The sequence below is a fragment of the Phyllobacterium brassicacearum genome, assembly GCF_003010955.1.
GTDB lineage: Bacteria > Pseudomonadota > Alphaproteobacteria > Rhizobiales > Rhizobiaceae > Phyllobacterium > Phyllobacterium brassicacearum.
Map to the genome: position 1 here is coordinate 57,469 of NZ_PGGO01000019.1, position 46,997 is coordinate 104,465.

A 46,997-nucleotide genomic window follows, 5' to 3' on the forward strand; every position below is an offset into this window, starting at 1 on the left:
GGCGATGACCGAGGACGAAATCGTCGTCTACGCCACCGGCGTCAAAGTCAACGAAGCAGAACTTTACAGTGCGGGGAACGCATGAGCGATACGAAAACAATTGCCGACACGCGCGGTTTTGGCCGCAAGTTCGCGGATCTCGACAAGACGGCGGTTGCGCCGTTCCTGGCGCTCGCAGCGCTGTTCCTTCTCGGTGCACTGGTCAACCCCAACTTCCTGTCGGTCGACAATCTGCTCAACGTCCTCACTCGTTCTTCATTCATCGCCATCATTGCGGTCGGAGCGACATTCGTCATTTCCGCCGGCGGGCTTGATCTGTCTGTCGGGTCGATGGCAGCGCTTGTCGCCGGCATCATGATCCTGTTCCTCAACTCGGGTGCAATCGACGGCGACACGGCAATGCTGGCAGCGGGCGTCGTCGTCGCCCTTGGCGTCGGCGCTCTTGCCGGGCTGCTGAACGGCACGATCATCACCATCGGCAAGATAGAACCGTTCATCGTCACGCTTGGCACCATGGCGATCTTCCGTTCGGTCACGGTATGGCTAGCCGATGGCGGCTCGATCGCCATGAAATCGATCGCCATGCGCAACATGTTCCGTCCGGTCTACACCGGCGTCTTCCTTGGCCTGCCTTTTCCGGTGTGGCTCATCATCGCGGTTGGCCTTCTTGGCGCGTTCATCCTCTACAAGACGTCGTTTGGACGGCACGTGATTGCCGTCGGTTCCAACGAGGATGTCGCGCGCTATTCGGGTATTCACGTCAACCGCGTGCGCGCCATGACCTATATCCTCCAGGGCATTTGCGTAGCGATTGCCGTGGTGGTCTATGTCCCGCGCCTTGGCGCGGCAACGACCACCACCGGCATGCTGTGGGAACTGCAGGCGATCACCGCCGTGGTCATCGGCGGGACGGCTCTGCGTGGCGGTGTCGGCCGCATCTGGGGGACGATCTGCGGTGCCTTCATGCTCGAGATCGTCGGCAACATCATGGTGCTCTCCAACATCGTCAGCGAATACCTGATCGGGGCCGTGCAGGGCACGATCATCATCATCGCCATGCTGGTGCAGCGCACTCTGCAGAAGAAGAAGGCGTGATGTCGGACAGCGATACTCAGGTGCGGCGATGCCGCCCTTTCAAAACCGGACGGGGGAACGGGGCCACCCACCGAGCCGCAATCAGGGCCCGAACGAAAATATTGGGAGAAGACAAATGCGTAAACTCTTGATCGGTCTGGCCGGGGCGGTCCTCGCTTCGACGCTGACCTTCGCCTACGCCCAGGACAAGGAGGTCAATATTGCCGTGTCCATTCCGGCGGCCGACCACGGCTGGACCGGCGGCGTCGTCTATCATGCCGAGCGGGCAGCCAAGCTGCTCGAAGCTGCTCATCCTGGCCTGAAGATCACCATCAAGACGTCGCCGGACGGCGCCTCGCAGGCCAATGCGCTGGAAGACTTGACCACGCAGGGTATCGATGCCCTCGTGACCCTGCCGCACAACTCCGACGAGTTGACCGATCCGATCCGCGCCGTCAAGGAAAAGGGCATCTTCGTCACCGTGGTTGACCGCGCCCTGTCCGATCCGAGCATTCAGGATCTTTATGTCGCCGGCAACAATCCGGAACTTGGGCGCGTCGCAGGCGAGTATCTGAAAAACACAATGAAGACCGGTGACGTCGTCGTTATCCGCGGTCTGCCGATCGTCATCGACGAAGAGCGCCAGAAGGGCTTCGACGATGCGATCGCAGGCAGTGGCATCAAGGTTCTCGATAAGCAGTTCGGCAACTGGTCCCGCGACGATGCCTTCAAGATCATGCAGGATTACCTGACGAAGTTCCCGAAGATTGATGCCGTATGGTGCCAGGACGACGACATGGCTGTCGGCGTGCTCGAAGCCATCGACCAGGCCAAGCGCACCGACATCAAGCTGGTCATTGGCGGTGCCGGTATGAAGGACATGATCAAGCGCGTTGCCGATGGCGACCAGCTGACCCCGATCAATGTGCTCTATCCGCCGTCAATGGTGGCAACGGCCATGGAACTCACCGTCGCCAATTTCTACGATCAGGTGCCGGTGCGCGGCAAGTACATCCTCGATGCAACCCTCGTCACCAAGGACAATGCCAAGGAATTCTACTTCCCGGATTCCCCGTTCTGAGGTTAGAGACCAACAGAGAATTGGAAGAGGCCCGCAAGGGCCTTTTCTTTTGTCGTCAAATCGCCGGTCGATTGAGCTAGAGCAGTCGTGGATCGAGTGAAAACGGTTCCAGTGCGGCGATCTTGATATTCACGGCCGCTGGATGCGCATGATTGATCAGCACATTGACATCCGGTGATTCCGCAATGGGAACGATTGCCGACGGCACCGTCAACAACGATACGGACCTCGCCTTGTGCCAGTTATCTCCCATACGCTGCGTCAGCCCTTCCTGGCGCCGCCAGTCAGATGGCAATTCCCCGACAGCAATCGTTTCAATCGCCAGGTCGTCTGGAACATCGTAGGTCACCATGACGAGCTCCGGCAACAGCGTCGGATCTTCGACGTGCACCAGTTTTTCCAGCACGCACAGTGCCGGTGATGTGGCGCAATAGGTGATGGCATGGCCAACAGTGTTCCAGCGGCCATTGAAGAGCAGGCCGTACCCTCCGTCGAACGTTTCAGCATATTGCCGGCCGGACAGACGCCAAAGCCGCATCAGGCGGCGGCGCCCCATGCGATCTTGCCGAGAATCGTTTCAATGACGCGCGCGCCGGCTTCCGTCTGCGCCACGACCAGCGGTGTTTCACCGCCAAGTTCGGTCAGTGTCCGTCTCAGCCAGCGATTGGCTTTTTCGTTATCGCCAAATGTTTCTTCGGCCAATGTCTGGATACGCATCAGTCTTACCGCTCTGTCGGACTCATCCACTGTCAGCGGCTGCTTCTTGTCAGCACGATGCCGCCGGGTCCGCTGCGGAATGACAAACTGCTCGATTTCCTGGTTGCTCAGTCCGGCAAGCGTGAGGCCCTTGAGAGCGCTCAGCGGCAATCGGTTGCGGACAGCCGTTGCAAGATCGGCCTGGGAACGAACTTCCGATCCGAGTACCGGCACGCCACCAAGCTTCCGTGCGACTTCTTCAACGATAACTTTTGACATGTTCCAGCTCTCCGGCAACTTGCACTAATATAGGCGGCATATTGCCGCTTTACAAGCTCAAGTCTCCTTCGATTGGCGATATCAAAGCTGCGACATTTCCTGCCGCCAATAGAATTGATTTGTTGACATATACATATCTTTATGTGACTTTGCGATCCTCATCCAATGATGGATCACGAGGCATGCTTTGTTATGAATATTGCAGTTGATAGTCTGGGCGAAAATCTGTTCGGGCCCATGGGGTCTCCAAGGGATGGCTCAGAGGTCTTTGCCGCTCTGACCAAAGCAGCCAGGGAACGGATCCTCATCCTTGATGGCGCCATGGGCACGCAGATCCAGGGCCTCAATCTCAATGAAGAGAGTTTCCGTGGCGACCGTTTCGCTGATTGCTCCTGTCATCTGCAGGGAAACAATGACCTCCTGATCCTGACGCAGCCGCAAGCAATCGAAGACATCCACTATGCCTATGCCATGGCGGGTGCTGATATCCTCGAGACAAACACCTTTTCTTCCACAACCATCGCCCAGGCTGACTACAGCATGGAGGAGGTGGTCTATGAGTTGAACCGCGACGGCGCACGCCTCGCCCGCCGTGCAGCGATCAAGGCGGAACAGAAGGATGGCAAGCGCCGCTTTGTCGCCGGAGCCCTCGGCCCGACCAATCGCACCGCATCGATTTCACCGGACGTCAACAATCCCGGCTACCGCGCCGTAACCTTCGATGATCTGCGCATCGCCTATGCCGAGCAGGTGCGCGGCCTCATCGATGGCGGCGCCGACATCATCCTCATCGAGACGATCTTCGACACGTTGAATGCCAAGGCAGCGATCTTCGCGACACAGGAAGTGTTCGAGGAGAAGGGTATCACGCTGCCGATCATGATTTCCGGCACGATCACCGATCGCTCCGGCCGCACCCTTTCCGGCCAGACCCCGACGGCATTCTGGTACTCGGTCCGCCACGCGAAACCGTTCACGATCGGCCTCAATTGCGCGCTCGGCGCCAATGCCATGCGCGACCATCTGGCGGAGATCGCCAGCGTCGCCGACGCCTTCGTCTGCGCCTATCCCAATGCCGGCCTGCCCAACGAATTCGGCCAATATGACGAGAGCCCGGAGGCCATGGCGGCGCAGCTCGAAGAGTTCGCCAGGGAAGGCCTGCTCAACATCGTCGGCGGCTGCTGCGGCTCGACCCCCGAACACATCAAGGCGATTGCCGAAGCCGTCGGCAAATACGGCCCACGCGAAATCCCCGAGACCGAGATCCATATGCGCCTGTCGGGTCTCGAGCCCTTCACGCTCACCAAGGACATAGCTTTCGTCAATGTCGGCGAACGCACCAATATCACCGGCTCGGCCAAGTTCCGTAAACTCATCACCTCCGGCGATTTCGCAACGGCGCTCGACGTGGCGCGCGATCAGGTTGCCAATGGCGCACAGATCATCGACATCAACATGGATGAAGGCCTGATCGACAGCGAGAAGGCCATGGTCGAGTTTCTCAACCTCATCGCCGCTGAACCCGATATCGCCCGCGTACCGGTGATGATCGATTCGTCCAAATGGGATGTCATCGAAGCCGGGCTGAAATGCGTGCAGGGCAAGCCGCTCGTCAATTCCATCTCGATGAAGGAGGGCGAACAGGCCTTCATCGACCACGCGAAACGGGTCCGCGCCTATGGTGCAGCCGTCGTTGTCATGGCCTTCGATACGCAAGGGCAGGCCGACACGCTTGAACGCAAGGTCGCGATCTCAACGCGTGCCTATGAGCTCTTGACCAGGGAAGCCGGTTTTCCGCCGGAGGATATTGTCTTCGACCCCAACGTCTTTGCGGTCGCCACCGGCATCGAAGAGCATAATGGCTACGGCGTCGCCTTCATCGAAGCGACCAGGCAGATCACAGAAACCTTGCCGCATGTGCATATCTCCGGCGGCATATCCAACCTGTCGTTCTCGTTCCGCGGCAATGAGCCGGTGCGCGAGGCGATGCACGCCGTGTTCCTCTACCATGCCATCCAGGTCGGCATGGACATGGGCATCGTCAATGCCGGCCAGCTCGCGGTCTATGAATCGATCGACCCCGAACTGCGTGAAGCCTGCGAGGATGTGGTTCTCAACCGCCGCGATGACGCCACCGAACGCCTGCTCGATCTTGCCGAACGTTACAAGGGCGCAGCCGGCAAGGAGGCGCGCGAACGCGATCTCGCCTGGCGCGAATGGAGCGTCGAGAAGCGCATCGAGCATGCGCTGGTCAATGGCATCACCGAGTTCATCGAAGCTGACACGGAAGAAGCCCGACTTGAGGCCGAAAGGCCGCTGCATGTGATCGAAGGCCCTCTGATGGCCGGCATGAACGTGGTCGGAGATCTCTTCGGTGCTGGCAAGATGTTCCTGCCGCAGGTGGTGAAATCTGCCCGCGTGATGAAGCAGGCCGTGGCCGTCCTGCTGCCCTACATGGAGGCGGAGAAACTTGCCAATGGCGGTTCCGGCCAGCGCGAAAGCGCCGGCAAGGTGCTGATGGCAACGGTCAAGGGCGACGTCCATGATATCGGCAAGAACATTGTCGGTGTCGTGCTCGCCTGCAACAATTACGAGATCATCGATCTCGGCGTCATGGTGCCCTCGGCAAAGATCCTGCAGACTGCCCGCGATGAGAAAGTCGACATTATCGGCCTCTCGGGCCTCATCACCCCATCGCTCGACGAGATGGTGCATGTCGCAGCGGAGATGGAGCGGGAAGGCTTCGATATTCCACTGTTGATCGGCGGCGCGACCACCAGCCGCGTGCATACGGCAGTCAAGATTAACCCGCGTTATCACAAGGGCCAGACGGTCTACGTCACCGATGCCAGCCGTGCCGTCGGTGTCGTTTCCAATCTCCTGTCGCTGGAGGCCAAGCCCGGATATGTCGATGGTGTTCGCGCAGAATACACCAAGGTTGCCGAGGCACATGCTCGCAACGAGGCGGACAAGCAGCGCTTGAGTCTCGCCAAGGCGCGCGCCAATGCGCAAATGGTCGACTGGGTTTCCTATACGCCGCCCAAGCCGAGCTTCCTCGGGACGCGCGTGTTCGAGAACTACGATCTGGCCGAGATCGCCCGCTATATCGACTGGACGCCCTTCTTCCAGACCTGGGAACTGAAGGGCCGATACCCCGCCATCCTCGAAGACGAGAAGCAGGGGCCCGCGGCACGCCAGCTGTTCGATGATGCGCAGGCGATGCTGAAGAAGATTATTGCCGAGAAATGGTTCAATCCGAAGGCGGTTATCGGCCTGTGGCCAGCCGGGGCGGTCGGTGACGATATTCGCCTGTTCACCGATGAGGCCCGTGGGCAAGAGCTCGCCACCTTCTTCACCCTGCGCCAACAATTGTCGAAGCGCGATGGCCGGCCGAATGTGGCATTGTCGGATTTCGTTGCGCCCGTCGACAGCGGGAAAGAGGATTATGTTGGTGGCTTCGTCGTCACCGCCGGAATCGAGGAGGTTGCCATCGCCGAACGCTTCGAGCGCGCGAATGACGATTACTCCTCCATCCTGGTCAAGGCGCTCGCCGACCGGTTTGCCGAAGCCTTCGCCGAACTCATGCACCAACGTGTGCGCAAGGAGTTCTGGGGCTATGCGCCGGAGGAAAACCTCGCGTCCGATGATTTGATCGGCGAGGCCTATCGCGGCATCCGCCCGGCGCCGGGTTATCCGGCCCAGCCCGATCACACGGAAAAGGAAACGCTGTTCCGTCTGCTCGATGCGGAAGCGAAGATCGATGTGCGATTGACCGAGAGCTTTGCCATGTGGCCGGGCTCTTCGGTGTCGGGCATCTATATCGCCCATCCTGACAGCTATTATTTCGGCGTCGCCAAGGTCGAGCGCGATCAGGTGGAAGACTATGCGGCGCGCAAGTCCATGCCCGTTGCTGACGTCGAACGCTGGCTTGGCCCGATCCTCAACTATGTGCCGGCGCCAAGAGTTCAGGCCGCCGAGTGAAGATAATGGCGCGGCGGCGCACCAAGCATGCGCTTGAACATGGTGGTGAACGCCGGCACGCTGTTGTAACCGAGGTCGAGCGCGACACTCGTCACCGGTTCGCCCTCCGTCAGTCGCGGCAGGGCTGACAGCAGGCAGGCCTGCTGCCGCCATGTCGAGAGGCTTAAGCCCGTTTCGCGGCGGAACATGCGGGTGAACGTCCGCCGGCTCATCCCGAGCCTGTCGGCCCAATCATCAATATTGGCATGGGGCGAGGGATCGTCCAGGAAGCGGCGGCACAGCGCTGCCAGGCGCCGGTCTTCCGGAAAGGGCAGACCCAGTGGCCGCTCCTGCAAGCTCGGAATTTCATGCAGCAGCAGGCCCATGACGAGTGTCGTGCGCGGATCGGCCTGCGTATCCGGGGGCGCTGCTACCGCTTCGCGGATGAGATTGTCCATGAGCGGCGTCAACCCTACCACATGCAGATGGCTCTTCAGACCCTCGACTGCGTTTGGGCGGACATAGATCGAGTGCATCGCAACTTCGCCGAGCATATCGACCGCGTGCTCGATGCCTGCCGGCAGCCACAGCGCATGGTGCGGCGGTACCATCCAGCGCCCGAACTTCGTCGTGACCATGGCGACACCGGTTATGGCATGCAGCAATTGCGACTGGATGTGATGGTGATCGGGAATGTGAAATCCGGATGGGTACGAGCTCGCGAGCGCAACAACGTCGCCCTCCGCCTGCTCGAGCCAGTCGAGCCGCATCCGAAGCTGCTTTTCCAGTTCCAGGCCCGCGGCATGATGCGCCGCGAATATCCGATAGCGCATGTTTGGCCCACTCACGAAAGAAGTGGACCAAACCACGAAAGCAGGTTGTGCGCAACAAGTATATCAGTGGTTGGAAAGGGTGACGTGTGTCAGCACCAACACTCTCTTGCTCAATGGAAACGCCACATGACCGATACCGCCATGCCAGCCCAGCGGGGCTCCGCTGAAAGCACAGTTTTTGCGATCATTTTCGCTGTCAGTTTCTGCCATTTTCTCAATGACATGATGCAGTCGCTGCTTGCTGCGATCTATCCCATGCTCAAACAGAATTATGGCCTCGACTTCAAGCAGATCGGATTCCTGACACTGACCTTTCAGGTCACTGCGTCCCTGTTGCAGCCGGTCGTCGGCACCTACACCGACAAGCGGCCGATGCCCTATTCGCTGCCCGTCGGCATGGCATTCTCGCTGGTCGGTCTTGGTCTTCTGTCCATCGCAACCCATTACGTGATGCTGCTCGCCGGCGCCGCCTTCATCGGCATCGGCTCGTCGATCTTCCACCCGGAATCCTCGCGCGTCGCTCGTCTCGCATCCGGCGGCCGTCACGGTCTGGCGCAGTCCTTCTTCCAGGTTGGCGGCAATTTCGGTACCGCAAGCGGCCCGTTGCTCGCAGCCTTTATCGTGCTGCCTCGTGGCCAGCAAAGCATAGCCTGGTTCTCGGTCGCGGCACTCTTGGGCATGATCATTCTCTATCAGGTCGGCAGTTGGTATCAGCGCTACCGTGCTGCCAATGCCAACCGACCCCCCGCCAGCAAGGTCTTGAGGCTGCCGCGCAAGAAGGTGGTGGCATCGCTCATCATTCTGACGCTGCTCGTCTTCACCAAGAACATCTATCTCGCCAGCATCTCGAGCTATTACACGTTCTATGTCATCCACAAATTCGGCATAACGGTGCAGCAGTCGCAGATGATGCTGTTCCTGTTCCTGGGCGCGGCTGCTGTCGGCACTGTTCTCGGCGGACCGATCGGCGACAAGATCGGCACCAAGGCCGTCATCTGGTTCTCGATCCTCGGTGTCCTGCCGTTCACACTGATGATGCCCTATGCAAACCTGTTCTGGACCGGCGTCCTCACGGTGTTCATCGGCTTCATTCTTTCATCGGCCTTTCCGGCAATTGTGGTCTTTGCGCAGGAGCTGGTACCGGGCCGGGTTGGCATGATTGCCGGGATCTTCTTCGGCTTCGCCTTCGGCATGGCCGGCATCGCTGCCGCGGTGCTTGGTTTCGTCGCCGACATCAAGGGCATCGACTACGTCTACGCAGTCTGTTCGTACCTGCCGTTCCTTGGCCTGTTGACGATCTTTCTGCCGAGCATGCGGGAAGTGCGCGGCGAATCCGTCGCAATCTAGAACGACCAAATCGCATCCAGGGGCCCGGAAACATCCGGGCCCTTGGCTTTTCAGGGCTTCAATCCGGCTGCTGATGCCAATTGTCAGGATGGTGGTTTGAAATTTCTCAAACGTGCCCATATAAGGTACGCCATTCCTGCGATCCTGCGCGGTGCGTGTTGCCACACACGTCTCGACCGAAAATCCTTCCGGGTACCTTCATGTCCTCAGCCATCTCCGTCTCCAGCCTTTACAAGACCTATTCAACCGGTTTCGAAGCGCTGAAGAACATCAACCTCGACATTCGCCATGGCGAGATATTCGCCCTCCTCGGGCCAAACGGGGCGGGAAAGACAACGTTGATCTCGGCGATATGCGGCATCGTCAGTCCGACGTCGGGGACGATCCTTGCTGATGGCCACGATATCATCAAGGAATACCGTGCAGCGCGCTCGAAGATCGGTCTCGTCCCGCAGGAACTGACGACCGATGCGTTCGAGACCGTCTGGAATACGGTCAGCTTCAGCCGGGGTCTCTTCGGCAAGCCGGCCAACCCCGCCCATATCGAAAAGATTCTGAAAGAACTGTCGCTGTGGGACAAGAAGGATTCTAAGCTCATGACACTCTCCGGCGGCATGAAACGCCGGGTCATGATTGCCAAGGCGCTATCGCACGAACCGGAAATCCTCTTCCTGGACGAGCCCACGGCCGGCGTCGATGTGGAACTTCGGCGCGACATGTGGGGTGTTGTCCGCGCGTTACGCGAATCCGGCGTGACGATCATCCTGACGACGCATTATATCGAGGAAGCCCAGCAGATGGCCGACCGTATCGGTGTCATCAGCCATGGCGAGATCATTCTCGTCGAGGAAAAGGACGAGTTGATGCGTTCGCTCGGCAAGAAACAGCTCCGGCTGCAGTTGCAGGGGAAGCGCGAAAGCGTGCCGGAGGCTCTCGAAAAATACGGCCTCGAACTGTCCCCGGATGGCTGCGAGCTGATCTATACGTACGATACGCAGAAAGACCGCACGGGCATCACCGCACTGCTGCAGGATCTGAGCAAGGCCGAGGTGCGCTTCAACGATATCCAGACCAAGGAAAGTTCGCTTGAAGAAATCTTCGTCAATCTGGTGAGGGAGCGCAAATGAACATCTACGCAATCAAGGCAATCTACCTGTTCGAGATGCACCGCACCTGGCGGACGATCATGCAGAGCGTCATCTCGCCAGTGGTGTCCACCAGTCTCTATTTTGTTGTTTTCGGTTCGGCGATCGGCGGGCGCATTCCGGAGATCAGCGGCGTCAGCTACGGCGCATTCATCGTGCCCGGCCTGATCATGTTGTCTCTGTTGACACAAAGTATCTCCAACGCATCCTTCGGTATCTATTTCCCGAAGTTCGTCGGCACGATCTACGAGCTTCTTTCGGCGCCGGTTTCCTATGTCGAGATCGTCATCGCCTATGTCGGCGCTGCCGCGACGAAGTCGATCATCCTCGGCGTCATCATACTCGCCACGGCTTCACTGTTCGTGCCGCTGCGGATCGAACATCCCTTCGTCATGCTGCTCTTCCTGGTGCTCACGGCTGTTACCTTCAGCATGTTCGGCTTCATTATCGGCATCTGGGCCGATGGCTTTGAAAAGCTGCAGCTCGTACCGCTGATGATCATCACGCCGCTCACCTTCCTCGGCGGCAGTTTCTATTCCGTCGACATGCTGCCGCCCTTCTGGCAGACCGTTACGCTGTTCAACCCGGTGGTGTACTTGATCAGCGGTTTCCGCTGGAGCTTCTTTGGCCTGTCGGATGTGCATATCGGCACCAGCCTCGCGATGACGGCAGTGTTCCTGATTGCCTGCATGCTCATCCTGCGCTGGATCTTCAGGACGGGATACCGGCTGAAGAGTTAACCACCGCATATCATCACCGCTCGATGACATGCAGACTCTTGTTGCCCTCATGCACTGCGTCTGTCACGAGCCGGCGATTGAACGTGGCAAGCTGGCCGTTGTTTGCGCGGGCGAGGGCAAGGAGATAGGTGTCCGTAACCTGACTTGATATTCAGCAGCCGCGACTGGTCAATCAGGTTTGACTCATCAAGCTAATACTGTCCGGCCAGAACGCATGGCCGGGCCTGGACGTCAATCCTGCCAACAACGACGCGATTGCTGCTGGAGTACCGGGCGAATTCCGGTAGCTCGGATCGCCAACAATGCGGACGACACCATTCTCCGTGAGGGGACAGGTGGCCCATGCGGATTGACCAACTTCAGCAAACCAATTGTGCGCGGAATCGTGATGAATATGTGCTGGATCAAACAGCGCAATCAGGACATTGACGTCGAGCAAAAACGTCATCAGGGCAATTCATCACGCAACTGATTGACAAACTCCATCGTCACTGGAGTTCCGTCCTTTACAGTAAGAAGCGGCACTCCGTTTCGCTCGCTTGTGGTGGTCGCTGGCGCCTGCAGGGATTTACGGGCAAGCATTGATACAACCTCGCCGATCGTCTTGTTCTGATGTTCGGCCAGTCCTTTCGCCGCAGCAAGCACGTCGTCATCAATAGCCAAAGTCGTTCGCATTTCCATCTCCGCAACATCACGCATCAAACATCTCGCATCAAAATAGATCGTTACTATGTCGATATCAGGTGCCAGCCTATCTAAAGTACGCCTCCAACGCAGCCAGGCCGGCCTTCAACTCCTTCTCGCCGCGCGGTCCAAGATTTGAAAGTAGCTCCGCCTCGAAGGCATGCGCCACCTTGGCCAAATCGGCATAGACCTTCCGCCCCGCGGGCGTCAGCTCCAGATTCTCGATGCGCCGGTCGGCCTCGTCGCGTTTGCGGCGCAACCAATAGCGCTGTTCCAGTGCGAAGACCGCTCGCGAGACCTTGGTCTTGTGCATGGAGGAATGCGCCCCAATCGCCGTAGCCGTCAACACGCCGAACTGGCCCAGCGTGGCGAGCGTGCGCCATTCCGGGCGGGTCAATCCATATTGCTCGCGGTAGAGGCTGGCGAAGCGCTGGCTGATTGCCTCCGCCGCCTTGTTCAGCCGGTAGGGCAGGAAGTTTTCCAATATCAGCGGCGGTTTCTCGGTCGTCTCGTTTGCCATCGCACACAAATCCTCGTTCATGGTTGATAGTTACAAAATAGATCGTCACAATTGCAACTAAATTGATTGGACAACCTTTTGAGAGCCGGCATCGGGCCGGAATTATCGAAAGGCCAAAAGGAGGATGTGTGATGGCGACCCTCAACTATATGCCCGGGTTCGGCAATGATTTCGAAACGGAAGCGCTGCCTGGCGCGCTGCCGCAGGGGCAAAACTCACCGCAACGCTGTGCCTATGGCCTTTATGCGGAACAGCTTTCCGGCTCGCCATTTACCGCCCCGCGCGGCATCAACGAACGGTCGTGGCTTTATCGAATCCGGCCCTCGGTCAAGCACAGCGGGCACTTTTCTCCGGTCAATCGCCCCGACTGGAAGACGGCACCCAATCTCGACGATCACGAGTTGCCAATCGGTCAGCTGCGCTGGAATCCGACACCCATGCCGACGGAACCGGTCAATTTCATTGATGGCATCCGTACAATGACGACGGCCGGTGACGTGCATGGCCAGGCAGGCATGGCGGCCCATGTCTATGCGTTCAACCAGGACATGCAGGACGATTACTTCTTCAATGCCGATGGCGAAATGCTGCTCGTCCCGGAGAAGGGTCGCTTGAGCATCTTCACCGAAATGGGCGTCATCGAGATCGAGCCGTCGGAAATCTGTGTCGTGCCGCGCGGCATGGTGATCAAGGTTGCGGCCACCGGTGGTGAAGCACGCGGCTATATCTGCGAAAATTACGGGGCAAAGTTCTCGCTGCCGGATCGCGGCCCGATCGGGGCCAATTGCCTTGCCAATCCGCGCGATTTCAAGACGCCGGTTGCTGCCTTCGAGGAGAAAGAAACGCCGTGCCGGCTACATGTGAAATGGTGCGGCAAGTTCTATCAAACAACACTTGATCATTCGCCGCTCGACGTGGTGGCCTGGCACGGCAATTACGCACCTTACAAATATGATCTACGTACCTTTTCTCCGGTCGGCGCGATCCTGTTCGACCACCCGGACCCGTCTATCTTCACCGTGCTTACGGCGCCCTCCGGCGAAGAGGGAACGGCCAACGTCGATTTCGTGATCTTCCCGCCACGCTGGCTGGTGGCCGAGCACAGTTTCCGCCCGCCCTGGTACCATCGCAACATCATGTCGGAATTCATGGGGTTGGTATATGGTCAGTACGACGCCAAGGAGGAGGGGTTTGTGCCGGGCGGCATGAGCCTGCATAACATGATGCTGCCGCATGGCCCGGACGCGATGGGCTTCAACAAAGCCTCGACGATAGACCTCAAGCCGCACCGATTGGAGAACACCATGGCGTTCATGTTCGAGACACGCTTCCCGCAACACCTGACACGCTTTGCTTCGGAACTGGAGTCGCTCCAGGACAATTACGCCAACTGTTGGAAGGACCTGAAGAAGCGGTTCAATGGTACGCCAGAGGGAGACTGGTCAGAATGAAGCTCGCTTCCCTCGACAACGGCACTCACGACGGCAAACTCGTTCTTGTCACCAAGGACCTGACCCGCTTGACCGACGCCTCGTTCCTGACGCCAACCCTGCAATCAGCGCTCGACAATTGGGCGCGCATCGCCCCGCATCTCGAAGCGCTGAGCTCAAGTCTTGAACTCGGCGCGGTCCCCACAGAGCGCTTTCACGAGCATGATGCCCTGTCGCCGCTGCCTCGCGCCTACCAGTGGGCCGATGGCTCGGCGTATGTCAATCATGTCGAATTGGTGCGCAAGGCGCGCGGCGCCGAGATGCCGGCGAGCTTCTGGACCGATCCGCTGATGTACCAGGGCGGCTCCGACAGTTTCCTCAACCCGCGCGAACCGATCCGCATTGCTGATGAGACCTATGGCATAGACATGGAAGGCGAAGTCGCCGTCATCGTCGACGATGTGCCTATGGGTGCCAGCGTCGATGAGGCCCGCGACACCATTCGCCTTATCATGCTCGTCAACGATGTGAGTCTGCGCGGGCTTATCCCCGAGGAACTCGCAAAAGGATTTGGCTTCTTCCAGTCAAAACCATCGTCGGCGTTTTCTCCCGTGGCAGTGTCCCCCGACGAATTGGGCGATGCCTGGGACGGCGGCAGGGTGCACCTGCCATTGAATGTCGACCTCAATGGCAGGCCATTCGGCCGTGCCAATGCGGGTGTCGACATGACCTTCGATTTTCCGACATTGATTGCCCATGCGGCGAAGACGCGGCCACTTGCTGCCGGGACGATCATCGGCTCCGGCACCGTATCCAACAAGCTCGATGGCGGCCCGGGCAAGCCTGTCGTGGAAGGCGGCGCTGGATATTCCTGCATCGCCGAAATCCGCATGATCGAAACCATCAATCTCGGCGCGCCGCAGACCCCGTTCATGCGGTTCGGCGACGTTGTGCGGATCGAGATGCAGGACAAGGCAGGCCATTCGATCTTCGGCGCCATCGAGCAGCAGGTGGTGCAATATGGCAGGTAAAGCAATCCTCTATGATTATTGGCGTTCATCCGCCAGCTACCGCGTGCGCATTGCGCTCAACCTTCTTGGCCTCGCATATGAGACCGTATCTGTCGATCTCCTCAAGCACGAGCATAAGGGCATAGACCATCTCATCCGCAACCCGCAGGGTTTGGTGCCGGCATTGGCGATCGACGGCCATATGCTGACCCAATCCCTTGCCATCATCGAGTATCTCGACGAGACCCATCCTGGCGCCGGTTTTCTGCCGGCGGATCCCGTCGGCCGCCAGCGCGTGCGCGCACTCTCCTATGCCATTGCCATGGAGATTCACCCCGTCTGTAACCTGGGCGTGATCTCACACGTCATGCAATTAACAGGTGGTGGCGATGAATCGCGTGAGCTCTGGATGCGCAAGTTCATTGCCGAGGGGCTAACCGCAGTCGAGACCTTGCTGGACCACCCCGATACCGGTAAATTTTGCCATGGCGACGCGCCCTGCATCGCCGATTTCTGCCTCGTGCCGCAGGTCTACAACGCCAGGCGCTGGGGCGCGGATATCGACCATCTTTCGCGCGTCAACACCATCGTCGAACGCTGCGAAGCGATGGAAGCCTTTGCCGCAGCACAGCCGGATAGGGTGAAGCGCGAAGCCTAGAGCATCAGACGACCTTCACATCGTATTGCGCGAACGCCGGATCCGATGTCAGAATGGCGAGGTTTTCAACCTGCGCCTGGGCGATAAGCAGCCGGTCAAACGGATCGCAATGATGGTCGCCCAGTCGCTCCGTACGTGCCGCGTGTTGCTCGTTGACCGGCAGGAAGGGGATATTGTGCATTTTTACCGTATCGACGATATCGCCGTCGAGCCTAAGCTTGCCCAACCCTCGCTTGATCACGATCTCCCAGATGGTGGCGGAACTCACGATCAGGCCTTCGCCCCGTTGCAAAATCGTCCTTTGCGACGTTGAAAGCCGCGGATCGTCGGCGAGCGCCCACAACAGCACATGGGTATCGATCAGATAGAGCGGGCGGCTCACTTGAGGTAGTCGTCCCAATCGGCGTCGAGTTCGTCAAAATCGTCAGCTATCTCAATGCGTCCCTTCATCGCGCCGATCAGGCTACCCGGCTTCGCGTTCTGACCGGGAAGCGGGGAGATGGTAGCAACAGCCTTGCCGTGGCGCGTTAATACGATCTCCTCACCCGACTGCGCGCGAGTAACGAGTTCCGAGAATTTCGCCTTGGCTTCTGCGATCGAGATATTCATTATCGGCTCCTTATGACCAGAATTTAGGTCATAATAGAGCTGATTGCAATGGTGTGCTACTCCGCTGCTTCGATCTTGATCACGCCGCGGCGGATCTGATCCTCCTCGATTGACTCGAACAGGGCGCGGAAATTGCCCTCGCCAAAGCCTTCGTCGCCCTTGCGCTGGATGAATTCGAAGAAGATTGGTCCGATCACCGTCTTGGAGAATATCTGCAGGAGGATCTTGGTCATGCCGCCATCGACCACGCCTTCGCCATCAATGAGGATACCGTGCTTCTTCATGCGCTCGATCGGTTCGTCATGGCCATGCACGCGATCGTGCGACTTCTCGTAATAGGTCTCGGGCGGTCCGGGCATGAATTTCAGCCCGTTATCGGCGAGCTTGTCGGTCGCATCATAGATCGCTTCCGTGCCGACGGCGATGTGCTGGATGCCTTCGCCCTTATATTTGCGCAAATATTCCTCGATCTGGCTCTTGTCGTCCGTCGATTCGTTCAGCGGTATGCGGATCTTGCCGCAGGGCGAGGTGATGGCGCGTGAGACTAGACCAGTCAGCTTGCCGGCAATGTCGAAGAAATGGATCTGCTTGAAGCCGAAGAGCTCGCGGTAGAACGCCCACCACTTGTCCATGTTGCCGCGATAAACATTGTGGGTGAGGTGATCCAGATAATAGAAGCCGACGCCTTCGGGCTCCGGATCGCGTTCGCCCAGCCAATCGAACTCAGCTTCATAGGCCGAACCCGTGTCGCCATACGTTTCGATGAAGTACAGCATCGACCCACCGATGCCGACGATCGCCGGAACATCGAGCGTCTTGTCGTCGCCCTCGTAGGGTGTTGCACCCTTGGTGACCGCATGGTTGTAGGCATGCTTGGCATCGACGACCCGCCACGCCATGGAAGGGGCGCAGGGACCATGCTTTTCGACGAATCTCGTTGCATGGGAACCCGGCTCGGCATTGAGGATGTAGTTGATATCGCCCTGGCGCCAGACAGTGATGTTCTTGGACTTGTGGCGGGCTACCGGTACATAGCCCATGCGGGCAAACAGCTCTTCGAGCTTCTCCGGCTCCGGATGGGAGAATTCAACAAACTCGAATCCGTCCGTTCCGGCGGGATTGTCCTTGCTGATGACAGCCTTCGGTGCGTCGTGCGGAAACGGGCCCATATCTTCCTCCATTCGGTTCCGGCCATTATCGCGCAAAACACCCGCAATGTGCTTGCATTCTAGCGCTCCTTAAGTCTAATATTTACACGTTCCGTGCGTATGGTAAGCAAAGGATGCATGAATGGAGCAACTTGACCCATCTGACCGCAAGATACTCATCTGTCTCCAGGAAGATGGGCGATTGACCAACAACGAGCTTTCCGAGCGAATCAACCTCTCGCCGTCACAGTGCTCGCGCCGGCGTTCGCGACTGGAAGAGGAAGGGTATATTCGTGGCTACCGGGCCGAGATCGACCGGGAAAAACTCGGCCTTGGCATCGTCAACATTATCTCGGTGACGCTCGCGACGCACAACCGGGACAACGCGCAGCGCTTTTCCGACCTCATCTCCAATCTGCCCCAGGTCATGGAAGCCCATGCGCTGACCGGCGAGATGGACTATTTCATCAAGGTGGTAACACCGGACCTGCGTGCGCTCTCGGCCTTCGTCAACGATGTGCTGCTGCCGCACGAATCTGTGCAGAACGTCAAGACCGCCATTGTGCTAGACACGTTGAAGGAAGACGGACGATTGCCGATTTGATATGCGGACAGCCTATTTTTTCAGGATTGCGTTCACCGCTTGCATGATTTGGTGGAAAGTTGCTTGCGAAACATTTCCAAGTTTGTCGGCATGTGACGCCTCAATTGTTGCGATCTTGGCAGGCCGAATGACCGAAGGTGCGGGCAATCCAGCATCCTGATGGCGTGGAATCGAAACATCACTAATCCATGGCCTGTTTTCCGCGCTGGTGATCATCAACACCCAGAGAAGTTCCTGATTGTCACCAATTCCGCGATCGGAAATCACCAAGGCCGGCCGGTGCTGGCGGGTGTTTCGATCCGTATACGGAAACGGAACACGTACAACGTCGCCGGCCTCAAAGGTTGGCATAGGCTTTTTTGTCCGCTTCGCTGTCCCACTCCGAGAATGTTGCAAACGGATCATCGCCCTGCACGCCCGTTTCTATGCGCATGAGAATGACGCGGCCATCCTCGATCTGGTAGGCGATTTCGTCACCAGGCTTCAGATTCAGTGCCATGCGCACCGCTTGCGGTATCGTCGTCTGCGCTTTGCTGGTCATTTTGCTGGTGATCATGGACCATCTCCTTGCAAAAGATGTAAGGAATTTCCTTACTGAATGCAAGGAACGGGATGGCCTAAAGGTACAGCGCCTTCCTCACCATGGGGTACACCCGCGCATGGCCGAGCATGTAGGCGGTGATGGCATGGGCCTCGAAGATCCCGTGAAAGGCTCGGCCGAGAATGTTCAACCCGCCGGTATAGGCGCCGAAGGCGGGCATGATCATGCGTGACCGGTCGCTGACGAAGCAGCGACGCTGTACGGACTGCCCGCGTCGCACCACCTTGGCCGCCGGGTGCAAATGTCCTGCTATCTCACCGGAGCAAGGGGATTTCGACGGCTCGTGCCGGAAGACCAGATTGCCGAGCGCCAGCTCCGTGAACGTCTCGCCCGGCAGGTCCGCCGGATGGTCGGGATCGTGGTTGCCGGTGATCCAGATCCATTCGCGCCCCTCCATCAGCGTGGCGAGTTCCGCCGCATAGATTGCAGGTAGGCGGGCTGCCGCATCGCCGTCATGAAAACTGTCGCCGAGGCTGATGACGCAGGTAGGATTGTACCGAGCGATGACCTTCGCCAACGCGGCCAGCGTCGTTGCCGTGTCATAGGGCGGCAGCAGCATGCCGCGCCGGGCGAATGACGAGCCCTTTTCGAAATGCAGGTCCGATACGACGAGGATCCGGTCGCTTTCGAGATAGAGCGCACCCGACGGATCGCAGACGGCACGATGCCCGGCAATGACCATTTCGGCCGTACCATGCAGAGCTGTCTTCGTCGCCTGAAATGCCACGTTCATTTGTATTCCATCATCTCCCGGGTCAGTTCGTCCGCGATCTCTTCCAACAGTGTCTCATGCGCCTCGCCGGGAACACGTTCCTTGCCGATTTCCATCATCACGGGAACGGCAAGCGGTGAAATCTGGTCGAGATCCTTGTGGACGATATGCCCCTTGATTCGGCTTAGCATACGGCCGAGTCGCTCAATGTCGAGCAGGCCCGTGGCAGCATCGGCGCGTGTCGCCTGTATGAGGATATGGTCCGGCTCATGCTCACGCAGCACGTCATAGACGAGGTCCGTCGAGACCGTAACCTGGCGCCCGGTCTTTTCCTGTCCCGGGTGGCGTTTTTCCACGAGTCCCGAGATCAGCGCACAGTTGCGGAACGTGCGTTTCAGCATCCAGCTTTCGGCCAGCCAGGCTTCGAGATCATCTCCCAGCATATCCTCATCGAAGAGTTCCGATAGCGGCAATTCTCCCTTCTTGAACATGCGGCCCATGTCGCGCAGGCCCCAGACGGTGAGCGCATAATCCGTGGCGACGAAACCGAGCGGGCGTGCCTTCGCCCGTTCCAGCCGCCGTGTCAGCAGCATGCCCAGCGTCTGATGCGCCAGCCTGCCCTCGAATGGATAGGTCACCATGTAGGATCGCTCGCCGCGCGGGAACGTCTCGACCAGCAGGCTGCCCGGCTGCGGTAGAACCGATTTCTCCTTCTGGATGCGCAACCAGTCGCTGACCTGGTCGGGCAGGGCGCCCCAACGCTTGGGGTCCGCCAGCATGGAGCGCACCTGGTCGGCGAGATAGGTGGTCAGCGGAAACTTGCCGCCGGCGTAGGCCGGGATCTTGGCGTCGAAACCTTCGGCATTCGAGACCATGCATTCATTTTCGCGAATGCCCTCGAAGCGCAGCACTCGGCCGGAGAAGAAGAACGTATCGCCTGGACTGAGTGACTCGACGAAGTATTCCTCCACCTTGCCAAGGACAGGTCCGCCCCGCACATTGCCACCCTTGCCGCGCTGGCGGGTGAGGCGCACGTTGAGGCTCGGCGCCTCGATAATGGTGCCGACATTCAACCGGTATTGCTGGGCGAAGCGCGGATGCGTCACCCGCCAGGTGCCATCCACAGTCTGACGGATCTTGGCAAAACGTTCGTAGCTCTTCAGAGCGTAGCCGCCGGTCGCGACGAAATCGACGATGCGATCGAAGGTTTCCCGAGGCAGCGTGGCATAGGGCAGGGCGGTCGTGATTTCGGCGTAGAGATCGTCCGCACGGAACGGCTCTGCGCAGGCCATGCCAAGGACATGCTGGGCCAGCACATCGAGTGATCCGTCACCGAGCGGCGGTGTATCCTGCGCGCCGATGTAATTGGCGTCGAGCGCCGCCTGGCACTCCATCACCTCGAAACGATTGGCCGGAACGAGGATAGCCCGCGAGGGTTCGTCCATGCGGTGATTGGAGCGGCCGATACGCTGCGCAAGCCGGCTGGCTCCCTTCGGCGCGCCGACATGGATGACGAGATCCACGTCGCCCCAGTCGATGCCGAGGTCGAGCGTCGAGGTGGCGACGACCGCGCGCAGCGCGTTGGCGGCCATGGCCTGTTCGACCTTGCGGCGCTTGCTGACATCGAGCGATCCGTGATGCAAGGCGATCGGCAGGTTGTCGTCGTTGGCCATCCACAGATCATGAAACAACCGCTCCGCCTGGCTGCGCGTATTGACAAATATCAGTGTCGTGCCGTGCCGCTTGATCGCGTCGTAGATGCCTGGCAGCGCGTAGACGGCCGAATGCCCGGCCCAGGGAACATGATCATCGGTTTCGAGAATCGTGATGTGCGGCTTCGCTCCGCCTTCCACCGTAACAAGGCTTGCCATGGGGGCATCCACGGTCTGTGGCAAAAGCCAGCGCCGCAGCGCATCCGGATCGGCAACAGTCGCGGAAAGGCCGATCGTCTGCACGCCCGGCTGCAGCCGGCGCAGACGCGCCAGGCCCAGTGACAGGAGATGGCCACGCTTGGAGGTGACGAGAGAGTGCAACTCGTCAAAGATCACATAGCGCAGATCCTCAAAGAAGCGGCCGGCGTCCCTGGCCGAGATCAACAACGCCAGCTGCTCCGGCGTCGTCAACAAGATGTCGGGCGGTGCCAGTTTCTGCCGCTGTCGCTTGTAGGCGGGCGTGTCCCCCGTTCGCGTTTCAAGCGAGATATCGAGGCCGATTTCGTCGATGGGCTTTTCGAGGTTGCGATGGATATCGACAGCCAGTGCCTTCAATGGCGAAATATAAAGCGTGTGCACGCCCCGGCTAGCCGCATTGCTCTTGCCACGGCTCGCGAGATCGACCAGCGCTGGCAGGAATCCCGCCAGCGTCTTGCCCGCGCCGGTCGGGGCGATCAGCAGCGCTGAGTTCCCTGCTTGCGCCTCCTGCAGCAATTCGAGCTGATGCGCGCGCGGCGACCAGCCCTTGGCCTGAAACCAGTTCAGGAAGGGCGGCGGCAGATACGCGGCGCCGATATCGGCCAGGGGTGATTTGCTGGTGCTCACTGCAGCGAATGTAGTGGCGCTCGCTCATTGCGCCAAGTTTCTTTTGTCAGGATTGCAAGGAGCCAAATGCGGCCTATGTTCGTTAGGTGGTAAACTCGAGGAATGTCTTGCTGAAACGCCCCGAAGCTCTGCTGTGTTCGACACCCGCCGGCCTCTATTCCCCGGCCGGTGATTTCCATATCGATCCGGTTCGTGCCGTCGATCGCGCATTGATCACCCATGGCCATTCCGATCACGCCCGCTCCGGCCACCGCAAGGTGATGGCAACGCAGCAGACACTCGATATCATGGGCCTGCGTTATGCCGGCAATTTCGCCGGCGAAACACAGGCTGCAGATCTCGGCAAGGCCACCGAAATCAATGGCGTCACCGTCAGTTTTTACCCGGCCGGACACGTGCTGGGTTCGGCGCAGATTGTCGTGGAGAAGGATGGCATGCGCATCGTCGCCTCCGGCGACTACAAGCGCCGGGCCGATCCGACCTGCACCGGCTTCGAGCCGGTTTCCTGCGATGTCTTCATCACCGAAGCCACCTTTGCGCTGCCGGTGTTCCGTCATCCCGACAGCCGCGACGAGATCGCCAAACTGCTCAAATCCGTCGAACAGTTCCCCGAACGCTCGCATCTCGTCGGGGCCTATGCACTGGGCAAGGCACAGCGGGTCATCCGCATGCTACGCGATGCAGGTTATGACCGGACAATCTATATCCACGGCGCCCTTGAGAAACTCTGCCACTACTATAAGTCGCAAGGTATCGATCTCGGACCTTTGTCACCCGCAACCACCGAGACCGGCAGCGTGCAGGATTTTGCCGGTGCCGTCGTTATTGCCCCGCCCTCGGCATTCCTCGATCGCTGGGCGCGGCGGTTCCCGGACCCCGTGTCCTGTTTCGCCTCCGGCTGGATGCGCATCCGCCAGCGGGCGCGCCAGCAGGGCATCGAACTGCCGCTCATCCTGTCGGACCATTGCGACTGGGACGAGCTCACCGGCACGATCACCGAGCTCGGTCCGAGCCAGGTTTGGGTCACCCATGGGCGTGAGGAGGCGCTGGTGCGCTGGTGCGAGCTGAACGATTATGCGGCACGGCCTTTGCATCTCGTTGGATATGAGGACGAGGGGGACTGATGGAGGAATTTGCCGAACTTCTGGATCGTCTTGTCCTCACCCCGGCACGCAACGGCAAGCTCACACTGCTTGTCGACTATTTCCGCGATACGCCCGATCCTGACCGGGGCCTCGCCCTGGCTGCGCTTACAGGCGATCTCGACATCGCCAATGTCAAGCCGGCGATGATCCGCGCCCTCATCGCCGAGCGCATGGACGAGCAGCTTTTCGCCTATTCCTACGATTACGTAGGCGATCTTGCCGAAACCATCTCGCTCGTCTGGTCAACGGACGAGCCAGTCCGCGCCAATGCCGTGCCGACGCTCGGCGATATCGTCACATCGCTGGCGCTGGCCTCGCGCAGCGATGCTGTGCGGCTTGTCGAGAAATGGCTGGATCAGCTCGACGCATCCGCCCGCTATGCTTTGCTGAAACTCGTCACCGGTGGCCTGCGCATTGGCGTTTCGGCGCGGCTCGCCAAGCAGGCACTCGCGCAATTCGGCGATGTTGATGTCACGGAAATCGAGGAACTCTGGCACGGCCTGAAGCCACCCTATGAAGCGCTCTTCGCCTGGCTCGAGAGCAAGGCCGACAAACCGCAGAGCCTTGCCACCGCGCCGTTCCGGCCAGTCATGTTGTCCACGCCGCTGGAAGAGCCTGACTACACAAAGATCAGTGCCGAAGCATACGTTGCCGAGTGGAAGTGGGACGGCATTCGCGTGCAATTGACGGCCGAGGGTGGCCGGCGGCGCATCTATTCGCGCACCGGCGACGATATCAGCCAGGCCTTTCCCGATATCGTCGATTTCATGAACTTTGAAGGCACGCTCGACGGCGAGTTGCTGGTCGCTCGCAACACGGATGCAGGCGTCGAGATCGGCGCCTTCGGCGATCTGCAGCAGCGCCTCAACCGCAAGACCGTCTCTGCCAGGCAACTCGAGAGCCACCCGGCTTTCGTCCGGCTATACGACCTGCTGCTCGATGGCAGCGACGACGTCCGTGGTTTGCCTTTTGTGGAGCGCCGCGCCCGACTTGAATCCTTCGTCAAGCAGCTCGAGCCCACGCGCTTCGACCTGTCGCCACTTGTGCCCTATGACTCGTTCGACGACCTTGTCGAACTGCGCAAAAACCCGCCGCATCCGATCATCGAGGGGCTGATGCTGAAGCAGCGCTCCTCTACCTATGTGCCCGGCCGCCCGAAGGGACCGTGGTTCAAGTGGAAGCGCGATCCCTTCATCATCGATGCCGTGCTGGTCTATGCGCAGCGCGGCCACGGCAAGCGATCGAGCTATTATTCCGATTATACGTTTGCAGTGTGGACGGGGCCGGAAACCGAGCCGCATCTGGTTCCGGTCGGCAAGGCCTATTTCGGTTTCACCGACGACGAGCTGAAACAGCTCGACGCCTTCGTTCGCAACAACACCACCGAGCGTTTTGGGCCCGTGCGCTCGGTGCGTGCCGAACCCGAACATGGGCTAGTCCTCGAGGTCGCCTTCGAAGGCCTCAATCGCTCGAAGCGCCACAAATCCGGGGTTGCCATGCGGTTTCCCCGCATCTCCCGCCTGCGCTGGGACAAACCGCCAATCGAGGCAGACCGGTTGGAAACACTGGAAGCACTTCTGCGCGATTCCGAAACCGCGGACTGATCCGCTAGCTATTCAATGCTTCTTGCTTTCGATGCGCCATTCCTTCGCGCCTACTGTCACATCAAACCGGGACAGGAACGAACGGCCGAGGAGCCCATCGATACCATCACCGAGCGTCTTTTCCGCATGGACGACAGTTGCGACGTCATTGGCCTTGACTTGTTCGATCCGGACTTCAGCCGCCGAACTGATGGCAAGGTATAAGCGATGGCCACACACCGCTATGTTGTCGTGCGCCGTGCCTTCCTCATGGTCAACGTCGCAAGAACACGATAAGGGTTGAGTCGTGATCGTCATTCCGCAGGGTGTGCAGCTATCCAGATGAGCGATACCGGCATCGAAAAGCCCGTCATTGTTCTGTTCCGTCACGATCTGCGGCTCGGTGACAATCGCGCGCTCTGTGCTGCGTCGCAGACTGGAAAGCCAGTCATTCCGGTGTTTCTGCGGGATGAGAGGGTCAGCGGCGACAACCGCCCGACGGGCGGCGCCAGGCGATGGTGGCTGCATCATTCCCTGACCGGGCTTGCCGCGTCACTGCAGGCGCTCGGTGCTCCGCTGATCCTCAAGCGCGGCCGGACCGACGACGTCATCGATACCCTGATCAAGGATACCGGCGCGGATATGGTTGTCTGGAATCGCCGCTATGACCCGCCCGGCGCCGAGATTGACGATGCGCTGCAGGCGGAGCTCTCGCATCGCGCCGTCGCGACGCAGAGTTTCGAGGGGCAAATCCTGCACGAACCCTATGCGCTCAAGTCAGGACCCGGCGGGCATTACCACTACACAGCGTTCTGGCGCGCTCTGCATGATATGCCCGAGCCCCGCGATCCCTTGCCGGTGCCGCTGGCGCTGAAGGGTTGGCACCACGGGCTTGCTTCCGACAAACTCGATGATTGGTGCCTGCTGCCGCAGCACACGGACTGGAGCCAGGGATTTTCCGGAGTGTGGTCTCCGGGCGAGAATGGCGCGCTCGAACGGCTGAGCATTTTCCTCGACGGCAGGATCGACAACTACCCCGAGGATCGTGACCGGCCGGATATCGAGGCGACATCGCGCCTGTCGCCGCACCTTGCCCATGGCGAGATAACGCCCTTTCAGATCTGGCACGCCACGAAGAACCCGGCGCTTGACGGGCAGCGGGCAGGCGCCGAGAAATTCCGCCAGGAACTTGGCTGGCGCGAGTTTTCCTATCATCTCCTGTTCAACAATCCGAGGCTGCGCTCGGAAAATTACAACACTGCATTTGATGGTTTCCCCTGGGAAAATCGCCCGGACCATCTCAGTGCCTGGAAGCACGGCAAAACCGGTTACCCAATCGTCGATGCCGGCATGCGGCAACTGTGGCGGACGGGCTGGATGCACAACCGTGTGCGCATGATCGTTGCCTCGTTCCTGATCAAGCATCTGCTCATCGATTGGCGCATAGGGGAGGGGTGGTTCTGGGATACCCTCGTCGATGCGGACCCGGCAAGCAACGCCGCAGGCTGGCAATGGGTGGCTGGCTCCGGCGCGGACGCGGCACCCTATTTCCGCATCTTCAATCCGATCCTGCAGGGCGAAAAGTTCGATCCGAAGGGAGGCTATGTGCGTGAGTTCGTGCCGGAACTGACCGCGCTGCCGGATAAATATCTGCACCGGCCATGGACTGCACCTGAGGTCACCCTTAAAAAGGCAAGAATTGATCTCGGCAAAACCTATCCGCGGCCCATTGTCGATCATCAACGCGCCCGAAAACGGGCGCTGGAGGCCTTCGACAAGTCCCGATAGGCCCGGTTTTCCACACAAACGCGAAAATTTGCCTTCGGACCAGAATTTGCCGCATTTTCATCGAAAAGCGCCGCCAAATGGCGCTTTGGTCCACATGGTGCAACTTTTTTTTGACGTGCCCGTAAGCCGCATTCACAAAAAATATTACAACGAAAGCATTATACCCTCCTTGCCTTTGGGAAAATTTTGGCATTTGTTCATGCCTTCGCAATTCTCTTAGAGGGGAAGGAAAAGAAAAATGACCTTTATGAAACTCAATCTCCGTGCGGCCTTGCTGCTTGGATCACTTATGATCGGCGCAAGCCCGGCCCTGGCCGAAATGGTACTTCATCGCGGCAACAGCGGCGAGCCGCAAACCCTCGATCAGTCGCAGACCTCGATCGACATCGAAGCCTTTATCGTCAAGGACCTCTATGAAGGCCTGACAATCTATGACGCCAATGGCAAGATCGTGCCGGGCGCCGCCGAAAGCTGGACCGTATCGGACGACGGCACCGTCTATACGTTCAAGATCCGTGCTGACGCCAAATGGTCCGACGGCTCGCCCGTGACCGCGGAAGACTTCGTTTTCTCGATGCGCCGCGTCGAAGATCCGAAGACCGCAGCCGGCTATGCCAATATTCTCTATCCGATCAAGAATGCTGAAAAGATCAACAAGGGCGGCATGCCGGTCGACCAGCTCGGCATGAAAGCTGTCGACGAAAAGACGCTCGAAATCACGCTGGAACGTCCGACTCCCTTCTTCATCGAACTCCTGTCGCACCAGACCGCTTTGCCGATCAACAAGGCGAGCTTCGAGAAGAACGGCGCTGATTTCGTCAAGCCAGGCAAATTGGTCGGCAACGGCGCTTTCAAGCTCGCTGAGCACGTGCCGAACGACCATCTGACCGTCGTCAAGAACGAGAACTATTGGGACGCTGCCAACGTCAAGCTTGACAAGGTAATCTTCTACCCGATCGACGACCAGGCTGCGAATGTCCGCCGCTACGAAGCCGGCGAACTCGACCTCGTCTACAATTTCTCGTCCGACCAGATCGACCGCCTGCGTGCCTCCAATCCGAAACAGGTGCACGTCACGCCAGCGGCTGCAACCTATTACTACCCATTTGATACGCGCACGGAACCGTTCAACGACGTCCGCGTCCGCCAGGCGCTCTCGATGGCCGTCGATCGTGACTTCCTTGCCAAGGATATCTACAACGGCACGAAACTGCCGGTCTATTCGATGGTTCCTCCAGGGCTTGAAACCTATGGCGAGCCAGCCAAGCCGGACTTTGCCGGCATGTCGCAGCTCGATCGCGAGGACAAGGCCGTGGCCCTGATGAAAGAGGCCGGTTACGGTGAGGGCGGCAAGCCGCTCAATATCGAAATCCGCTACAACACCAACCCGAACCATGAACGCGTCGCAACAGCCGTCGCCGACATGTGGAAGAAGACCTTCGGTGCCAATGTGACGCTGATGAATCTCGATATCTCGTCGCACTACGCTTACCTGCAGGAAGGCGGCAAGTTCAACGTTGCCCGTGCAGGCTGGACTGCGGACTATGCGGATGCGGAAAACTTTCTCAACCTAAGCGTCAGCAGCAACAAGACCTTCAACTACGGGCATTATGAAAATCCTGAATTCGATGCCCTGATGAAGAAGTCCTACGAGGAGCGCGACCCTGCGGCCCGTTCCAAGACCCTGCATGAAGCAGAGGCTCTGATCATGCGCGACCAGCCGATCGCGCCGTTGATGAACGATGCCAACCTCTGGCTCGTGGCCGACAAGGTCAAGGGTTGGGGTGATAACGCCAACAACGAACACCTGAGCAAGTATCTGAGCGTCGAATAACGCTTAAGCGCGCAGCCCGTCACGGCGGGCTGCGCGCCTCTCAATGCTCGGCTCGCAATGCGACACTTTCCCGATCGTACAAGCTAGAACTGCCAGGCTGCATCCTTCATCTAAGAGGGCTGCGCAATGCTGTGCTGTTACCAGTTTGAACCAGCCGAAAGCCGTCAATTGGTATAAGATGTCGCGCAGCGTGCCAGCGAGAATGACCAACAATCCAGCCTACAGACAAATTCAGGACGAGAACGGGAGGGTTCAAGGGAATGACTTTCATGAAGCTCAAATTCGGCACGGCAGTCCTGTTGGGATCCCTGCTCATCGGCGCATGTCCAGCATTGGCGGAAGCCGTTTTGCATCGCGGCAACAGCGGCGAACCGCAGACGCTCGATCCTTCCCAGACATCCCTTGAAATCGAAGCCTTCATCCTGAAGGATCTTTACGAAGGCCTTACCTCCTACGATGCCGCCGGCAGGATCGTGCCTGGTGCAGCCGAAAGCTGGACCGTTTCGGACGATGGCACTGTCTACACGTTCAAGATTCACGACAAGGCCAACTGGTCGGATGGCACGCCGGTCCTTGCCGAGGATTTCGTCTTCTCGATGCGCCGCGTCGAAGATCCCAAAACCGCAGCCGGCTATGCCAATATTCTCTATCCGATCAAGAATGCCGAAAAGGTCAACAAGGGCGAGCTGCCCGTCGACCAGCTCGGCATCAAGGCGATCGATGCCAAGACCCTCGAAATCACCCTTGAACGTCCGACACCTTTCTTTGTCGAGCTTCTCGCCCATCAGACCGCTCTCCCGGTCAACAAGGCAAGCTTCGAGAAGAACGGCGCTGATTTCATCAAGCCGGGCAAGCTTGTCTCCAACGGAGCGTTCGAACTTGCCGAGCACGTCCAGAACGACCATCTGACTGCGGTCAAGAACCCCGACTACTGGGACGCTGCCAACGTCAAGCTCGACAAGGTGATTTTCTATCCGTCCGAGGATCAGGCCGCTGCGGTCCGGCGTTTCGAAGCCGGTGAACTACAGCTCGTCTACAATTTCTCCGCAGATCAGATCGAACGCCTGCGCGCGTCCCACGGCGATGAGGTCCGCGTAACCGCAGCGCTTTCCACCTATTTCTACTCGTTCGACACCCGCATTGAACCCTTCAAGGATGTTCGCGTGCGGCGGGCCCTCTCTATGGCCATCGACCGCGATTTCCTGTCAAAGGAGATCTACAGCGGTGCGCAATTGCCGGCCTATTCGCTGATACCGCTTGGCATAGCCACCTATGGCGAACCGGCCAGGCCGGATTTCGCCGACTGGTCTCAGCTTGACCGCGAGGATAAGGCCATCGAGCTCATGAAGGAAGCGGGTTACGGCGAGGGCGGCAAGCCTTTGAACATCGAAATCCGCTACAACACCAATCCAAATCACGAGCGGGTGGCCATCGCTGTCGCCGACATGTGGAAGAAAACCTTCGGCGCCAATGTCACGCTCCTGCAGAATGATATCAGCGCGCACTACGCCTACCTGAAGGAGGGCGGCAAATTCAATGCGGCGCGCGCCGGCTGGACGGCGGACTATGCAGATGCCGAAAACTTCCTCGCCATCAACCTGAAGAAAAATCCAGTCTTCAATTACGGCCGCTACGACAATCCGGAATACGACGCGCTCGTGGAAAAATCCTACAATGAGAAGGATCCGGCCGCCCGTTCAAAGATCATGCACGAAGCGGAAGCAATCGTTCTGCGTGACCAGCCGATCGCCCCAATGATGAACTTCGGCCAGCTCTGGCTTGTGTCGAAAAAGGTCAAGGGATGGCAGGACAATGGATCCAATGACCACCTCAGCAAATATTTGAGCGTCGAGGAATAAGAACTCAGCGCGCAATCCGGACGGGTTGCGCGCTAGACCTGAGAAAGTAACGCCATGTTTCAATTCGTTCTTCGCCGACTGGCGAGTGCAGTGCCGACATTGTTTATTGTCGTCACCATATCCTTCTTCCTCATGCGCTTTGCGCCGGGAGGTCCCTTCAATCTGGAAAGACCTCTGCCGCCGGCGACGATGGAAAACCTGATGAAGGCCTACCATCTCGACCAGCCCCTGTGGAACCAGTATCTCCAGTACCTGAAGAACGCCGTGACCGGCGATTTCGGCCCGAGTTACATCTACAAGGACAACACCATTGCCGAACTGATCGGCAAGGGCCTGCCTTACTCGGTCCAGCTTGGCACTTATGCGCTGCTTCTCGCCCTCATTGGCGGAGTGATCGTCGGTACACTTGCGGCGCTCCGGCAAAACTCGTTCCTCGATTTCCTCGTCATGTCCGTCGCGACGACCGGTGTGACGGTTCCCAACTTCGTCGTTGGGCCAATCCTGACCCTCATCTTCGCCTTGATGCTGTCATGGGTGCCGGCCGGCGGCTGGGGCGACGGGTCGCTGAAATTCCTCATCCTGCCGGTGATCACTCTCGCACTGCCGCAGCTCGCGGTGTTCGCCCGCCTGACGCGCGGCTCGATGATCGAAGCCCTGCACGCCGACCATATCAGAACGGCCAGAGCCTACGGGCTTCCGCAGCGGGCGGTGGTGATCACCCACGCGATGCGCGGTGCGCTCCTGCCGGTCGTGTCCTACCTTGCGCCATGCGCTGCTGCCCTTCTGACAGGCTCTGCCGTCGTCGAATCCATATTCACCATTCCAGGTGTCGGCCGCTATTTCGTGCTGGGCGCCATCAACCGTGACTATACGCTCGTCATGGGAACCGTGGTTCTCGTGGCGATCTTCGTCATCGTATTCAATCTCGTGGTCGATATTCTCTACGGCCTTCTTGATCCGAGGGTCCGCCATGACTGATATGACCGACATCCCGACGACTGTCATTCCTCCGGAGGAATCGAAGGGGCGCAGCCTCTTCCAGCTGGGCGTGCTGCGTTTCCGACGCAACCGCGCCGCCATGACCGGATGTGTGATCCTGCTCTTCATCACCATCTTTTCGTTCTTCGGCCCCTATTTCATCAGCCATACCTATGACCAGGTTTTCCCCTCCTATGTGACCGCACCGCCAAGCCTCGAGCCGCTTCCGCGGGCCGAAACACTGGGCGATGTTATGGAGGGCGTAGCAAGCCGCGCCCGCGTCGAACTGCGCGAGTTCAACGTCGAAGGAAACACCTTCACCGCAACGATCCATTCGGATCAGCCCATCGATCCGCGCTCCACCCGCTATTTCGACCGGGCCAACGAGTTCGACAACACGCAGGTCACAGCCACCGAAGAGGATGGGAGGACGCTGAAACTCACCGGTGAAGTCCACCGCGAATATTTCCCCTTCGGTACCGATGCCAATGGCCGCGACATGCTGGCTCGCGTCATGCTTGGCGGCCAGATTTCGCTCGCCGTCGGCTTTCTCGCCAGTCTTGTCTCTCTGGCAGTTGGCGTCACCTATGGTGCGATTTCCGGCTATATTGGCGGGCGTATCGACAATGTCATGATGCGTCTTGTCGAGATTCTCTATTCGCTGCCCTTCGTTTTCCTCGTTGTGGTGCTGGTAGTGTTCTTCGGCCGCAGCTTCATCCTGATCTTCCTCGTCATCGGCGCGGTGGAGTGGCTGGATATGGCGCGTATCGTGCGCGGGCAGACGCTTGCCCTGAAACGCCGTGAATTCATCGGTGCCGCGCAGGCGCTAGGGCTGACCGACTGGCAGATCATCCGCCGTCACATCATACCGAATACCATCGGGCCGGTAATCGTTTTCGTCACCGTTGTCGTGCCGAAGGTCATTCTTCTGGAAAGCTTCCTGTCCTTCCTCGGCCTCGGCGTCCAGGCGCCGCTGACCAGTTGGGGTGCACTGATTTCCGAAGGCGCCAACAAGATGCAATCCGCGCCCTGGCTGCTGATCTTCCCGGCCATCTTCTTCGTCGTCACTCTGTTTTCGCTCAACTTCATTGGCGACGGACTGCGCGATGCACTCGACCCAAAGGACCGCTGATATGACTGCCGATTCAATGGGCACCACTGAAACCGTATTGTCCGTGCGCGGACTGAAAGTCGACTTCACCACGCCCGATGGCGACGTCAACGCCGTCAAGGGCATCGATCTCGACGTGAAGCCGGGTGAAACACTGGCCGTCGTTGGCGAATCCGGCTCCGGCAAGAGCCAGACCATGATGGGTATCATGGGGCTGCTAGCGAACAATGGCCGGGTTGCCGGTTCGGCCAAATATCGCGGCAAGGAGCTGATCGGTCTACCACTTAAAGGCCTCAACGAGGTGCGCGGCTCGAAAATTACCATGATTTTCCAGGAGCCGATGACCTCACTCGATCCGCTCTATACGATCGGACGTCAGATTGCCGAGCCGCTGGTTCATCACAAGGGCATGACCTTCAAACAGGCCAAGGTGCGCGTGCTGGAACTGCTGAAGCTCGTCGGCATCCCCGAGCCCGAGCGGCGCATGAACAGCTATCCGCATGAAATGTCGGGTGGCCAGCGCCAGCGCGTCATGATCGCCATGGCACTCGCCAACGAGCCTGACCTACTCATCGCCGATGAGCCGACCACCGCGCTGGACGTGACGATCCAGGCGCAGATTCTCGATCTCCTGCGCTCGCTGCAGCAGCGCTTCGGCATGGCCGTCGTGCTCATTACCCACGATCTCGGCATCGTCAAACATTTCGCCGACCGCGTCGTCGTCATGCGCCGCGGCGAGGTAGTGGAGAAGGGCACGATCAAGGACATCTTCGAAGAGCCAAAGGAAGACTACACAAAAATGCTGCTGGCCTCCGAGCCGAGCGGCAGCAAAGAGCCGCCCGCCGATACGGCGCCGATTATCCTTGAGGGCCGCAATGTCGCGGTCGATTTTGCCATAGGCGGCGGTTTTTTCTTCGGCTCGAACGCCGTATTTCGCGCCGTCGATGGCGTTTCCGTCCGGCTGAAACGGGGCCAGACGATCGGCATTGTCGGTGAATCCGGCTCCGGCAAATCGACCCTCGGCCGTGCATTGCTGCGGCTGTTGCCGAGCAGTGGCCATTATCATTTCGGCGACAAGAACATATCGAACTTCGATCGTTCCGCTATGCGGCCGTTGCGCAAGGAATTGCAACTCGTCTTCCAGGATCCCTACGGCTCGCTGTCGCCCCGCCAGACCGTGGGCGAGATCATCACCGAGGGCCTGCGCATCCACGAGCCGCAATTGTCCAGAGCCGATCGCGACAAGCGGGCTGTCGCCGCGCTCAAGGAAGTTGGCCTCGACCCGGCTGCGCGCAATCGCTACCCGCACGAATTTTCCGGCGGCCAGCGTCAGCGCATCGCCATAGCCCGCGCCATGATCCTGAAGCCGAAGGTGGTCATTCTTGACGAACCCACATCGGCACTCGACCGCTCCGTACAGGGCCAGGTGATCGAGCTCTTGCGCGATCTGCAGGAGAAGCACGGCCTCTCTTATATCTTCATTAGTCACGATCTCGCGGTCATCAAGGCAATGTCCGACTATGTGATCGTGATGAAGAACGGCAAGATCGTGGAAGAAGGCGCGACCGGGGACATATTCGAACAGCCGCATCAGGCCTATACCAAGACGCTGATGGCTGCCGCTTTCGACCTGGAGTAATGCGCGTCGCCTTGCATTTTACGGCGAAGAACGCCATTTTATACACACTTGCGTATAGACGCGGAGTTATAGATGGCTCTTCCGTGAAAGACAAGGCGACGGCTGGCAAAGTTAAAGAATACCACTCTCACCGAGGCCATCCGCGAAGCTGTTGTGCATGAATATGAACGTGCTCGGCAGGAAGCGCCGTTACATGAAAGACTGGCGAAGGTGTTCGAAGAGTATCGAAGGTACCCCCCAGACCGGTGTGGAAGCAGACAAAGCATTCTTCGATGATCTCTCGGGCAATGAATGATCTTCGTGGACGCAAGCTGTGATTTCCATCGTCGATGGTGAAGAGGACGCGATTGCCCTTGCAGCGCGTCTCACACCACGTCCATATTTGTTTGATCAGACCGCGCGTTCGGTGTGGACAGTCAGATTGCAAGCTCCTCCCGCCAGGGCGGGTTGGCGCCCGCCCGAGATACCGTTACGGCAGCGGCCCTGACGCCGAGGAGGAGTGCCTCGCGGATCTGTGCCTCGGACAAGGCGTTGAGCGCGGATTTCGACAGAAGCTTCGCTTCCTCCAGCGAGGCAAGCACACCCGCCGTGAACGTATCGCCAGCCCCGACTGTATCCACGACAGGCACCTTCTGTGCCGCGACTTGCACCGTCAGATCGGCGGTATAGCCGGTAACGCCGTCCGCGCCATGGGTGACGAGGATGAGTTTTGGCCCCTGGCGGCCCGCCGGGACGATCCAGCGCCGGGCAATCTCGTCCAGCGTACCGCTCTCACCGAACCAGCGCATGTCCTCGTCGGAAATCTTGACGATGTCGGTCATGGCGATCATGCGGCGCATGCGGGCAAGGTGCATCTCCTTGTCGGGGATGAACCCCGGACGGATATTTGGATCGAGGATGATCACGCGCTTTTCGTGTTCGCGCGCCATTAGCGCCTCATAGGTCGAGCCGCACGGTTCCGGGATCAGGCTGATCGCACCGAACTGCAGCGCGGTGACATTGTCGTCGAGTTCCGGCAGGTGTTCGATGGCCAACGAACGCCCTGCGCTGTTCTCGTCATAGAACATGTAGCTCGCCTGCCCGTCTGTCAGGCGCACAAAGGCGAGCGTGGTCGGTTGTGGCGAAATATGCGCGTAAGCGGTGCCGACATGATTGGCAGCCAGACTGTCCAGCAGCATCTGGCCGAAGAAGTCCGAGGAAATCCCGGAGAAGAATTCGGTTGCAACGCCGAGCCGTCCAAGCGCAATTGCCGTATTGAAAACAGCGCCGCCGACATAGGGCGCGAAGGCAGGTTCTCCGGCATCGCTTTTGCGCTGCAACATGTCGATCAGGGCTTCACCACAACACAAAATCATTGATCAATCTTTCCTGGATAAATGACACCCTTGCGGATGATAATATTCGCATAGAGCCGCGGCTCGCTTGTCGCAACAATGGTATGGGCGTTTCTCACACGCGCATAAAGCGCATCGCCGCCGAGTGCAACCAGGGCGAAGCCCGGCACACGGCGGGTGCAGACCGCTTCCATTTCCTCATGCACCGGGTCGGCAAGCGCAGGGTTGCCCTTCACTGACGCGCGGAATAGGGCCTCCGGCACGAAATCATCGACAGGCAGAACCTGCAAAATCGCGTCGAGCAGCGGGATGAGTGGCAGTCCGTCGGCGCGGATCAGCCGCCTTGCATGTTCCAGCGCCGGGTAGTTGCCGTCGACCAATGCAATCTCGTCGCCATGACCCATGGCACGCAAGGTGGCCAGCAGTTCCGGCCCCAGCATGGGCGGAATTCCAAGGAGCACTTAATTCCCTTTCCTGAATATCTTCTGTCCAAGCAGGAAGCGGTCGGAGAGCGGCAGGCTGGCGGCGCCAAGCGACCGCGCATGAATGCCGACCGTCCCTTCGAGAATGACCGGCAATTCGATGCCCTCCAGATCGAACGTCTCAACATTCCTGCGGACAGACTCGACGATGCGGGCGCGGACGCTCACCGGTAGCCAGCCATCGATGATGGCTGCCTCGAAATCCACCACGGAGGAAGCCGCAATCACAGCCTGGGCAATGCCCTTGCCTGCCTGGTCGATCCATGCATCGAGTTCGTCTCCCATGGCGCCCCAATCCTCGGGCGAAGCCCAAAGCGGCGAGGGATCGCGCCCCAGATCGGTGACCACTTTTTCAAGCGCCGTAATCGAGGCGACATCGATCAACTGGCGCGCGCTTCCGTCCGCGCCGGGCACAGGCATTGAGCCAAGCGCGCCGGCATTGCCGCTGCGTCCGGCGTAGAGACTGCCATTGATGACAATGCCGCCACCAATGAAGGAGCCGATGTAGAAATAGACGAAATCATTGACGTCCTTGGTCTGGCCGAACACCAGCTCTGCACCGCAGGCGGCGGTCATGTCGTTCTGCAGATAGACCGGAAACGGGCAGAGCGCCGCGACGCGCTCGCGGATATCGCAGTTCCGCCATTGGTCCATGATCTCCTGCGGTGCGCCGACCGTATCGGCCCACTTCCACAGTTCGAATGGCGCGGCAATGCCGATCCCGGCAATCCTCTCGCGCTGTTTTTCGGTCAGCCCCGCCATCATTTCAGCTGTGCCTTCCGCCACGAAACGGAAGATCGGCTCCGGTGCCGGATAGTCATAAGGCATATGCAGCATGGAACGGATTTGTCCGACGAAATCAATCAGCACCAGATCTGCGCTGCGGCGCCCAATCTTCAGTCCAAGGAAGAATGCGCCTTCCGGATTGAGCGACATCGGGATGAGTGGCTGTCCGATACGGCCGCGCAACGGCTCCTCCCGTAACAGGAGTTCATCTGCCTCCAGCATGCGCATGATGATCGAGCTCGTCTGCGCCGAAAGCCCGGTCATGCGGGCGATCGCCGTCTTGGCGAGACCGCCATGCTGACGCAAAAGCGACAGCACCACACGCTCGTTATGATCGCGCATACCGCTCTGGTTTGTGCCGTGATGAAGCGACGGTCTGGCTCCTCCCATACCTGTACGCTCCGATAGTCGAATGCCCAATGGGACTCCTCCAATAATGCGCCGACAATGGCGATGTCGGGCAATCCTGTCAATATTAAATCAGAGTGATTTATTAATGTTGACAGGTCGCGCCGAGTGGTATTTGCTATGGTTCAACACTTGGCCGGGAGGATAACTGTCCGAGATGTTTAACGTGGAACCAGGGTTCGACTGCCGTCGGCCCGTCGCGCAGTTGCGCGCGATTTTTTGGGAGGAAGTGACATGCGTAGAAGCATTTATCTGAAATCGACTATCTTTAGCGCCGCCGCTGTGGCCATCGCTGCCTTTGCCGCTCCGGCACAGGCTGCCGGCGTGGGCGCATGCCTGATCACCAAGACCGATACCAACCCGTTCTTCGTCAAGATGAAAGAGGGCGCCCTCGCTAAGTCGAAGGAACTCGGCGTTGATCTCAAGACCTATGCCGGCAAGATCGACGGCGACAGTGAAAGCCAGGTGGCAGCCATCGAGACCTGCATTGCCGATGGCGCCAAGGGTATCCTCCTCACCGCATCAGATACGGCGGGCATCGTTTCCTCGGTCAAGCAGGCACGCGATGCGGGCCTCCTCGTCATCGCCCTCGATACGCCGCTTGATCCGGCCGACGCAGCCGATGCCACCTTCGCCACGGACAACCTCCTCGCCGGCGAGCTGATCGGCAAATGGGCCGCCGGGACACTCGGTGAAAAGGCAAAGGACGCCAAGATCGCATTCCTTGACCTGACCCCATCGCAGCCGACCGTTGACGTTCTGCGCGACCAGGGCTTCATGAAAGGTTTCGGCATCGATGTCGTCGATATCAACAAGATCGGTGACGAAAAGGACCCGCGCATTGTTGGCCATGACGTAACGAACGGCAACGAAGAAGGCGGCCGCAAGGCAATGGAAAACCTTCTGCAGAAGGATTCCGGCATCAATGTCGTTCACACGATCAACGAGCCTGCTGCTGCCGGTGCCTACGAAGCGCTGAAGGCATTCGGCAAGGAAAAGGATGTTCTCATTGTGTCGGTCGATGGCGGTTGCCCAGGCGTCAAGAACGTCGAGGCCGGGGTGATCGGCGCAACGTCGCAGCAGTATCCGCTGCTGATGGCATCGCTCGGCATCGAGGCAATCAAGAAGTTCGCCGATAGCGGCGAAAAGCCGAAGCCGACCGAAGGCAAGGACTTCTTCGACACGGGCGTTTCCCTTGTCACCGACAAGCCGGTCCAGGGCCTCGAGTCGATCGATGTCAAGACCGGCGCGAGCAAGTGCTGGGGCTAATGCCTGTTGGGTTCATCCCCTCAGACTTGCCAAGCATCTCCCCCCACAATGGGGGAGACCAGCTTGCAAACGCGTTTGGGCCAATTTTCAATGTTGGAATTTGAACGAAACTATTAACGCAAATCGATCTCCCCCACGTGGGGGAGATGTCCGGAAGGACAGAGGGGCGCGAGCCTTTCTCGGTTATGTCGAACGGCGTATAAGATTGCCACTTGTCAGTAATTTCGGGGAGGCCAGCCCATGACCGACACCAAAACACCGCAGCCGGCGCAAGAGTTCGAGCGCGTGCTGTCACAGAGCGCGACCGCGGTCGCCAGTTTCGATACCCACGAGAAAAGCCCTCTCGAAAAGATACGGCATTTCCTTCATTCCAGTCCGGCATCCGTCCCGCTGATTGTTCTGGTGATGTCGCTGATCATCTTTGCGGTCATCGTCGGATCCCGCTTCTTCACCCCATTTGCACTGTCGCTCATCCTGCAGCAGGTGGCGATCGTCGGCATTGTCGGTGCTGCGCAAACCCTGGTCGTGCTGACCGCAGGTATCGACCTCTCGGTCGGCGCGATCATGGTGCTGACATCGGTCATCATGGGCCAGTTCACTTTCCGCTACGGCTTGCCGGTCGAGCTGTCGATCCTGTGCGGGATCGCGCTTGGCGCGCTATGCGGCTTCATCAACGGCGTCCTCATCGCCTATATCAAGCTGCCACCCTTCATCGTCACGCTCGGCACCTGGCAGATCTATCTCGCGACGACCTATATCTATTCGGCGAACGAGACGATCCGCGCCCAGGATATCGAGGCCAACGCCAAGCTCCTGCAATTCTTTGGCGAGAAGGTACCCATAGGGGGCGCCACCTTCACCTATGGCGTCTTCATCATGATCTTGCTGATTGCCATCCTCTGGTACGTGCTCAACCACACCGCCTGGGGCCGCCATGTCTACGCCATCGGCGATGATCCGGAGGCGGCAAAGCTCTCCGGCGTCAGGACCAAGCGCGTTCTCATCGCAGTCTACGTGCTCGCCGGTCTGATCTGTGCGCTGGCGGGCTGGGTTTCGATCGGACGCAACGGCTCGGTTTCCCCGCAGATCGGCCAGTTCGCCAATATCGAATCCATCACCGCTGTGGTGATCGGCGGCATGTCACTCTTTGGTGGACGCGGCTCGATCATGGGTATGCTCTTCGGCGCATTGATCGTCGGCGTCTTCTCCTTCGGCATGCGCATGTATGGCACCGACGTTCAATGGACGTACCTCATCATCGGTGTATTGATTATCCTGGCTGTAGCCATCGACCAGTGGATCAGAAAGGTAGCAGGCTGATGTCAAGACAACCCATCCTTACCGCACGCGGACTGGTCAAGCGCTACGGCCGCGTCACGGCACTCGATCACGCGGATTTCGACCTCTATCCGGGCGAAGTGCTGGCAGTGATCGGAGACAACGGTGCCGGAAAATCATCTCTCATCAAGGCGATCTCCGGCGCCATCCATCCCGATGAAGGTGAGATGACGCTGGAGGGCAAGCCGATCCATTTTCGCTCGCCTATGGAGGCGCGCGACGCCGGCATCGAGACCGTCTACCAGAACTTGGCGCTTTCACCGGCGCTGTCGATTGCCGACAACATGTTTCTCGGCCGTGAAATCCGCAAGCCGGGCGTCCTGGGCAGTTGGTTCCGGATGCTCGACCGCAAGGCGATGGAAAAGAAGGCGCGGGACAAGCTCACCGAGCTTGGCCTGATGACCATCCAGAACATCAGCCAGGCAGTGGAGACACTGTCCGGCGGTCAGCGCCAGGGCGTGGCAGTGGCGCGTGCCGCCGCCTTCGGCTCCAGGGTGGTGATCATGGACGAGCCGACAGCGGCGCTCGGCGTCAAGGAATCCCGCCGCGTCCTCGAACTTATCCAGGACGTCAAGAAACGCGGATTGCCGATTGTGCTCATCTCGCACAATATGCCCCACGTTTTCGAGGTGGCCGACCGAATCCACATCCACCGTCTCGGAAAACGTCTTACCGTCATCAATCCGACGGAGTATACGATGTCAGATGCCGTCGCCTTCATGACCGGCGCCAAGGAGCCGCCGGCCTAGAGCAATTCCAGGAAAAGTGCGGAGCGGTTTTCCGTCCGGAAATTGCGTCAAACAAGTATCGGCATCTCCTAATCTGATTAACTGGAGATGCCCTGTTGCATAAGGGAAAATATTGAGAAATGAAGCGTTCTGAAGTCAATGAGATCATCCGCGAGAGTGACAAGTTCATCCGCTCGTTCGGTTATGTCATGCCGCCGTTCGCCTATTGGTCACCGGAAGAATTGAAGGCCCGCACCGCGACCGATTCCAGGGCCATCCTGCAGGCGCGCCTCGGCTGGGATATCACCGATTACGGCCAGGGCAAATTCGATGAACTTGGCCTCTTCCTCTTCACCACCCGCAACGGCAATCAGGAAGATCTGAAAAAGGGCGGCGGCATGCTTTATGCCGAGAAGATCATGATCTCGCGCGAGAAGCAGCTGTCGCCGATGCACCGTCATATCGTCAAGGCGGAGGATATCATCAACCGCGGCGGCGGCACGCTGGTACTCGAACTCTTCAACTCCAATCCGGACGGCAGCGTCGATGAAAAGACCGATGTCGAGGTCGCCACGGACGGGCGCATCGTGCGCCAGAAGGCGGGCGGTCTCCTGAAGCTGCAGCCCGGCGAGAGCGTCACGCTTCTGCCTGGTAACTGGCACGCATTCTGGGGTGAGGGTGGCGACGTGCTGATTGGCGAAGTCTCTACTGTCAATGACGATCTCACCGACAATATCTTCCGAGAACCGATCGGCCGTTTCTCTTCCATCGACGAGGACGAGGCGCCACTGCATCTGCTCGTCTCCGACTACGACAAATGGCTGGCGTAACGTCCGCAACGCAATGCCATCGGGCCGGACCCATCTGATCCCCCGTCTGGGCGCTATCGGATCTGAAGGAGTACACTCGCTGGAAAAATCCATTGTGCCCCATCCACGAGGGAGTTTGTTGGGCTGCAAAGATTGTCGCCAACGTTGCAATTCTCGGCTTCTTGCAAAGCACATATATCCCTCGTGGTGAGCTTGGCGAACCACGCACATGCACATGCAATCTTTCAAATCCGATTGTCCTGCAGCAGGAGGGGGAGATACAACCAACGGTGTCGATCTCCGTCACGCTGTGTAATATCGCAAAGAGCGCACAACCATGCTGATCAAACTTGAAGATCTGGTTCCGGAGATACTTGCCCGGGCGGCAGGGATCCCGCGGCTGATCGTTGCGATTGCCGGTCCCCCAGGAGCCGGCAAATCCACCGCTGCCGCCTCGCTTTGTGCTGCCATCAACATGCAGGACGAGGCGGCGGCGGTTGTCGTGCCGATGGACGGGTTTCATCTCGACAATGCCATTCTTGACGCGATGGACCTGCGCAAGCGCAAAGGCTCACCGCCGACCTTCGATTGTGCCGGTTTCGAGGTACTGTTGAGGCGGCTGCGGGAGACGCGCGAGGACGTCGTCATTCCGCTGTTCGATCGCAAGCTCGATCTGGCGAGGGCAGGGGCCGGCATCGTCAAGGCCGACCAGCGCATTCTGCTCGTCGAGGGCAACTACCTGTTGCTTGACCAGCCGCCATGGAACCGGCTGGCACCGCTCTTCGACGTGACGATCTTCCTCGACGTCGACCGACTCGAACTCGAAAACCGTCTGGTGCACCGCTGGCTCACCCACGGCTATAACGTCGGCTCAGCGCAGGCACGCGCCTTGTCCAATGACATGCCCAATGCCGAACTGGTGCTGGAGGAGTCGAGAGCAGCGGACTACACGGTGCAGAACTGAGTGTCGCATCGTTGTGATGCGTGATTCGCCCTTCGCCCAGCTCAGAAAGTTGTGAACTGCGGTGAGCCAATCGTCATGCTGTCAGCTCCCTCATGATGAGCTGTCGAACCACGCGCCTTGCTTTTGCAGCAAATGCGCTCCCGCACCAATAACACGTTTCGAGTTTCGCACTGTTTCGCCCTGCTTGTCTTCTTGTCACCCGCGCGGCGCCATTCGCGTCTCCATGTCCCGCATGATCGCGGCAGCTGCGTCACGGGTGATGCCCGCCCAGGATTGGAGAACATCAGCGGTAACGCGGTAGGCCGGCCCGGTCACCGACACGCCGGCGATGAGCTGCCCGGCATGGACCGGCGCAGCGACGCAGGTTATTCCCGTCTCGTGTTCCTCGCGGTCATAGGCATTGCCGGCCTTGCGGATCTGCTCGATCTCATCCAGCAGGCTGCCTGCATCGCCAAGGGTATTCGGCGTAAACCGTATGAACCTGATCTTCCCAACCCGCTCCCGCAACTCCTCATCGGGAAGGGCCGAGAGCGCAGCCTTGCCGACTCCGGTGCACCAGGCCGGTGCGGTATTACCGATCTGCGAAACCAGCCGGATACTTTGCCGGCTTTCGATCTTGTCAAGGTAGACGACCTCGGTTCCGCGTAGGACACCCAGATGCACTGTCTCGCCCGTTGCTTCGTGCAACTTGCGGATGTGGGGCTCGGCGATCGTGCGGAACTGGTTGCCGGCCCAGGCCTTCGAAGCAAACTGCAGCAGTCTGAGACCAAGTGCGTAGGACTGATCGCGGTTGACCGTGAGCAGCCCTTCCTCGATCAGGTTGGAGATCTGCCGGTGCAGTGTGCCGCGCGGCTGATCGGAAAGTCGCAACACATCGGTGAAGCGCAGCGGTTCCGGTGATTCGGCGACGATGTCGAGTACGGAGATCGCCTTGCCAAGCGTGCCGGTTCCTGCGTCGTCGGTCGCGCGTTGCGTACCACCGGGTACGGGTTTTTTCATGATCCCGATCGCTCTGACATCGTCCGGAACATGCCAGACCATCCCGATCCCGCAAAACCCAACCGGCGCATCGCCAATCCGGTCAGAGTTCCGTACGAACCTGCACCAAAACCGTACAAGAATCGGCAAATCTCACCAAAAAAAGTTCGATTCCGGTGCAAGTCTATCAACCCTCGCGAGATTTTTGGTTGTGTGCAGATGTAAAAAGGCGTCACATCTTGACTTTCGCCATCATAGAATGACAATTCAGCATAGTCAAACACAGTTCCACATGTTGGAACTTGCTTCTAGCCTGCGAGATCACGATCATGATGCCATCCGCCATTTTTCCGGACCTGAAAGACCGATCCGTCCTCATCACCGGGGGCGGCTCGGGCATCGGCGCTGCCTTGACCGAAGGCTTTGTCCGCCAGGGAAGCCGCGTCGCCTTCATCGACATTGCCGATGCGCCGTCGCAGGCGCTCGTCGAACGCCTGGACAAGGAATACGGCAATGCTCCGCTCTATCTGAAAGCCGACATCACCGACGTTGAACATCTGCGCAACGCAATCGCAAAAGCCATTGATAACAATGGCTTGATTACCGTCCTCGTCAACAATGCAGCCTGGGATGACCGGCATGATATCGATGACGTGACGGTCGAATACTGGGACAAGAACCAGTCGATCAATCTGCGGCCGCAGTTCTTCGCGGCACAGGCCGTCGTGCCGGGTATGCGCCAGTCGGGCGGCGGCTCGATCATCAATTTCACCTCGACTTCCTACATGATCAACCAGGGGAACATGCCGTCCTATACGGCGGCAAAGGCCGGAATCATCGGTCTTACCAAGGGTTTAGCCGGGAGGCTTGGACCGGAGAAGATCCGCGTCAATGCCATCGCGCCAGGCTGGGTCATGACCGAGCGCCAGAAGACGCATTGGGTCACGGAAGAGGGCCTGAAAGCCCATCTCAACAAGCAGGTTCTGCGTGAGGAAATGCAGCCAGGCGACATGGTCGGCCCCTGCCTGTTCCTCGCCTCCGATGCCTCGCGCATGCTCAGTGCCCAGACGTTGATCGTCGATGGAGGCTACCTGTGACATCGAGGCCGGCCTATGGCCTAAGTGATTGGGGAACAAGCCGTTTTCGCCTTTGGTTGGTCGATGCTCGAGGCGAGGCTGTGGCGGAAAAGCGCTCGGATGACGGGCTGGATGCATCCCGCGTTCGTGGCTTTGCCGCGACATTGGAGAGCCATCTTGCCGAGCTTGGCGCCCCCGGCAATCTCCCGGTTATCGTCTGCGGCATGGCTGGTTCGCGGCAGGGCTGGGTCGAGGCTAATTACGTGCCGGTACCGGCCGATCTGTCGGCGATCCTTTCGGGTGCCGTGCGCATCCCTGGCATTAATCGCGACGTGCGGATCATCCCGGGCCTGTCGCAATCGGGCGGCTCGCCGAACGTCATGCGCGGCGAGGAAACGCAATTGCTCGGCGCCATCCTGAGCCGGAATTTATCCAATGGAATCATAGCGATGCCTGGCACCCATTCGAAATGGGTCACGCTTGAAAATGGCAGGGCGAAGCACTTTGCCACTTATCTGACAGGCGAGCTTTACGCATTGCTCGCCTCGCAATCGATCTTGCGCCATTCCATTGGCGACACCGCAGCCTCCGCCTCGCCTGACCATCCGCAATTCGCCGCGGCGCTTGACCTGATGTTGTCGGGCGAGCGGATGCTGGGCGAACTTTTCGGCATCCGCGCAGCCATGCTGCTCGAGGACCTTTCGCCTGAAGGCGCAGCCGCCCGCTTGTCCGGTCTGCTTATCGGTGCGGAAGTCGCCGGGGCGAGGGCAAAGAACGAGGGGCGGGTTACGCTCGTCGCATCCGGCGCCATGGCCGCACTCTACGGCAAGGCGCTGGCCCATGCCGGTCTCGAATTCGATCGCGTTGACGCCGATGAAGCGGTGCGCAAGGGTCTGTTTGTCGCCGCATCACACACCTGGCCAATTACACAGGAACGTCCCGCATGAACCCTTCTTCTGCCCCATGGCCAACACTCAAGCGCGACCTGATCGCCATCCTGCGCGGTGTCAAACCGGATGAGGTTCTCGCCATCGGCGAAGAGCTGGTGAGCGCAGGCATCGATGTCATCGAGGTTCCACTCAACTCCCCGGATCCATTCCAATCCATTGAATTACTTGTGAAAAATCTGCCTCCACATGTGCTGATCGGAGCAGGTACCGTGCTTGACCCTGCCGATGTTGTGCGCCTTGACGCGGCTGGCGGACGCCTGATGATCAGCCCCAATGTCGATGCCAATGTACTGGCCGCGGCGGCCGGATCGGGTATGGTCAGTATGCCCGGCGTCTTCACGCCAACCGAAGCACTCGCCGCTTTGAAGGCCGGGGCATCCGGCCTGAAATTCTTCCCGGCCAGCGTTCTCGGCGCCGATGGCATCAAGGCGATCAGCGCCATTTTGCCAAAGGGCACGGTGATCGGCGCCGTCGGCGGCGTCGACGAAAGTAGCTTTGCTGCTTATGCCAAGGTCGGCGTTCGGACCTTCGGCCTTGGCTCCAGTCTTTACAAAGTCGGTGCGTCATCGTCCTTTGTCCGCGAGCGGGCGAAGGTGACAGTCGAAGCCTATGATCGCATTTTTGCCGGGGTCTGACATGGATAAGCCGAAGATCAGCGTTTTTTGTGATGTGGCATGCGAGCTTGGAGAGGGACCGGGTTATGATCCATTGACCAAGACCGTTTGGTGGTTCGACATCGTCACCGGCCGCCTGTTCGAGAAACCCCTGGCTGGGGGCGATGTCCAAATTCAATCGCTTGGACAAATGGCAAGCGCACTCGCTGTCATTGATGAAGGCAGGCAGCTGATCGCGACAGAGACCGGACTGTTCGTCCGCGATCGCCAGACGGGTCATACGACACTGCGTCAGCCGATTGAAGCCGACAATCCGTTGACGCGTTCCAATGACGCGCGCGTCCATCCTGCCGGCGCTTTCTGGATTGGCACAATGGGAAAGAAATCAGAGAAAGGCGCCGGCTCGATCTATTGGTATCGACAAGGCGAATTACGCAAACTTTTCAGTGACATATCGATTTCCAATTCGATCAGCTTTTCGCCGGAGGGGCGCATCGCCTATTTCGCGGATACCGGCAAAAACATCATCTGGCGCGTGGATACTGATCCGGAGACGGGCTTGCCGACCGGGGAACCGGCACTGTTCTATCAGCATAAAGAAAAGGGCGGCGTCGACGGCTCGGTCGTCGATGGCGACGGCAATTTGTGGAATGCATGTTGGGGACGATCGAGCATCGATGTCTATGCTCCATCAGGAAAGCGTATCCGTTCGATCGCGATGCCCGTGCTGCAGCCCTCTTGCCCGGCGTTTGTGAGCGAGGACAGCGGCAATCTGATCGTGACGACGGCCTATCATCACATGACTGAGGCCGTACATCAGTCGGATCCCGACGCAGGCAAGACCTTCCTGATCGAGCTTGCCGGTAAAGGCCGCTTCGATCCTCCGGTAAGGCTTTAGTTTTACCGGAGCCCGAGGAACCATTCTTCCGGGACCCCGTTATTGCCCCTGTAACCAACCTGATAATCGCTTTTAGCGGAGGCCGTCCGGCTGCCGAACGGTTGTCTGCGTCTGTCAACAGGAGGATGACATGGGCTTCTTTTCCAAGGATATCAAGACGATGGACGATCTCTTCGTCCACACATTGCGTGACATCTATTATGCCGAAAACCAGATCGTGAAGACATTGCCGGAGATGATCGACAAAGCATCCGATCAGGAGTTGAAAGACGGCTTTGAGCGCCACCTGCAGGAAACGGAAATGCAGATTGAACGGCTGGAGCAGGTATTCAAGCTGCACGGTGTTGATGTGAGCGGCGTGAACTGCCCTGCTATAGACGGCATTCTAGAAGAGGCGGACGAGGTGGCTGGCGAGGTCGATGACGATCAGGTGCTGGATGCCGCACTGATAGCCGCCGGACAAGCTGTCGAGCATTACGAGATCACCCGCTACGGCACGCTTGTGGCTTGGGCGAAACAGCTTGGCCGCAATGATTGCGCCGCTCTGCTCCAGCAAAACCTTGAGGAAGAAATGCAGACCGACATGGCACTGACTGCCATGGCGGAGAGCCGCGTGAACGCTGCAGCTGCCTAGAGCGGATCATTGCTTGTCGGAATCGCACCGGGATTCCCAAATCAGTTGATATGTGATTCATCATGGATGCTGGGATTGGAGGCCAGCATCCATGACGCGACCCTATTCCAATGATCTTCGTGAG

Annotated in this window: 47 protein-coding genes and 1 pseudogene (1 of these 48 running past the window's edge); 30 read left to right on the plus strand and 18 right to left on the minus strand. The window is 59.0% G+C overall.

From position 1 onward, the window contains the following. The 3 genes from CU102_RS21415 to CU102_RS21425 form a co-directional block, all read left to right on the plus strand. Nucleotides 1-85: the final stretch of a sugar ABC transporter ATP-binding protein gene (locus CU102_RS21415; protein ID WP_106713128.1), read on the plus strand. It extends 1,466 nt beyond the left edge of the window; the window shows 85 of its 1,551 coding nt (coding positions 1,467-1,551); its start codon lies beyond the left edge, outside the window; the stop codon is at nt 83-85. Next, nucleotides 82-1,095: an ABC transporter permease gene (locus tag CU102_RS21420; RefSeq protein ID WP_106713129.1), complete on the plus strand. Its 1,014-nt coding sequence runs from the start codon at nt 82-84 to the stop codon at nt 1,093-1,095. Before CU102_RS21415 ends, CU102_RS21420 begins: the two co-directional genes overlap by 4 nt. Before the next feature lie 115 nt (nt 1,096-1,210). Next, complete coding sequence (locus CU102_RS21425; protein ID WP_106713130.1) at nt 1,211-2,155, plus strand: substrate-binding domain-containing protein; 945 nt, start codon at nt 1,211-1,213, stop codon at nt 2,153-2,155. 76 nt (nt 2,156-2,231) lie between these two features. Here the strand turns inward: CU102_RS21425 and CU102_RS21430 are convergent, their stop codons facing one another. Continuing rightward, a complete protein-coding gene (locus CU102_RS21430) occupies nt 2,232-2,711 on the minus strand; it encodes an RES family NAD+ phosphorylase (protein ID WP_245425462.1) in 480 nt (159 codons plus the stop codon). Then, nucleotides 2,693-3,130, minus strand: coding sequence for a type II RES/Xre toxin-antitoxin system antitoxin (gene parS / locus CU102_RS21435; protein WP_106713131.1), 438 nt, complete (start codon nt 3,128-3,130; stop codon nt 2,693-2,695). Before parS ends, CU102_RS21430 begins: the two co-directional genes overlap by 19 nt. Nucleotides 3,131-3,322: 192 nt before the next feature. Between parS and metH the strand changes: the two genes are divergently transcribed. Beyond that, a complete protein-coding gene (gene metH / locus CU102_RS21440) occupies nt 3,323-7,111 on the plus strand; it encodes a methionine synthase (protein ID WP_106713177.1) in 3,789 nt (1,262 codons plus the stop codon). Here metH and CU102_RS21445 read toward each other — a convergent pair. Further along, complete coding sequence (locus tag CU102_RS21445) at nt 7,096-7,923, minus strand: AraC family transcriptional regulator (protein ID WP_106713132.1); 828 nt, start codon at nt 7,921-7,923, stop codon at nt 7,096-7,098. The genes metH and CU102_RS21445 overlap by 16 nt on opposite strands. Before the next feature lie 126 nt (nt 7,924-8,049). Here CU102_RS21445 and CU102_RS21450 point away from each other — a divergent pair, with 126 nt between their 5' ends. From CU102_RS21450 to CU102_RS21460, 3 genes are all read left to right on the plus strand, one after another. Then, nucleotides 8,050-9,270, plus strand: coding sequence for an MFS transporter (locus CU102_RS21450; protein ID WP_106713133.1), 1,221 nt, complete (start codon nt 8,050-8,052; stop codon nt 9,268-9,270). Nucleotides 9,271-9,470: 200 nt separating this feature from the next. Next, entirely contained in the window at nt 9,471-10,397 is a 927-nt protein-coding gene (locus CU102_RS21455; protein ID WP_106713134.1) for an ABC transporter ATP-binding protein, read from the plus strand. Continuing rightward, the gene (locus tag CU102_RS21460; protein WP_106713135.1) at nt 10,394-11,155 is read left to right on the plus strand and encodes an ABC transporter permease; all 762 of its coding nucleotides are present in this window, start codon (nt 10,394-10,396) and stop codon (nt 11,153-11,155) included. The genes CU102_RS21455 and CU102_RS21460 overlap by 4 nt, the downstream gene beginning before the upstream one ends. A gap of 13 nt (nt 11,156-11,168) precedes the next feature. On the opposite strand, the pseudogene CU102_RS21465 reads toward CU102_RS21460, so the two are convergent. The 3 genes and pseudogenes from CU102_RS21465 to CU102_RS21475 form a co-directional block, all read right to left on the minus strand. Continuing rightward, nucleotides 11,169-11,603, minus strand: a pseudogene (locus tag CU102_RS21465) (TA system VapC family ribonuclease toxin). After that, on the minus strand, nt 11,603-11,830 hold the full coding sequence (locus tag CU102_RS21470) for a CopG family transcriptional regulator (protein WP_208113863.1): 228 nt from the start codon (nt 11,828-11,830) through the stop codon (nt 11,603-11,605). The pseudogene CU102_RS21465 and the gene CU102_RS21470 overlap by 1 nt, the downstream one beginning before the upstream one ends. A gap of 76 nt (nt 11,831-11,906) precedes the next feature. Next, nucleotides 11,907-12,359: a MarR family winged helix-turn-helix transcriptional regulator gene (locus CU102_RS21475; RefSeq protein WP_106713178.1), complete on the minus strand. Its 453-nt coding sequence runs from the start codon at nt 12,357-12,359 to the stop codon at nt 11,907-11,909. A gap of 131 nt (nt 12,360-12,490) precedes the next feature. Here CU102_RS21475 and hmgA point away from each other — a divergent pair, with 131 nt between their 5' ends. From hmgA to maiA, 3 genes are read left to right on the plus strand one after another with little or no spacing between them, the layout of a single operon-like run. Next, a complete protein-coding gene (gene hmgA / locus CU102_RS21480) occupies nt 12,491-13,810 on the plus strand; it encodes a homogentisate 1,2-dioxygenase (protein ID WP_106713137.1) in 1,320 nt (439 codons plus the stop codon). Beyond that, nucleotides 13,807-14,820, plus strand: a complete 1,014-nt coding sequence (locus CU102_RS21485; protein ID WP_106713138.1) for a fumarylacetoacetate hydrolase family protein — start codon at nt 13,807-13,809, stop codon at nt 14,818-14,820. The genes hmgA and CU102_RS21485 overlap by 4 nt, the downstream gene beginning before the upstream one ends. After that, a complete protein-coding gene (gene maiA, locus CU102_RS21490) occupies nt 14,810-15,457 on the plus strand; it encodes a maleylacetoacetate isomerase (protein ID WP_106713139.1) in 648 nt (215 codons plus the stop codon). The genes CU102_RS21485 and maiA overlap by 11 nt, the downstream gene beginning before the upstream one ends. A 4-nt stretch (nt 15,458-15,461) precedes the next feature. Here the strand turns inward: maiA and CU102_RS21495 are convergent, their stop codons facing one another. Genes CU102_RS21495 through hppD form a run of 3 tightly spaced genes read right to left on the minus strand, consistent with a single transcriptional unit; the run spans nt 15,462 to nt 17,235 of the window. Continuing rightward, a complete protein-coding gene (locus tag CU102_RS21495; RefSeq protein ID WP_106713140.1) occupies nt 15,462-15,839 on the minus strand; it encodes a type II toxin-antitoxin system VapC family toxin in 378 nt (125 codons plus the stop codon). Continuing rightward, nucleotides 15,836-16,066 (minus strand): type II toxin-antitoxin system Phd/YefM family antitoxin, encoded by a 231-nt coding sequence (locus CU102_RS21500; protein WP_106713141.1) that lies wholly within the window; start codon nt 16,064-16,066, stop codon nt 15,836-15,838. Before CU102_RS21500 ends, CU102_RS21495 begins: the two co-directional genes overlap by 4 nt. 56 nt (nt 16,067-16,122) lie before the next feature. After that, nucleotides 16,123-17,235 carry a 4-hydroxyphenylpyruvate dioxygenase gene (gene hppD, locus CU102_RS21505; RefSeq protein ID WP_106713179.1) on the minus strand — a complete coding sequence of 371 codons (1,113 nt, stop codon included), beginning with the start codon at nt 17,233-17,235 and terminating at the stop codon, nt 16,123-16,125. A gap of 121 nt (nt 17,236-17,356) precedes the next feature. On the opposite strand from hppD, the gene CU102_RS21510 reads away from it, so the two are divergent. Beyond that, entirely contained in the window at nt 17,357-17,818 is a 462-nt protein-coding gene (locus CU102_RS21510; protein ID WP_106713142.1) for an Lrp/AsnC family transcriptional regulator, read from the plus strand. A gap of 12 nt (nt 17,819-17,830) precedes the next feature. On the opposite strand, the gene CU102_RS21515 is transcribed toward CU102_RS21510, so the two are convergent. From CU102_RS21515 to CU102_RS21530, 4 genes are all read right to left on the minus strand, one after another. Further along, nucleotides 17,831-18,223: a type II toxin-antitoxin system PemK/MazF family toxin gene (locus CU102_RS21515; protein WP_342588783.1), complete on the minus strand. Its 393-nt coding sequence runs from the start codon at nt 18,221-18,223 to the stop codon at nt 17,831-17,833. Beyond that, complete coding sequence (locus tag CU102_RS21520) at nt 18,156-18,374, minus strand: AbrB/MazE/SpoVT family DNA-binding domain-containing protein (protein WP_106713144.1); 219 nt, start codon at nt 18,372-18,374, stop codon at nt 18,156-18,158. Before CU102_RS21520 ends, CU102_RS21515 begins: the two co-directional genes overlap by 68 nt. Nucleotides 18,375-18,435: 61 nt before the next feature. Continuing rightward, complete coding sequence (pdeM, locus tag CU102_RS21525; protein WP_106713145.1) at nt 18,436-19,152, minus strand: ligase-associated DNA damage response endonuclease PdeM; 717 nt, start codon at nt 19,150-19,152, stop codon at nt 18,436-18,438. Next, the gene (locus CU102_RS21530; protein WP_106713146.1) at nt 19,149-21,668 is read right to left on the minus strand and encodes a ligase-associated DNA damage response DEXH box helicase; all 2,520 of its coding nucleotides are present in this window, start codon (nt 21,666-21,668) and stop codon (nt 19,149-19,151) included. Before CU102_RS21530 ends, pdeM begins: the two co-directional genes overlap by 4 nt. A 107-nt stretch (nt 21,669-21,775) precedes the next feature. Here CU102_RS21530 and CU102_RS21535 point away from each other — a divergent pair, with 107 nt between their 5' ends. Together CU102_RS21535 and CU102_RS21540 are read left to right on the plus strand one after the other, a co-directional pair. Then, complete coding sequence (locus CU102_RS21535) at nt 21,776-22,792, plus strand: ligase-associated DNA damage response exonuclease (protein WP_208113864.1); 1,017 nt, start codon at nt 21,776-21,778, stop codon at nt 22,790-22,792. Next, nucleotides 22,792-24,417 carry a cisplatin damage response ATP-dependent DNA ligase gene (locus CU102_RS21540; RefSeq protein ID WP_106713147.1) on the plus strand — a complete coding sequence of 542 codons (1,626 nt, stop codon included), beginning with the start codon at nt 22,792-22,794 and terminating at the stop codon, nt 24,415-24,417. The genes CU102_RS21535 and CU102_RS21540 overlap by 1 nt, the downstream gene beginning before the upstream one ends. A gap of 12 nt (nt 24,418-24,429) precedes the next feature. On the opposite strand, the gene CU102_RS29470 is transcribed toward CU102_RS21540, so the two are convergent. Beyond that, on the minus strand, nt 24,430-24,714 hold the full coding sequence (locus CU102_RS29470) for a hypothetical protein (protein WP_133624630.1): 285 nt from the start codon (nt 24,712-24,714) through the stop codon (nt 24,430-24,432). A gap of 24 nt (nt 24,715-24,738) precedes the next feature. Here CU102_RS29470 and CU102_RS21550 point away from each other — a divergent pair, with 24 nt between their 5' ends. From CU102_RS21550 to CU102_RS30500, 7 genes are all read left to right on the plus strand, one after another. After that, nucleotides 24,739-26,184: a cryptochrome/photolyase family protein gene (locus tag CU102_RS21550; protein WP_106713149.1), complete on the plus strand. Its 1,446-nt coding sequence runs from the start codon at nt 24,739-24,741 to the stop codon at nt 26,182-26,184. A gap of 238 nt (nt 26,185-26,422) precedes the next feature. After that, nucleotides 26,423-28,018, plus strand: coding sequence for a peptide ABC transporter substrate-binding protein (locus CU102_RS21555; RefSeq protein ID WP_106713150.1), 1,596 nt, complete (start codon nt 26,423-26,425; stop codon nt 28,016-28,018). Nucleotides 28,019-28,278: 260 nt separating this feature from the next. Next, a complete protein-coding gene (locus tag CU102_RS21560) occupies nt 28,279-29,877 on the plus strand; it encodes a peptide ABC transporter substrate-binding protein (protein WP_106713151.1) in 1,599 nt (532 codons plus the stop codon). Nucleotides 29,878-29,931: 54 nt separating this feature from the next. Beyond that, on the plus strand, nt 29,932-30,855 hold the full coding sequence (gene oppB / locus CU102_RS21565) for an oligopeptide ABC transporter permease OppB (protein ID WP_106713152.1): 924 nt from the start codon (nt 29,932-29,934) through the stop codon (nt 30,853-30,855). Continuing rightward, nucleotides 30,848-31,987: an ABC transporter permease gene (locus CU102_RS21570; RefSeq protein ID WP_106713153.1), complete on the plus strand. Its 1,140-nt coding sequence runs from the start codon at nt 30,848-30,850 to the stop codon at nt 31,985-31,987. Before oppB ends, CU102_RS21570 begins: the two co-directional genes overlap by 8 nt. Nucleotide 31,988: 1 nt before the next feature. Continuing rightward, on the plus strand, nt 31,989-33,605 hold the full coding sequence (locus CU102_RS21575) for an ABC transporter ATP-binding protein (protein WP_425351586.1): 1,617 nt from the start codon (nt 31,989-31,991) through the stop codon (nt 33,603-33,605). Between the two features lie 153 nt (nt 33,606-33,758). Then, nucleotides 33,759-33,881 (plus strand): hypothetical protein, encoded by a 123-nt coding sequence (locus tag CU102_RS30500; RefSeq protein ID WP_245425463.1) that lies wholly within the window; start codon nt 33,759-33,761, stop codon nt 33,879-33,881. A gap of 140 nt (nt 33,882-34,021) precedes the next feature. Here the strand turns inward: CU102_RS30500 and CU102_RS21585 are convergent, their stop codons facing one another. Genes CU102_RS21585 through CU102_RS21595 form a run of 3 tightly spaced genes read right to left on the minus strand, consistent with a single transcriptional unit; the run spans nt 34,022 to nt 36,597 of the window. Continuing rightward, nucleotides 34,022-34,960 (minus strand): carbohydrate kinase family protein, encoded by a 939-nt coding sequence (locus CU102_RS21585; RefSeq protein WP_106713154.1) that lies wholly within the window; start codon nt 34,958-34,960, stop codon nt 34,022-34,024. Further along, entirely contained in the window at nt 34,957-35,400 is a 444-nt protein-coding gene (locus tag CU102_RS21590) for an RbsD/FucU family protein (protein ID WP_106713155.1), read from the minus strand. Before CU102_RS21590 ends, CU102_RS21585 begins: the two co-directional genes overlap by 4 nt. Next, complete coding sequence (locus CU102_RS21595) at nt 35,401-36,597, minus strand: ROK family transcriptional regulator (protein WP_106713156.1); 1,197 nt, start codon at nt 36,595-36,597, stop codon at nt 35,401-35,403. Between the two features lie 252 nt (nt 36,598-36,849). On the opposite strand from CU102_RS21595, the gene CU102_RS21600 reads away from it, so the two are divergent. The 5 genes from CU102_RS21600 to CU102_RS21620 all read left to right on the plus strand — a co-directional run bounded on the left by CU102_RS21600 (nt 36,850) and on the right by CU102_RS21620 (nt 41,723). Then, on the plus strand, nt 36,850-37,884 hold the full coding sequence (locus CU102_RS21600; protein ID WP_245425464.1) for a sugar ABC transporter substrate-binding protein: 1,035 nt from the start codon (nt 36,850-36,852) through the stop codon (nt 37,882-37,884). Between the two features lie 240 nt (nt 37,885-38,124). After that, nucleotides 38,125-39,204 carry an ABC transporter permease gene (locus CU102_RS21605; RefSeq protein WP_106713157.1) on the plus strand — a complete coding sequence of 360 codons (1,080 nt, stop codon included), beginning with the start codon at nt 38,125-38,127 and terminating at the stop codon, nt 39,202-39,204. Then, a complete protein-coding gene (locus CU102_RS21610) occupies nt 39,204-39,971 on the plus strand; it encodes an ATP-binding cassette domain-containing protein (protein WP_106713158.1) in 768 nt (255 codons plus the stop codon). Before CU102_RS21605 ends, CU102_RS21610 begins: the two co-directional genes overlap by 1 nt. A gap of 119 nt (nt 39,972-40,090) precedes the next feature. Continuing rightward, complete coding sequence (locus CU102_RS21615) at nt 40,091-40,780, plus strand: D-lyxose/D-mannose family sugar isomerase (RefSeq protein ID WP_106713159.1); 690 nt, start codon at nt 40,091-40,093, stop codon at nt 40,778-40,780. 316 nt (nt 40,781-41,096) lie between these two features. Continuing rightward, nucleotides 41,097-41,723: a nucleoside/nucleotide kinase family protein gene (locus CU102_RS21620; RefSeq protein WP_106713160.1), complete on the plus strand. Its 627-nt coding sequence runs from the start codon at nt 41,097-41,099 to the stop codon at nt 41,721-41,723. 195 nt (nt 41,724-41,918) lie between these two features. On the opposite strand, the gene CU102_RS21625 is transcribed toward CU102_RS21620, so the two are convergent. Continuing rightward, on the minus strand, nt 41,919-42,722 hold the full coding sequence (locus CU102_RS21625) for an IclR family transcriptional regulator (protein WP_106713183.1): 804 nt from the start codon (nt 42,720-42,722) through the stop codon (nt 41,919-41,921). 308 nt (nt 42,723-43,030) lie between these two features. Here CU102_RS21625 and CU102_RS21630 point away from each other — a divergent pair, with 308 nt between their 5' ends. The 5 genes from CU102_RS21630 (at nt 43,031) to CU102_RS21650 (ending at nt 46,873) form a co-directional block, all read left to right on the plus strand. Then, a complete protein-coding gene (locus CU102_RS21630) occupies nt 43,031-43,798 on the plus strand; it encodes an SDR family NAD(P)-dependent oxidoreductase (RefSeq protein WP_106713161.1) in 768 nt (255 codons plus the stop codon). Continuing rightward, complete coding sequence (locus CU102_RS21635; protein ID WP_106713162.1) at nt 43,795-44,724, plus strand: 2-dehydro-3-deoxygalactonokinase; 930 nt, start codon at nt 43,795-43,797, stop codon at nt 44,722-44,724. Before CU102_RS21630 ends, CU102_RS21635 begins: the two co-directional genes overlap by 4 nt. Continuing rightward, nucleotides 44,721-45,362, plus strand: a complete 642-nt coding sequence (locus tag CU102_RS21640; RefSeq protein WP_106713163.1) for a 2-dehydro-3-deoxy-6-phosphogalactonate aldolase — start codon at nt 44,721-44,723, stop codon at nt 45,360-45,362. Before CU102_RS21635 ends, CU102_RS21640 begins: the two co-directional genes overlap by 4 nt. Before the next feature lies 1 nt (nt 45,363). After that, nucleotides 45,364-46,239 (plus strand): SMP-30/gluconolactonase/LRE family protein, encoded by an 876-nt coding sequence (locus CU102_RS21645; RefSeq protein WP_106713164.1) that lies wholly within the window; start codon nt 45,364-45,366, stop codon nt 46,237-46,239. A gap of 130 nt (nt 46,240-46,369) precedes the next feature. After that, nucleotides 46,370-46,873, plus strand: coding sequence for a YciE/YciF ferroxidase family protein (locus CU102_RS21650; RefSeq protein WP_106713165.1), 504 nt, complete (start codon nt 46,370-46,372; stop codon nt 46,871-46,873). Nucleotides 46,874-46,997: the final 124 nt, after the last annotated feature.

What these genes read in the sequence shown, in the direction of transcription:
- CU102_RS21420 (WP_106713129.1), top strand. Translation starts at nt 82, where the DNA reads ATGAGCGATACGAAAACAATTGCCGACACGCGCGGTTTTGGCCGCAAG.
- CU102_RS21425 (WP_106713130.1), top strand. Translation starts at nt 1,211, where the DNA reads ATGCGTAAACTCTTGATCGGTCTGGCCGGGGCGGTCCTCGCTTCGACG.
- CU102_RS21430 (WP_245425462.1), bottom strand. Translation starts at nt 2,711, where the DNA reads ATGGGGCGCCGCCGCCTGATGCGGCTTTGGCGTCTGTCCGGCCGGCAA.
- parS (WP_106713131.1), bottom strand. Translation starts at nt 3,130, where the DNA reads ATGTCAAAAGTTATCGTTGAAGAAGTCGCACGGAAGCTTGGTGGCGTG.
- metH (WP_106713177.1), top strand. Translation starts at nt 3,323, where the DNA reads ATGAATATTGCAGTTGATAGTCTGGGCGAAAATCTGTTCGGGCCCATG.
- CU102_RS21445 (WP_106713132.1), bottom strand. Translation starts at nt 7,923, where the DNA reads ATGCGCTATCGGATATTCGCGGCGCATCATGCCGCGGGCCTGGAACTG.
- CU102_RS21450 (WP_106713133.1), top strand. Translation starts at nt 8,050, where the DNA reads ATGACCGATACCGCCATGCCAGCCCAGCGGGGCTCCGCTGAAAGCACA.
- CU102_RS21455 (WP_106713134.1), top strand. Translation starts at nt 9,471, where the DNA reads ATGTCCTCAGCCATCTCCGTCTCCAGCCTTTACAAGACCTATTCAACC.
- CU102_RS21460 (WP_106713135.1), top strand. Translation starts at nt 10,394, where the DNA reads ATGAACATCTACGCAATCAAGGCAATCTACCTGTTCGAGATGCACCGC.
- CU102_RS21470 (WP_208113863.1), bottom strand. Translation starts at nt 11,830, where the DNA reads ATGCGAACGACTTTGGCTATTGATGACGACGTGCTTGCTGCGGCGAAA.
- CU102_RS21475 (WP_106713178.1), bottom strand. Translation starts at nt 12,359, where the DNA reads ATGGCAAACGAGACGACCGAGAAACCGCCGCTGATATTGGAAAACTTC.
- hmgA (WP_106713137.1), top strand. Translation starts at nt 12,491, where the DNA reads ATGGCGACCCTCAACTATATGCCCGGGTTCGGCAATGATTTCGAAACG.
- CU102_RS21485 (WP_106713138.1), top strand. Translation starts at nt 13,807, where the DNA reads ATGAAGCTCGCTTCCCTCGACAACGGCACTCACGACGGCAAACTCGTT.
- maiA (WP_106713139.1), top strand. Translation starts at nt 14,810, where the DNA reads ATGGCAGGTAAAGCAATCCTCTATGATTATTGGCGTTCATCCGCCAGC.
- CU102_RS21500 (WP_106713141.1), bottom strand. Translation starts at nt 16,066, where the DNA reads ATGAATATCTCGATCGCAGAAGCCAAGGCGAAATTCTCGGAACTCGTT.
- hppD (WP_106713179.1), bottom strand. Translation starts at nt 17,235, where the DNA reads ATGGGCCCGTTTCCGCACGACGCACCGAAGGCTGTCATCAGCAAGGAC.
- CU102_RS21510 (WP_106713142.1), top strand. Translation starts at nt 17,357, where the DNA reads ATGGAGCAACTTGACCCATCTGACCGCAAGATACTCATCTGTCTCCAG.
- CU102_RS21515 (WP_342588783.1), bottom strand. Translation starts at nt 18,223, where the DNA reads ATGATCCGTTTGCAACATTCTCGGAGTGGGACAGCGAAGCGGACAAAA.
- CU102_RS21520 (WP_106713144.1), bottom strand. Translation starts at nt 18,374, where the DNA reads ATGATCACCAGCAAAATGACCAGCAAAGCGCAGACGACGATACCGCAA.
- pdeM (WP_106713145.1), bottom strand. Translation starts at nt 19,152, where the DNA reads ATGAACGTGGCATTTCAGGCGACGAAGACAGCTCTGCATGGTACGGCC.
- CU102_RS21540 (WP_106713147.1), top strand. Translation starts at nt 22,792, where the DNA reads ATGGAGGAATTTGCCGAACTTCTGGATCGTCTTGTCCTCACCCCGGCA.
- CU102_RS29470 (WP_133624630.1), bottom strand. Translation starts at nt 24,714, where the DNA reads ATGACGATCACGACTCAACCCTTATCGTGTTCTTGCGACGTTGACCAT.
- CU102_RS21550 (WP_106713149.1), top strand. Translation starts at nt 24,739, where the DNA reads ATGAGCGATACCGGCATCGAAAAGCCCGTCATTGTTCTGTTCCGTCAC.
- CU102_RS21555 (WP_106713150.1), top strand. Translation starts at nt 26,423, where the DNA reads ATGACCTTTATGAAACTCAATCTCCGTGCGGCCTTGCTGCTTGGATCA.
- CU102_RS21560 (WP_106713151.1), top strand. Translation starts at nt 28,279, where the DNA reads ATGACTTTCATGAAGCTCAAATTCGGCACGGCAGTCCTGTTGGGATCC.
- oppB (WP_106713152.1), top strand. Translation starts at nt 29,932, where the DNA reads ATGTTTCAATTCGTTCTTCGCCGACTGGCGAGTGCAGTGCCGACATTG.
- CU102_RS21570 (WP_106713153.1), top strand. Translation starts at nt 30,848, where the DNA reads ATGACTGATATGACCGACATCCCGACGACTGTCATTCCTCCGGAGGAA.
- CU102_RS21575 (WP_425351586.1), top strand. Translation starts at nt 31,989, where the DNA reads ATGACTGCCGATTCAATGGGCACCACTGAAACCGTATTGTCCGTGCGC.
- CU102_RS21585 (WP_106713154.1), bottom strand. Translation starts at nt 34,960, where the DNA reads ATGATTTTGTGTTGTGGTGAAGCCCTGATCGACATGTTGCAGCGCAAA.
- CU102_RS21595 (WP_106713156.1), bottom strand. Translation starts at nt 36,597, where the DNA reads ATGGGAGGAGCCAGACCGTCGCTTCATCACGGCACAAACCAGAGCGGT.
- CU102_RS21600 (WP_245425464.1), top strand. Translation starts at nt 36,850, where the DNA reads ATGCGTAGAAGCATTTATCTGAAATCGACTATCTTTAGCGCCGCCGCT.
- CU102_RS21605 (WP_106713157.1), top strand. Translation starts at nt 38,125, where the DNA reads ATGACCGACACCAAAACACCGCAGCCGGCGCAAGAGTTCGAGCGCGTG.
- CU102_RS21610 (WP_106713158.1), top strand. Translation starts at nt 39,204, where the DNA reads ATGTCAAGACAACCCATCCTTACCGCACGCGGACTGGTCAAGCGCTAC.
- CU102_RS21615 (WP_106713159.1), top strand. Translation starts at nt 40,091, where the DNA reads ATGAAGCGTTCTGAAGTCAATGAGATCATCCGCGAGAGTGACAAGTTC.
- CU102_RS21620 (WP_106713160.1), top strand. Translation starts at nt 41,097, where the DNA reads ATGCTGATCAAACTTGAAGATCTGGTTCCGGAGATACTTGCCCGGGCG.
- CU102_RS21625 (WP_106713183.1), bottom strand. Translation starts at nt 42,722, where the DNA reads ATGAAAAAACCCGTACCCGGTGGTACGCAACGCGCGACCGACGACGCA.
- CU102_RS21630 (WP_106713161.1), top strand. Translation starts at nt 43,031, where the DNA reads ATGATGCCATCCGCCATTTTTCCGGACCTGAAAGACCGATCCGTCCTC.
- CU102_RS21640 (WP_106713163.1), top strand. Translation starts at nt 44,721, where the DNA reads ATGAACCCTTCTTCTGCCCCATGGCCAACACTCAAGCGCGACCTGATC.
- CU102_RS21645 (WP_106713164.1), top strand. Translation starts at nt 45,364, where the DNA reads ATGGATAAGCCGAAGATCAGCGTTTTTTGTGATGTGGCATGCGAGCTT.
- CU102_RS21650 (WP_106713165.1), top strand. Translation starts at nt 46,370, where the DNA reads ATGGGCTTCTTTTCCAAGGATATCAAGACGATGGACGATCTCTTCGTC.